The organism is Curtobacterium sp. BRD11, assembly GCF_031844345.1.
Classification (GTDB): Bacteria; Actinomycetota; Actinomycetes; order Actinomycetales; family Microbacteriaceae; genus Curtobacterium.
In genome coordinates this window covers 920,974-974,927 of record NZ_JAUZUZ010000001.1, presented here as the reverse complement: position 1 = coordinate 974,927, position 53,954 = coordinate 920,974, and the positions used below count along the sequence as shown (strand labels likewise).

47 protein-coding genes and 3 tRNA genes are annotated in these 53,954 nt (G+C 73.2%); 36 read left to right on the top strand and 14 right to left on the bottom strand.

Features of this window, described 5'->3' with window-relative positions; all coding sequences use genetic code 11:
- The first annotated feature begins 67 nt into the window (after window positions 1-67).
- The 3 genes from gltX (at window position 68) to Q9R28_RS04420 (ending at window position 2,643) form a co-directional block, all read left to right on the top strand.
- Entirely contained in the window at window positions 68-1,555 is a 1,488-nt protein-coding gene (gene gltX, locus Q9R28_RS04430) for a glutamate--tRNA ligase (RefSeq protein ID WP_251155140.1), read from the top strand.
- Window positions 1,556-1,565: 10 nt separating this feature from the next.
- Window positions 1,566-2,525 (top strand): NAD(P)/FAD-dependent oxidoreductase, encoded by a 960-nt coding sequence (locus Q9R28_RS04425; RefSeq protein WP_311205545.1) that lies wholly within the window; start codon window positions 1,566-1,568, stop codon window positions 2,523-2,525.
- 46 nt (window positions 2,526-2,571) lie between these two features.
- A tRNA-Gln gene (locus Q9R28_RS04420) sits at window positions 2,572-2,643 on the top strand.
- Between the two features lie 230 nt (window positions 2,644-2,873).
- On the opposite strand, the gene Q9R28_RS04415 is transcribed toward Q9R28_RS04420, so the two are convergent.
- Window positions 2,874-3,752: a glycoside hydrolase family 16 protein gene (locus tag Q9R28_RS04415; RefSeq protein ID WP_311205544.1), complete on the bottom strand. Its 879-nt coding sequence runs from the start codon at window positions 3,750-3,752 to the stop codon at window positions 2,874-2,876.
- A complete protein-coding gene (locus Q9R28_RS04410) occupies window positions 3,742-5,961 on the bottom strand; it encodes a hypothetical protein (RefSeq protein ID WP_311205543.1) in 2,220 nt (739 codons plus the stop codon). Before Q9R28_RS04410 ends, Q9R28_RS04415 begins: the two co-directional genes overlap by 11 nt.
- A 229-nt stretch (window positions 5,962-6,190) precedes the next feature.
- Here Q9R28_RS04410 and Q9R28_RS04405 point away from each other — a divergent pair, with 229 nt between their 5' ends.
- The 3 genes from Q9R28_RS04405 (at window position 6,191) to Q9R28_RS04395 (ending at window position 9,802) form a co-directional block, all read left to right on the top strand.
- On the top strand, window positions 6,191-7,531 hold the full coding sequence (locus tag Q9R28_RS04405) for a glycosyltransferase family 2 protein (protein ID WP_066654894.1): 1,341 nt from the start codon (window positions 6,191-6,193) through the stop codon (window positions 7,529-7,531).
- A 487-nt stretch (window positions 7,532-8,018) separates the two neighbouring features.
- Window positions 8,019-8,846: a glycosyltransferase family 2 protein gene (locus Q9R28_RS04400; RefSeq protein WP_066654892.1), complete on the top strand. Its 828-nt coding sequence runs from the start codon at window positions 8,019-8,021 to the stop codon at window positions 8,844-8,846.
- The gene (locus Q9R28_RS04395) at window positions 8,843-9,802 is read left to right on the top strand and encodes a glycosyltransferase family 2 protein (RefSeq protein ID WP_311205542.1); all 960 of its coding nucleotides are present in this window, start codon (window positions 8,843-8,845) and stop codon (window positions 9,800-9,802) included. The genes Q9R28_RS04400 and Q9R28_RS04395 overlap by 4 nt, the downstream gene beginning before the upstream one ends.
- A gap of 92 nt (window positions 9,803-9,894) precedes the next feature.
- Here the strand turns inward: Q9R28_RS04395 and Q9R28_RS04390 are convergent, their stop codons facing one another.
- From Q9R28_RS04390 to Q9R28_RS04375, 4 genes are all read right to left on the bottom strand, one after another.
- Window positions 9,895-11,448: an oligosaccharide flippase family protein gene (locus Q9R28_RS04390; protein ID WP_311205541.1), complete on the bottom strand. Its 1,554-nt coding sequence runs from the start codon at window positions 11,446-11,448 to the stop codon at window positions 9,895-9,897.
- Window positions 11,445-12,350: a beta-1,6-N-acetylglucosaminyltransferase gene (locus Q9R28_RS04385; protein ID WP_066654888.1), complete on the bottom strand. Its 906-nt coding sequence runs from the start codon at window positions 12,348-12,350 to the stop codon at window positions 11,445-11,447. Before Q9R28_RS04385 ends, Q9R28_RS04390 begins: the two co-directional genes overlap by 4 nt.
- 102 nt (window positions 12,351-12,452) lie before the next feature.
- A complete protein-coding gene (locus Q9R28_RS04380; protein WP_066654886.1) occupies window positions 12,453-12,656 on the bottom strand; it encodes a hypothetical protein in 204 nt (67 codons plus the stop codon).
- 74 nt (window positions 12,657-12,730) lie between these two features.
- Window positions 12,731-14,077 (bottom strand): glycosyltransferase, encoded by a 1,347-nt coding sequence (locus Q9R28_RS04375; RefSeq protein ID WP_311205540.1) that lies wholly within the window; start codon window positions 14,075-14,077, stop codon window positions 12,731-12,733.
- 102 nt (window positions 14,078-14,179) lie between these two features.
- Here Q9R28_RS04375 and Q9R28_RS04370 point away from each other — a divergent pair, with 102 nt between their 5' ends.
- The 3 genes from Q9R28_RS04370 to Q9R28_RS04360 all read left to right on the top strand — a co-directional run bounded on the left by Q9R28_RS04370 (window position 14,180) and on the right by Q9R28_RS04360 (window position 15,120).
- Complete coding sequence (locus tag Q9R28_RS04370) at window positions 14,180-14,812, top strand: MBL fold metallo-hydrolase (RefSeq protein ID WP_066654883.1); 633 nt, start codon at window positions 14,180-14,182, stop codon at window positions 14,810-14,812.
- 98 nt (window positions 14,813-14,910) lie between these two features.
- Window positions 14,911-14,986 (top strand) — tRNA-Glu (locus tag Q9R28_RS04365).
- Window positions 14,987-15,044: 58 nt separating this feature from the next.
- Window positions 15,045-15,120: transfer RNA gene (locus Q9R28_RS04360), tRNA-Glu, on the top strand.
- A gap of 111 nt (window positions 15,121-15,231) precedes the next feature.
- On the opposite strand, the gene Q9R28_RS04355 is transcribed toward Q9R28_RS04360, so the two are convergent.
- Window positions 15,232-15,756 carry a MarR family winged helix-turn-helix transcriptional regulator gene (locus Q9R28_RS04355; RefSeq protein WP_209682175.1) on the bottom strand — a complete coding sequence of 175 codons (525 nt, stop codon included), beginning with the start codon at window positions 15,754-15,756 and terminating at the stop codon, window positions 15,232-15,234.
- Window positions 15,757-15,841: 85 nt separating this feature from the next.
- On the opposite strand from Q9R28_RS04355, the gene Q9R28_RS04350 reads away from it, so the two are divergent.
- Window positions 15,842-17,047: an FAD-dependent monooxygenase gene (locus tag Q9R28_RS04350; protein ID WP_311205539.1), complete on the top strand. Its 1,206-nt coding sequence runs from the start codon at window positions 15,842-15,844 to the stop codon at window positions 17,045-17,047.
- 54 nt (window positions 17,048-17,101) lie between these two features.
- On the opposite strand, the gene Q9R28_RS04345 is transcribed toward Q9R28_RS04350, so the two are convergent.
- Window positions 17,102-18,223 carry an NAD(P)-binding domain-containing protein gene (locus Q9R28_RS04345; RefSeq protein ID WP_396137150.1) on the bottom strand — a complete coding sequence of 374 codons (1,122 nt, stop codon included), beginning with the start codon at window positions 18,221-18,223 and terminating at the stop codon, window positions 17,102-17,104.
- Window positions 18,224-18,423: 200 nt separating this feature from the next.
- Here Q9R28_RS04345 and Q9R28_RS04340 point away from each other — a divergent pair, with 200 nt between their 5' ends.
- The 7 genes from Q9R28_RS04340 (at window position 18,424) to Q9R28_RS04310 (ending at window position 25,675) form a co-directional block, all read left to right on the top strand.
- On the top strand, window positions 18,424-19,923 hold the full coding sequence (locus Q9R28_RS04340; RefSeq protein ID WP_311205537.1) for a pyridoxal-dependent decarboxylase: 1,500 nt from the start codon (window positions 18,424-18,426) through the stop codon (window positions 19,921-19,923).
- A complete protein-coding gene (locus tag Q9R28_RS04335; protein ID WP_396137144.1) occupies window positions 19,920-21,407 on the top strand; it encodes a lysine N(6)-hydroxylase/L-ornithine N(5)-oxygenase family protein in 1,488 nt (495 codons plus the stop codon). Before Q9R28_RS04340 ends, Q9R28_RS04335 begins: the two co-directional genes overlap by 4 nt.
- Complete coding sequence (locus Q9R28_RS04330; RefSeq protein WP_311205536.1) at window positions 21,404-23,740, top strand: GNAT family N-acetyltransferase; 2,337 nt, start codon at window positions 21,404-21,406, stop codon at window positions 23,738-23,740. The genes Q9R28_RS04335 and Q9R28_RS04330 overlap by 4 nt, the downstream gene beginning before the upstream one ends.
- Before the next feature lie 84 nt (window positions 23,741-23,824).
- Complete coding sequence (locus Q9R28_RS04325) at window positions 23,825-24,232, top strand: RidA family protein (protein ID WP_311205535.1); 408 nt, start codon at window positions 23,825-23,827, stop codon at window positions 24,230-24,232.
- Between the two features lie 5 nt (window positions 24,233-24,237).
- Window positions 24,238-24,687 carry a CrcB family protein gene (locus Q9R28_RS04320; RefSeq protein WP_209682185.1) on the top strand — a complete coding sequence of 150 codons (450 nt, stop codon included), beginning with the start codon at window positions 24,238-24,240 and terminating at the stop codon, window positions 24,685-24,687.
- Window positions 24,684-25,073 (top strand): fluoride efflux transporter CrcB, encoded by a 390-nt coding sequence (crcB, locus tag Q9R28_RS04315; RefSeq protein WP_209682187.1) that lies wholly within the window; start codon window positions 24,684-24,686, stop codon window positions 25,071-25,073. The genes Q9R28_RS04320 and crcB overlap by 4 nt, the downstream gene beginning before the upstream one ends.
- On the top strand, window positions 25,070-25,675 hold the full coding sequence (locus Q9R28_RS04310) for a histidine phosphatase family protein (protein WP_311205534.1): 606 nt from the start codon (window positions 25,070-25,072) through the stop codon (window positions 25,673-25,675). The genes crcB and Q9R28_RS04310 overlap by 4 nt, the downstream gene beginning before the upstream one ends.
- Before the next feature lie 344 nt (window positions 25,676-26,019).
- Here Q9R28_RS04310 and Q9R28_RS04305 read toward each other — a convergent pair whose 3' ends face one another.
- A complete protein-coding gene (locus Q9R28_RS04305; protein ID WP_311205533.1) occupies window positions 26,020-27,087 on the bottom strand; it encodes an FUSC family protein in 1,068 nt (355 codons plus the stop codon).
- Between the two features lie 204 nt (window positions 27,088-27,291).
- On the opposite strand from Q9R28_RS04305, the gene leuC reads away from it, so the two are divergent.
- The 6 genes from leuC to Q9R28_RS04275 all read left to right on the top strand — a co-directional run bounded on the left by leuC (window position 27,292) and on the right by Q9R28_RS04275 (window position 33,815).
- Window positions 27,292-28,764 carry a 3-isopropylmalate dehydratase large subunit gene (leuC, locus tag Q9R28_RS04300; RefSeq protein WP_251155123.1) on the top strand — a complete coding sequence of 491 codons (1,473 nt, stop codon included), beginning with the start codon at window positions 27,292-27,294 and terminating at the stop codon, window positions 28,762-28,764.
- On the top strand, window positions 28,764-29,360 hold the full coding sequence (leuD, locus tag Q9R28_RS04295; RefSeq protein WP_066654867.1) for a 3-isopropylmalate dehydratase small subunit: 597 nt from the start codon (window positions 28,764-28,766) through the stop codon (window positions 29,358-29,360). The genes leuC and leuD overlap by 1 nt, the downstream gene beginning before the upstream one ends.
- On the top strand, window positions 29,360-30,727 hold the full coding sequence (gene murA, locus Q9R28_RS04290) for a UDP-N-acetylglucosamine 1-carboxyvinyltransferase (RefSeq protein ID WP_066654865.1): 1,368 nt from the start codon (window positions 29,360-29,362) through the stop codon (window positions 30,725-30,727). Before leuD ends, murA begins: the two co-directional genes overlap by 1 nt.
- Window positions 30,728-30,731: 4 nt before the next feature.
- Window positions 30,732-31,580: a 1-acyl-sn-glycerol-3-phosphate acyltransferase gene (locus tag Q9R28_RS04285; RefSeq protein ID WP_271826063.1), complete on the top strand. Its 849-nt coding sequence runs from the start codon at window positions 30,732-30,734 to the stop codon at window positions 31,578-31,580.
- Window positions 31,581-31,671: 91 nt separating this feature from the next.
- A complete protein-coding gene (locus Q9R28_RS04280; RefSeq protein WP_066658371.1) occupies window positions 31,672-32,685 on the top strand; it encodes an NAD(P)H-dependent glycerol-3-phosphate dehydrogenase in 1,014 nt (337 codons plus the stop codon).
- 32 nt (window positions 32,686-32,717) lie between these two features.
- The gene (locus Q9R28_RS04275) at window positions 32,718-33,815 is read left to right on the top strand and encodes a D-alanine--D-alanine ligase family protein (protein ID WP_311205532.1); all 1,098 of its coding nucleotides are present in this window, start codon (window positions 32,718-32,720) and stop codon (window positions 33,813-33,815) included.
- 44 nt (window positions 33,816-33,859) lie between these two features.
- Here Q9R28_RS04275 and Q9R28_RS04270 read toward each other — a convergent pair whose 3' ends face one another.
- Complete coding sequence (locus Q9R28_RS04270) at window positions 33,860-34,345, bottom strand: DUF3515 family protein (RefSeq protein WP_251159674.1); 486 nt, start codon at window positions 34,343-34,345, stop codon at window positions 33,860-33,862.
- Between the two features lie 34 nt (window positions 34,346-34,379).
- On the opposite strand from Q9R28_RS04270, the gene thiL reads away from it, so the two are divergent.
- Window positions 34,380-35,372 carry a thiamine-phosphate kinase gene (gene thiL, locus Q9R28_RS04265; RefSeq protein WP_311205558.1) on the top strand — a complete coding sequence of 331 codons (993 nt, stop codon included), beginning with the start codon at window positions 34,380-34,382 and terminating at the stop codon, window positions 35,370-35,372.
- Window positions 35,373-35,437: 65 nt separating this feature from the next.
- Here thiL and Q9R28_RS04260 read toward each other — a convergent pair whose 3' ends face one another.
- Window positions 35,438-35,998 carry an RsmD family RNA methyltransferase gene (locus tag Q9R28_RS04260; protein WP_066654862.1) on the bottom strand — a complete coding sequence of 187 codons (561 nt, stop codon included), beginning with the start codon at window positions 35,996-35,998 and terminating at the stop codon, window positions 35,438-35,440.
- Window positions 35,999-36,121: 123 nt separating this feature from the next.
- Between Q9R28_RS04260 and Q9R28_RS04255 the strand changes: the two genes are divergently transcribed.
- From Q9R28_RS04255 to Q9R28_RS04225, 7 genes are all read left to right on the top strand, one after another.
- A complete protein-coding gene (locus Q9R28_RS04255; protein WP_311205557.1) occupies window positions 36,122-38,314 on the top strand; it encodes an ATP-dependent DNA helicase RecG in 2,193 nt (730 codons plus the stop codon).
- Between the two features lie 26 nt (window positions 38,315-38,340).
- Window positions 38,341-38,835 (top strand): pantetheine-phosphate adenylyltransferase, encoded by a 495-nt coding sequence (gene coaD / locus Q9R28_RS04250; RefSeq protein ID WP_066654861.1) that lies wholly within the window; start codon window positions 38,341-38,343, stop codon window positions 38,833-38,835.
- A gap of 70 nt (window positions 38,836-38,905) precedes the next feature.
- A complete protein-coding gene (locus Q9R28_RS04245) occupies window positions 38,906-39,496 on the top strand; it encodes a DUF177 domain-containing protein (RefSeq protein WP_066654860.1) in 591 nt (196 codons plus the stop codon).
- A 43-nt stretch (window positions 39,497-39,539) separates the two neighbouring features.
- Complete coding sequence (gene rpmF, locus Q9R28_RS04240; RefSeq protein WP_058728177.1) at window positions 39,540-39,743, top strand: 50S ribosomal protein L32; 204 nt, start codon at window positions 39,540-39,542, stop codon at window positions 39,741-39,743.
- 14 nt (window positions 39,744-39,757) lie between these two features.
- On the top strand, window positions 39,758-40,483 hold the full coding sequence (gene rnc / locus Q9R28_RS04235; RefSeq protein WP_066654858.1) for a ribonuclease III: 726 nt from the start codon (window positions 39,758-39,760) through the stop codon (window positions 40,481-40,483).
- Between the two features lie 4 nt (window positions 40,484-40,487).
- Window positions 40,488-41,459 (top strand): bifunctional DNA-formamidopyrimidine glycosylase/DNA-(apurinic or apyrimidinic site) lyase, encoded by a 972-nt coding sequence (mutM, locus tag Q9R28_RS04230; RefSeq protein WP_311205531.1) that lies wholly within the window; start codon window positions 40,488-40,490, stop codon window positions 41,457-41,459.
- Between the two features lie 32 nt (window positions 41,460-41,491).
- The gene (locus tag Q9R28_RS04225; protein ID WP_311205530.1) at window positions 41,492-45,256 is read left to right on the top strand and encodes an AAA family ATPase; all 3,765 of its coding nucleotides are present in this window, start codon (window positions 41,492-41,494) and stop codon (window positions 45,254-45,256) included.
- Between the two features lie 186 nt (window positions 45,257-45,442).
- Here Q9R28_RS04225 and Q9R28_RS04220 read toward each other — a convergent pair whose 3' ends face one another.
- Window positions 45,443-46,468, bottom strand: a complete 1,026-nt coding sequence (locus Q9R28_RS04220; RefSeq protein WP_066654849.1) for a TerC family protein — start codon at window positions 46,466-46,468, stop codon at window positions 45,443-45,445.
- 214 nt (window positions 46,469-46,682) lie between these two features.
- On the opposite strand from Q9R28_RS04220, the gene ftsY reads away from it, so the two are divergent.
- Genes ftsY through Q9R28_RS04200 form a run of 4 tightly spaced genes read left to right on the top strand, consistent with a single transcriptional unit; the run spans window position 46,683 to window position 50,500 of the window.
- On the top strand, window positions 46,683-47,552 hold the full coding sequence (gene ftsY / locus Q9R28_RS04215) for a signal recognition particle-docking protein FtsY (RefSeq protein ID WP_058748735.1): 870 nt from the start codon (window positions 46,683-46,685) through the stop codon (window positions 47,550-47,552).
- The gene (locus Q9R28_RS04210; RefSeq protein ID WP_144411318.1) at window positions 47,549-48,919 is read left to right on the top strand and encodes a hypothetical protein; all 1,371 of its coding nucleotides are present in this window, start codon (window positions 47,549-47,551) and stop codon (window positions 48,917-48,919) included. Before ftsY ends, Q9R28_RS04210 begins: the two co-directional genes overlap by 4 nt.
- Window positions 48,916-50,286, top strand: coding sequence for a hypothetical protein (locus Q9R28_RS04205; protein WP_066654844.1), 1,371 nt, complete (start codon window positions 48,916-48,918; stop codon window positions 50,284-50,286). Before Q9R28_RS04210 ends, Q9R28_RS04205 begins: the two co-directional genes overlap by 4 nt.
- A gap of 55 nt (window positions 50,287-50,341) precedes the next feature.
- A complete protein-coding gene (locus tag Q9R28_RS04200; RefSeq protein ID WP_137767577.1) occupies window positions 50,342-50,500 on the top strand; it encodes a DUF4175 domain-containing protein in 159 nt (52 codons plus the stop codon).
- Between the two features lie 98 nt (window positions 50,501-50,598).
- Here the strand turns inward: Q9R28_RS04200 and lipA are convergent, their stop codons facing one another.
- Together lipA and lipB are read right to left on the bottom strand one after the other, a co-directional pair.
- Window positions 50,599-51,582, bottom strand: coding sequence for a lipoyl synthase (gene lipA / locus Q9R28_RS04195; protein ID WP_251159679.1), 984 nt, complete (start codon window positions 51,580-51,582; stop codon window positions 50,599-50,601).
- On the bottom strand, window positions 51,579-52,262 hold the full coding sequence (gene lipB, locus Q9R28_RS04190; protein ID WP_374109578.1) for a lipoyl(octanoyl) transferase LipB: 684 nt from the start codon (window positions 52,260-52,262) through the stop codon (window positions 51,579-51,581). The genes lipA and lipB overlap by 4 nt, the downstream gene beginning before the upstream one ends.
- A gap of 95 nt (window positions 52,263-52,357) precedes the next feature.
- On the opposite strand from lipB, the gene ffh reads away from it, so the two are divergent.
- Window positions 52,358-53,914: a signal recognition particle protein gene (gene ffh / locus Q9R28_RS04185; protein ID WP_311205529.1), complete on the top strand. Its 1,557-nt coding sequence runs from the start codon at window positions 52,358-52,360 to the stop codon at window positions 53,912-53,914.
- Window positions 53,915-53,954: the final 40 nt, after the last annotated feature.

Below are 53,954 nucleotides of genomic sequence, written 5' to 3'. Positions count from 1 at the left end.
ACCGGGCCGACCCGCACACCGCCACCGCAGGTCGGGTAGCCTGGCGCGCCGGTAGGATCGTGTGGTCATGACTGCACCGTTCACCACTGCCACCGGCTCCGACGTCCGAGTCCGTTTCTGCCCGAGCCCGACCGGGACCCCGCACGTGGGGCTCATCCGGACGGCCCTGTTCAACTGGGCCTACGCGCGCCACACCGGCGGCAAGCTCGTGTTCCGCATCGAGGACACCGACGCCGCTCGGGACAGCGAGGAGTCCTACGAGCAGATCCTCGACGCGCTCCGGTGGCTCCGGCTCGACTGGGACGAGGGCGTCGAGGTGGGCGGTCCGCACGGTCCGTACCGCCAGTCCGAACGCTCGGACGTGTACGAGGACGTCATCGCGAAGCTGCGTGCGTCCGGCCACGTCTACGAGTCGTACGTGACACCGGAGGAGATGGAGGCCCGGAACACGGCCGCCGGTCGCGACCCGAAGCAGGGGTACGACAACCACGAGCGCGACCTGACCGAGGCCGAGCGCCAGGCGTTCCGCGACGAGGGGCGGCAGCCGGCGCTGCGGCTGCGTGTGCCCGACCGCGACCTCAGCTTCGACGACCTGGTGCGCGGCGAGATCACCTTCAAGCAGGGCACCTTCCCGGACTTCGTGGTGGTCCGCCCCAACGGCAAGCCGCTGTACACGTTCACGAACCCGGTCGACGACGCCCTGATGGGGATCACCCACGTGCTGCGCGGTGAGGACCTGCTGTCGTCGACCCCGCGGCAGATCGCGCTGTACGAGGCGCTCGTCGAGGTCGGCATCACCGACGTCGTCCCCCGCTTCGGACACCTCCCGTACGTCATGGGGGAGGGCAACAAGAAGCTCTCGAAGCGCGACCCCGAGTCGAACCTGTTCCACCACCGTGCCGCCGGCATGGTGCCGGAGGGGCTCCTCAACTACCTCGCGCTGCTCGGCTGGTCGATCGGCCCGGACCGCGACGTCTTCTCGTCGGACGAGATGGTCGCCGCGTTCGACGTCGTCGACGTGAACCCGAACCCCGCCCGCTTCGACCACAAGAAGGCCGAGGCGATCAACGGTGACCACATCCGTCTGCTCGACGCCGACGACTTCCGCGGACGCCTGCTGCCGTACCTGACGGACTTCGTGTCGGTGCCGCCGACCGCCGAGCAGGAGCGGGTGCTCGCGGCGGCGGCCCCGCTGGTCCAGGAGCGCATGCAGCTCCTCGGCGAGGCTCCGGCGATGCTCGGCTTCCTGTTCACGACCGACGACGAGCTCGTGGTCGAGGACGACGCCCGCGCCACGCTGAAGGACGACGCCGGGGACGTGCTCCACGCCGGGGTCACCGCGCTCGAGGGCGTCGAGGACTGGACGACCGGGTCGATCGAGGCAGCCCTGCGGTCGTCCCTCATCGACGGCATGGGCCTCAAGCCGCGCGTGGCGTTCGGACCGCTCCGCGTCGCCGTGTCCGGGCGCCGGATCAGCCCGCCGCTGTTCGAGTCCATGGAGATCCTCGGCAAGGAGTCCACACTCACCCGTCTCCGCCGACTCGCGGACCGCTGACACCGTCGTGGTGACGACTCCGGGTGCGCGGGACGGCGACGGCCTGTCCGTCGACGTCGCGGTCATCGGTGCCGGTCCGGCCGGGCTGAGCGCTGCGCTCAACCTGGTCCGCGCCCGGCGGACGGTGCTGCTCGTCGACGCGAACCGACCGCGCAACGCTGCCACACTCCGTTCGCACGGCTTCGTCACGCGCGACGGGATCTCGCCGCTCGAGCTCCGGAAGCTCGGCCGGGTCGAGGTCGAGTCCTACCCGGAGGCGACCGTCGTGCAGTCGGTCGTCGACCGTGTGGCCCGCGACGGTGACGGCTGGTCGGTGCACGGTTCCTCCCGCGGGGCCGAGCTGCGGGCCCGCGCGAGGGCCGTCGTGGTCGCGACGGGGCTCCGGGAGGAGTTCCCGGCACTGCCGTCCCTGCGAGCCCTCTACGGCACGTCGGTGCACAGCTGCGTCGAGTGCGACGGGTACGAGCACGCAGGGCAGCCCCTCGCGTTCCTGTGCGAGACGTCCGACGTGGTGGACCGCGCGTTGCTCGTCGGTTCGTGGACCGACGACCTGGTGGTCTACACGAACGGTGCCGCGGTGCTGGACGATGCCGGCCGTGCGCGACTGTCGGCGGCGGGCGTGACGGTCGACGAACGGCCCGTGGCCGACCTCGAGGGCGGTCGGGACGGCCTCACCGGTGTCCGCCTGGCGGACGGCGACGTGCGGCCGCACACCGGAGCGTTCGTGCGACCCCTGTGGCACGCCGACCTCGACTGGCTCGACGCGCCGGCGGACCGGGACGCCGAAGGGCTCCTCCGCGTGGACCGCGTCGGTCGGACCCGGGTGCCCGGGCTGTACGCCGTCGGCGACGTCACCCCGCCGGGTCCCGAGCAGCTCGTCGTGGCAGCCGGTCACGGGGCGTCGACGGCAGCCGCGGTGCACCGGGACCTGGTGGGTGGTCTCGAGGACCTCCGGGATGCTGTACAGTAGTTGATCGTGCCCCGGACAACGGGGAACGGAAGGCCAGCAGGCCTTTTGGGGTATGGTGTAATTGGCAACACAGCGGTTTCTGGTACCGTCGTTCTTGGTTCGAGTCCAGGTACCCCAGCTCGAAGGAAAAGCCCCCGGGAGATCCCGGGGGCTTTTCCCGTTCCCGGGCGCCTCGTACGAGGAGACACGCCCGGATCGACACGGAACGCCCGAATCAACACCGGGCGCGCGAACGGACGCGGAACGCCCGGAACGACACCGGACGCCGGCACCGAGGAGCGCCGGTGTCCCGGAGGTGTCGACGGTCGGTCCGTCGTGGTCGGCGTCCGGGCAGGAGCCCGCTCGGCGTCAGTCGGCCGCGCGGTACGCCACGACCCAGTCGACGAGCACGTGCCCGTCGGACCCCGCCGGCACGCGGGCGTCGCCGATCGCGGTCTCGGCCTGCAGGGTGACGCGCATCGGCACCCTCGGCACGGCGCCCGTCGTCGAGGCGACCAGTGCACCGTCCCACCAGAAGCGCACGACGTCGGCGGTCCACTCGACGGTGGCGACGTGCCAGTCCTCCTGGCCGCCCGGCACCGTCGGAGCGTCCTCCGGCAGGAACCGCATGGTGCGGTCCGCGGCGTCGAAGCTGCCCGGCACCGCCGACACCGGACGGACGTCGCCGCCCAGGTCGCCCTCCGGCCAGTCGATCTCGCCCTCGTTCCAGTCGCCCGACAGCGGCCAGAGGAGCATCACGAACTTGTAGCCGGGGGCATCACCGGCCCGGTAGCGGATCGAGACGCGCTGGTGCGTGTACGACCGGTAGCCCGCGGGCAGCACGGCCGCGACGAGTGGCTGACCGTCCTCGGTCCGCAGGTGGAAGTCGAGCGTCGAGTCGTGGACCGAGACGACCTCGTCCGGGTGGTAGATCCCCTTGCCCGAGGTGTCGCGGAACCCGCGGTACTCGGCCATCGCCGGGTAGACCGCGAGCAGGTCGCCGTGGGCGGCGTCGCGGTCGAAGTCCTCGGCGAGGTACGGGACCCAGCGGACCCCGCCCGACTCGACCGTCCCCGAGGGCATCTCCGCGGGCACGGCACGGTCGGCCCGGCGGATCGCCGTCGGCAGGACGACGGCCACGGTGCCGGTCAGCGCCGCGGCGCCGACGAGTCCCGCGACGACCGCACCGCGGCGCAGCACGTCGCGCCGTGTGGGGCCCCGTTCGGGCGTCGCGGGCTCACGCCGCACGGGCGACCTCGTAGATCCGGACACCGTCGCGGTCGTAGCGCAGCGTCCCGCGATCCGCTGCCGAACGTTCGAGGGCGTCGACCTCCGCGCCCGTCGCGGTGCCGCGGGCGACCACGTCCGCGCGCTCGGCGTCGGAGAACACCAGCCACGCGTCCCCGCCGTGCGCCCGGTCCGCGAGCGACTCGTCGAGGTCGGCCGGCGTGATGCCGTCCGGGTACCACTGCGTGAGGTCGCCCAGCGACTGCACCTGGCCCCAGCGCTGCAGGTACGCGGGGTACCCGGCGCCGATGACGGCAGGGAAGCCGCCGACGGTCGTCAGGGTGTCGTCCGCCGTGAAGCGGCCGTCCAGCCACCGCGCCGCCAGGACCTCGCCGGCCGGCGTCCGGTTCGCCTGCTCGGCTTGGAACGTCGTCGCGACGAAGAGCAGCGTCGTGACGCCGACCAGTGCGCCGGTGAGCAGGAGACGGAGCCGACGCCCGTGCAGCGCGTGGACGGCGGCGATCGCCAGGAAGGGCGCCGAGAAGAGCACGACGCGGAACCTGCCCTCACCCCCGTAGCTCTGCCCGAGGACGAGCACGACCGGGCACGCGGCGAGCCAGAGCACGAGCAGTGCCCGGTGGCCGTGACCGGCACGCACCGTCCGCACGATGCCGACCAGGGCGACGACCGCGACCAGGGCGGTGAGGGCGAGCACCCCGCGGCTCTGCAGGGTGGTCGCGAGCGACGGGATCGCGATCGACGTCGAGGCGGCCGTGGCGTTGCTCACCGGGTCGAACCCGGTGGTCAGGCCGAACTTCTCCTGCACGTAGTCGAGGTTCGGCAGGAGGTACAGCAGCGGTGCGGCGACGACGGGCAGCGCGGTCCACCAGGGTCGGACGACCCCGATCACGACGAGCGGGACGAACGCGGCGACGAGCACGTAGGGCGTGAGCTGGTGCGACGCCGTGATCACCGCCTGGAGGAGCACGACCAGGACCACCGCGGTGACGGTCGCGGTGCGGGTGGCGGCGGTACCGGGGTCGACGGCCGCGGCGGTCCCACCGGTCGGCACGATCGGTGCCCGGCGGGCCCGGAGCAGCCGGGAGACGACACCGACGATCCCGCGCCCGAGCGCGTTCGGGGTGCTGCGCAGCGTGGTGAGCACGACGAGCACGACGGCGAGGAAGAGCGCGAAGGCGAACGCCTGCGGTGAGTAGTAGTCCTGACCGACCCAGTTCGCGGCGCTGAAGACCACGGCGGCCGTGACCGCCCAGCGGCCCCGGAGCCCGAGCGCCCGGGCGATCCCCAGGACGAGCGCACCGTCGAGCAGGGCGAACGCGACCTCCACGAAGCGGACCGGCGCTGCGGCGTCCGTGGTCCCCGTGACGGAACCGAGGAAGGCGCTCACCGCGAAGAAGCCCGGCCAGCGGTTGTAGATGTCGATCGCCGGGTCGACCGAGCCGTGCTGCTGGATGTACGCGGTGACGGCGATGTGCTTGAAGACCCAGGGCGGTCGGGGCTCGGCAGCCGCGAGGTTCGCCGTGCCGTACACGACCACGACGAGCACGGCGGCGGTGGCGGTGCCGAGCGCGGCCGGGAACCGACGGTCGACCAGCGCGACGACGGTCACCGCGAGGACCGCACCGGCACCGACCCACCACACCGGGGGGACGGCGGTGAGCAGGCCCCACTCGCCGAGCGCCCCTCTGGTGGTCTGCGCCGTGCCGACGACCCAGAGCGCGACCCCCGTGACGAGCACGCCGCCGCCGACCGCGAGCCGGACGACCGTACCGTCGCGGCGTGCTGCCCAGGCGGAGCGGACGGCGTGCTGCACCGACGCCCGGTCGGACGACCGGGCCGTGACGACCCCGTGCGCCAGCGCCGCCCAGCCGCTGACGACGAGGACGAGGCCCGCCGCCGGGACGGGGGCCCAGCGCTGGGTCCAGACCATGGCGAGGGCGACGACGGTGTCGACCGCGGCACCGGCGACGAGGACGAGCGCCGCCCGGCTCACCGGCTCGGTCAGGCGGAGGGGCCGGACGACGGCCGTCCCGGGCACGACGAGGAGCGCCGTCAGGACCACGGCGGTCTGCACCGGACCGGTCGTCCCGGTGAGCAGCACCGCCGTCGCCGCGAACGCCAGCACCGCGGCAGCGACCGCCGGCAGCGGGGACCGGTGCACCCGGTGCGCCCGGCGGAGTTCCACCCGCGTGGGCGCCGTCGCGGTCACGGGGTGACCACCGCGGTGGTGAGGGGCATCGGGCGTTCCTTCGGTTCGGGTGCCGGCTGTCGAGGCAAGTCGACCATCGTCGACCGCCACCGACGAGGGTGCCGACGGTGTTGTGCGGGTGCCCTGCGGCATTGCGGCATCACGCACGGTCGCGTCCGCTCCTGCGGGGGAACCGCAGGCTCCCCGCGGCCGCGTTGACGCCACCGCCGGGGCCGACGACGGTGGTCCCATGACCTCCACGCCGCCGCGACCGTCGTCGTCCCGCCTCGTGCTCGAGCGCACGATGGCGAGCCCCGAGCCGCCCACCTGGCCGGGTGCGGTCTGGGTCGGCGCCGTCGACGCGCACGAGGTCCCCGACGGCGACGTCGCGATCCCGCTGGCGGACGCCGCCGGCCACCGGACGGCGCGGCTCCTCGTCCGTGCGGGCACGTCGCCCCGGGGCTTCGTCGACCTGCCCGTCACCGACGGGGCGGTCGACGCCTCCGAGCTCCGCGCGGCCGTCGACGCGCTGCCCCCGGCCGAGCACCCGCCCGTGCCGGTGCGGCTCCCGAGCACGACCGTCGTGCTCTGCACCCGCGACCGCGCCGACCAGCTCGCCGACGCCCTGCGGTCGGTCCTCGCGCTCGACCACCCCGACCTGGAGGTCGTCGTGGTCGACAACGCGCCGTCCGACGACGCCACCCGTCGACTCGTCACCGCGCCCGGCACCGACCCGCGCATCCGGTACGTGCTCGAGCCGACGCCCGGGCTGTCCAGCGCCCGGAACGCCGGTGTCCGCGCCGCCCGCGGCGAGGTCGTCGCGTTCACCGACGACGACGTGGTGGTCGACCGCGGGTGGCTCCGTGCCCTCGCGTCCGGCTTCGCCCGCGGGGAGGACGTCGTGTGCGTCAGCGGGCTCGTGGCGAGCGGCGAGCTCCGCACGCCGGCCCAGCGCTGGTTCGACGAACGGGTGACCTGGTCGCGGAACCTCACCCCGCGGGTGTTCCGGCTCACCGCCCCGCCGGCGGACCGGCCGCTCTTCCCGTTCTCGGTGGGCGACTACGGCACCGGGGCGAACTTCGCGATGCGCCGTGACGCGGTGCTCGCGCTCGGGGGCTTCGACGAGGCGCTCGGCGTCGGCACCGCCACGGGCGGCGGCGAGGACATCGACGTCTTCGCCCGCGTGGTGCTCTCCGGCGCGGCCCTCGCGGTCGAGCCCTCCGCCCTGGTCTGGCACCGGCACCGCGCCGACGTCGCCGCACTCCGCACCCAGGCGGTCGGGTACGGCACCGGGCTCGGGGCGTGGCTGACGAAGACCGCCCTCCGGCCACGGACGCTCGGGATGGCGCTGGTCCGCGCGCCCGGCGCGGTCCGGCACCTGCTCGCCGGGGCGGCAGTCCCCGCGGCGGACGTCGCCGGTGGGCCGGCGCGCTCCGACACCGTCCCCGCAGCGGGTGACAGCGCCTTCGACCGCGAGGTCGCCGCGGTGCGCGGCGTCGAGCTCCGCGCCGTGCTGCGGGGTGTCGGTCGCTACGCGCGGTCCCGTCACACGGTGCGCGCCCGCTCGGCTGCCGCCCGCCGGACCTCCTGATCCGGCACGCGGTCCGACCGCGTGCCGACCGGGAGGCGCGCCGTGCGCCCGCACCGCGGGCTGCGGCCCGGCCCGGTACCGGATCGCAGCGACCGTCGCGCGGCCGCACCCCGCGCCGCGACGCGACGACGTGCGGGACGTCGGACGAACGGTCCACCCGTCCCGCCCCTCCCGGTCGCCACGTGGCGCGTCGGGCGGTGCGTCGGAGCGTCAGCACGTGCCTCCCGGCCGCCGTGCCCGCACGATCCGCGCCCGCTTGCGGGATTCCGTACGCGCGGTCGCGGCTGCCGCAACGCACCCCGCGCCGCGTTGACCGGTGACCACGGCGCGGACGAAGGTGGGACCGCCGCGGGAACGGCGTACCTCCGTCTCCGCGGTGAGAGCACCCCACCCGCCCCACGGACCATCCCCACACGTCCCACCGGCGCCCACCCAGCGCCGGACCGACGGGACACGACCCACGCAGCCTGAACCCGACAGGAGCACCATGAGCACCACCGTCCGACCCCGAGACCCCCGTGTCTCGGTCGTCATCCCCGCACGCAACGAGGCGCGCAACCTCGAGATCATCCTGCCGATGCTGCCGCCCGTGCACGAGGTGATCCTCGTCGACGGGAACTCGGTCGACGACACCGTCGCGACCGCGCGGCGCCTGATGCCGTCGATCACGGTCGTGCAGCAGACCCGGAAGGGCAAGGGCAACGCACTGGCCTGCGGCTTCGAGGCGGTCACCGGCGACGTCGTCGTCATGTTCGACGCGGACTGCTCCGCGGACGCCGCCGAGATCCCGCGCTTCGTCGACGCCCTCGTCGCCGGTGCCGACGTCGCCAAGGGGTCCCGGTACGCGCCCGGCGGCGGCAGCGACGACATCACGGTGATCCGGGGCCTCGGCAACAAGGGGCTCAACATCATCTCGAACCTGCTGCTCGGTGCGCGGTACACGGACCTCTGCTACGGCTACAACGCGTTCTGGGCGGACACGCTGCCGACGGTCGGTCTGCTGTCCTCGACGCTCCCGCAGCCCGCCGACGGATCGATGCGGTGGGGTGACGGCTTCGAGATCGAGACGATCCTGACCTGCCGGTGGTCCGCCGCCGGCTTCGCGATCACCGAGGTCCCGAGCCACGAGAAGCTCCGCGTGCACGGCACGAGCAACCTCAACGCCGTGAGCGACGGCATCCGCGTCCTCACCTCGATCATGCACGAGCGTCGTCGCGCCGGCGAGGTCGCCGCCCGCGCCCGTCTCGCGCCGACGCCGGTGCGCGCCCGCGCCGTTGCGGAGCCGGTGGCCGTCCTCGACGAGGAAGCCGCGTGAGCCTGCCCACGGTCGCGGTCGTCATCTGCGCCTACACCCAGCAGCGCTGGGGCGACCTGCAGGCAGCCGTGGAGTCGGCGAAGCGGCAGCCCGAGGCCACCGAGGTCGTCGTCGTGATCGACCACGAGCCCGAGCTGCTGCTCCGCGCCGCGGCCAGGTGGCCCGAGCTGCGGGTCGTCCCGAACGCCGAGGAGCGCGGCCTGTCCGGCGCCCGGAACACGGGCGTGGCACTCGCCGCGTCCGACGTCGTGGCCTTCCTCGACGACGACGCCGCGGCCGACCCGGACTGGCTGATGCACCTCGTCGAGTCCCTCGAGCTGCCCGACGTCGTCGGGGCCGGCGGCCGCGCGACCCCGTCGTGGCCGGACACCACCGGCGCCGGACCGTTCCCGGACGAGCTGCTCTGGATCGTCGGCTGCAGCTACACCGGGCTGCCGACCGAGGCCGGCGACGTCCGGAACGTGATCGGTTCGAGCATGGCGTTCCGGCGGGACGTCCTGCTCGCCGCGGGCGGGTTCCGGTCCGGCATCGGTCGGGTCGGCAACCAGCCGCTGGGCTGCGAGGAGACCGAGCTCTGCATCCGGATCGCCCAGATGCGCCCGACGGCCCGGATCCGCTACGAGCCGCGGTCGAACGTCTCGCACCGCGTGTCGGCCGACCGGGTGTCGATGCGGTACGTCCGTCGTCGCAGTTACTACGAGGGGATCTCGAAGGCCGTCCTGAGCCGACGGGTCGGTGCGCGGGACTCGCTCTCGAGCGAGGGCACCTACCTGACCCGGGTGCTGCCGGGGGCGCTCCTGCGCGAGCTCGGGACGGTCGGCCGTGGTGGTGGTGTCCGTGCGCTCGCGATCGTGACGAGCGTCGTCGCCACGGTGACCGGGTACGCGGTCGGGCGGACGTTCGGCGCCGTCGTGGTGCGGGCGACGGCGCCGGCTCCGGAGCCCGTCGCGGTCTGACCCCGGCAGATGCAAGGCCCCCGGTACCCCGAGTGGGTACCGGGGGCCTCGCGCGTGCTGCCCGGGCGGGCGTCGGTGCGCGAGGGTGCAGGTCAGCGCGAGCCGCCGCGGGCCGCCCGGAGCCGCTGCAGGAACCAGGGCAGGCAGGCGACGACGCCGACGATGCGCACGACGTCCCAGACGGTGTCCTGCGGGGCGAGCAGGGAGGCCGCAGCCAGGAGCACGGCCGGCACCACGACGAGGGGGACCCGGCGGGCGGGTCCACGCCACAGCCTCCGGTCCCGCAGCGCGGCCTGCTGCAGCACGGCGAGCAGCGCGTACGACAGCACCGTGGACAGCGCGGCGCCGGCGATGCCGAGCGGTGGGACGAGCAGCAGGTTCGCGCCGACGTTCACGGCGGCGGCGGTGGCGGCGATCACCCCGACGGCGACACCGCGGCGCTCCACGACGAGCAGTCGTCCGGTGGCGCCGCTCGCGACGACCGGGAAGGCCGTCAGGGCGACGACGAACACCACGACCGACAGCTCCTCGACCCGGTACGAGGGCGGTGCCAGCACCGGGAGCGCGACCGGCGACACGAGGGTCACGGCGAGGAGCACCGGCGCGAGGAGCAGGTACAGCTCGTCACGCGCGTGCATCGCGAGGCGCCGTCGTGCGGCGGCGTCGCGGAGCGCGGCGAAGTGCGGCGCCCACGCGCTGTTCGTGAAGGTCAGGAGCAGGACGACCGCCGAACCGACGACGTAGGCGATCTGGTAGCGGGCCACCTCGTCGGGTCCGAGGAGGCGCTGCACGACGATGCGGTCCCCGGCGTTCAGGACGAAGTAGGACAGGTTGCCCAGCGCGATCGGCACGCCGAGCCGGAAGGCGCGTGCCGTCGTCGCGTGGTCGACCAGCCCCCGCAGGCGCGGGCGGACGGCGACGACGCCGATCACCATCGCCACGCCCTGCGCGACCACGCCGCCCCAGGCGTAGGTGGTCGCGTCGGCGTGCACGAGCACGAGGAGGCCGAGGCCGATGACCGAGCCGCCCACCGACGACAGCAGGCTGGTGACCGCGAAGACGCGGATCCGGTCCTGCGCCACGAGGAGCGCCAGCGACGTCTGCACGACCGCCGCGGGCAGCGTCCAGAGCACCGCGACCAGGAGGAGCGGGTGCTCGCCGACGAAGCCGGCCGCGTCACCCCACGCTGGCAGCGACCCCAGCGCCGCGAGCGTGACGAGGCTCGCGAGGACCGCACCGACCGGGACGAGCCCGCGGGCCCGACGGTCGTCGCCGTCCTCGGCGCGTTGCAGCACCGCCGCCTGGTCGAGTCCGGCCACGGCGAGGACGCCGAGCGCCTGGAAGAGCGCGATGGCGGACGCGAGCACGCCGAACTCCGACGGCGGCAGCAGGTGCGCGAGGACGGGGGAGACGAGTGAGCTGACGACCAGCTGCATGGACCAGACGACCACGTAGAGCATGCCCCGGCCGAAGAGCGCCGAGGCACCCGTGCGGACGGCGGTGCTGCCGGTGTCGGTGCTGCCGGCGTCCGTGCCGGCGGTGCTGCCGGGGCTGCTCGTGGTGTCGCGGGCACGGGCGACGTGCCGCCCGGCGCGCCGCACCGTCGTCGTCCGCGTCGCACTCCCGGTGTCGGACGGGACGCTCACGGCGCGGTGGCCCCGGCGGGACGGTGCGCCCGCAGGCCGACGGCCGCGTCGACGAGGTCGAGCAGGTCGGCGCTGCGGCTCGTGGAGAACTTCCGCGCGAACAGGTACGGCGGCTGGTCGTCCGGACCGGTCCAGTGCTCCAGCAGGCGTCCGGCGTCCGGCGTCCCGAGCCACGGCGGGCTCTTCATCCGGGTACCGTCCCACCCGATGTACCAGAGCGGGTGCTCGAGGTGCTCGTCGGCGAACCCCGGGACGAGTGCGGGGGAGTTCAGGATCGAGGCCACGAGCGACTCGTCGGCGATCCACACGCGGCGCCAGAAGCGCACGAGGTCCGGGCGGGCGTCCACGACGTCGACCACGGCCTGCGCGTGCTCGCGACTGATCAGCTTCACCTGGGACCCACCGGTCAGGACGACCCCACGCGGCAGCCGACGCGGCACCGGCAGCCGCAGCATGTGCTTGCGCCACGCCCAGTGGCGGTAGCGGAACCGCGACCAGCCCCCGCCGCGCCAGTCCGGGTGCGGGAGCGGGTGGGTGACGAGGAACGAACGACCGGGGTGGCGCCCGAGCACCGCGCGCACCTCGTCGGCGGTGGCGAGCGGGTAGTCGCTGCCCGTCAGGACGGCGATGTGGCTCGCATCCGTCCCGGCGAGCGCGGCGCGGTACCCGGCGAGCTCCGCTGCTGCGTTCTCCCACCGCGCCCATCCGGTGCGCCGGCGGTCGAGCAGGTGGACGCGCGGCGGGAGCCCGTCGGTCATCGCGTCGTGCGCGGCGTCCGGAGTGCGGACGTCGCAGTGCAGGAAGACGGGGAAGGGGTCCAGCGCCTCGAGGAGTCGGCGGACCTGGGTCGGGTCCTCGTGTGCGAGGACGACGCAGGCGAGCTCCGCGGTGGGGGTGGGCATGCGAGCGACGCTAACTCCGGCCCCGGAGCCCGACAAGGAACCGCCGGGGCGGCTGCGGGGATGCAGCGGTTTCCCGCACGCGGTACCGCTCGAGCGCGGCGGTCAGCCCCGGCGACGGAAGCGCGGGCAGTCGCAGAGCGCGCAGTCCGAGCCGCGTCGGTAGTGCTCGTGCGCCTCCCGCTGGTGGCCGCACGCGCACGTGGCGGCGTCCGTCGCGCTCGGCGCGACGAGGTGCAGCACCGGCGCTGGACCCGTGGCGTCGTCCGCCGGGACGTCACGGCGCTCGGTGTCGGTACCCAGCAGCATGCGCCCTCCTCGCGCCCGACGCAGTCGTCGGACGTGACCGATCCTACGGTCACGCGTGGCGCTGCGCCTCCGGGTCACCCGGCGAGGGGACGTCCCGCCCTGACGGCGCGCCAGCGTCGACGACTGCGGAGCCATGCGGACGGTCCCGCGGGGAACCCCCGGAGCTCGTGGTACGCCAGCGACCGCGGCACCGGTGTGCTCGCCGGAGCCGGGAGGGTCGGGTCCGCGGCCCGTCGGTGGTCGGCGCCACGGCCGCGGAACAGGGCCGCGGCCGCGACCCGGGCCTTCGCCGTCGCCGCGAGGGGGACGAGCCGAGCGAGGACGGCGACGTGTCGTCGGTCCCGGGCCACGAGTGCGCAGAGCAGGGCGGCGAACCCGACGCCGTTGCCGTGCAGCTGCGCGTGCAGCTCCGCGACGGTCCGGCGGTGCCGGTGGTGCACGACGGCGCGGGGTTCGAAGCCGATGCGTCCGCCGCGCCAGAGGGTCTCGACGAACATCGCCAGGTCCTCGCCGCCGCGTGCGGGGGACCCGGCGCCGAGGGTCGGGTCGAACCCACCGACCGACTCGAGCAGTGTCCGGCGGAACGCCATGTTCGCGCCGGCGCCGTACGCACCGATGCCGTACACCCGGAACCGTCGCCGGACCGAGCCGTCCGGTCGCACCGCGGCCACGCGGGCGAAGCGCATCGCGCCGGGCACGTCCTCGGGGACGATGGTCACCGGCTCGAAGGAGCGCTCGCCGCTGAAGCCGCCGTAGTACGCCTCGTACCAGACCTGCGCGGGCGTCGCGAGCTCGGTCGGCAGGACCACACCGACGACGGCGTCGAGCTCCGGCTCACGGACGAAGCGCTCGCCGAGGGCACGGAGCCAGCGCGGGTCGACCTGCACGTCGTCGTCGGTGAACGCCACGACCTCGCCCCGTGCCGCAGCGATCCCCGCGTTCCGCCCGGCGGACAGCCCGGGGCGCCGTTCCTCGACGAGTCGGACACGGCGTCCCGCGAGCAGGGCCGGCAGCGGGTCGTCCTCCGGGACCCGGACACGGTTGTCGACCACGATGACCTCGTGCTCCGGGTGGTCGTGGCGTTCGAGGGCGTCGAGCAACCGACCGAGGCCCTCGACGCGGTCGACCACAGTGGACACGACGACGGAGACCGACGGCAGGTCGTCGTCGTGCACGGGGGCCGGCGCGGTCGGGGTGGTCACGGACGACGATGCGGCGAGCGCCCGCAGCACCCGCGCGGCGTCGGACGGGTCGGCCGTGAGCGTCAGCCCGGCCGTGCAGACGGGGTACCCGTCGCGGCGTCCGACGACGAGGGCCTCCGTACCGGTCCCGTCGGCGACGAGCTCCGGCAGCGCGGCATCGAGGTCGACGTGCACGACGCGCCGGGGTCCGGGCAGGGCGACGGCGGTGGTGGTGGCCATGTCCCGGACGCTACGGGCACGCATCGACCTCCGACAACGGCGTGCCAGGACCGTGGCGGGACCCGTGCGGAACCCCGCAGCCACGCGCGTAGGGTCGCCCGCATGGAGGTCACCAAGCTCGAGCACGCGTGCCAGGTCGTCACGAAGGACGGGGCACGGCTCGTCCTGGACCCCGGCGGGTTCACCCGCCCGGTCGACGTGACCGGGGTCGTGGCCGTCGTCGTGACGCACGAGCACCCGGACCACGGCACCCCCGAGCAGCTGCACGGGATCCTCGACCGGAACCCGGACGCGGTGGTCCTCGGGCCGTCGGGCGTGGCCGCGGCGCTCGCCGACGCGGGCATCACGGTCGAGGTGGTCGGCGACGGTGACCACCGCGAGGTCGGCCCCTTCACGCTCGACCTGCACGGCGCCCGGCACCAGCGCATCCACTCCTCGGTGCCCCTCGTCGACAACACCGGGGTGCTGGTGGACGGTCGTCTCTTCCACCCCGGGGACGCGTACACGGTGCCCGGCGTCCCCGTCGAGGTCCTCGCTGCTCCGGTCGGCGCACCGTGGCTCAAGGTCGAGGAGATGATGGACTGGATCGCCGCGGTCGGTCCGCGGCGCGCCTACCCGGTGCACGAGGCGACGCTGTCCGAGATCGGCTTCGCCATGCACACCGACCGGCAGCGCGAGGCGCTCGGGGACGGGGAACTCGTCGTGCTCCGGCCCGGCGAGTCGCTCACGATCTGAGACACTGCGGATCCGCCCGGAGGCGCGGCACACCCGGGCGACACGCCCCGTTTTGGCAGCGTGCGCGCGTTGTGCCATACTTATCGGGTTGTCGGAACGGCCCCATCGTATAGCGGCCTAGTACGTCGCCCTCTCACGGCGGTAACGCGGGTTCGAATCCCGCTGGGGTCACCACAGGTGGCTAGCCTCCGAGTCCGACAACGAGTGTGTCCCGCTCTCGAGCGGGGCGTGCGGCCCCATCGTATAGCGGCCTAGTACGTCGCCCTCTCACGGCGGTAACGCGGGTTCGAATCCCGCTGGGGTCACCACACCCGAGAACCCCTCCGAGCTCCGGCCCGGAGGGGTTCTCGTCGTTCGCGGCGAGGCGGTGCTCTCGGGGATGCGGAGCCCGTTGCTCCCGGCGAGGCGCCGCCCGTCGATCAGTGGGCGGTCGCGGTGGTCGAACCACCGCTCCGACGCGCCGCGAGGCGCGTGTTCGCCGCGGTCGCCGCCGTCGTCATCCGCGCGAGGAACCGCAGTGCGGCCCGGAGCTCGGTGGGGTCGCTCTCGCGGAGGGCGCCCGCGATCTCGCGCCCGGCGAGCGCGAGGAACGCCTCGTTCGCAGCCCGCGCCGCGGCGGTCGCGCGCAGGGTCACCCGCCGGCGGTCCGTGCTCTCGCGGTGGCGGGTCACGTGACCTGCCGTCTCGAGCCGGTCGACGAGCACCGAGGTCGCACCCGACGTCATGCCGATCTGCCGGGCGAGCTGCGCGGGGGAGAGCGGCTCGCCCGCCTGCTCGGCCCACAGCACCTGACCGAGGGCGTTCGCATCCGTCGTCGACATCCCCATCCACACGCCGAGGTGCCGGTCGAGCTCCTCGAACGCCACGGCCCAGTCCCGGAGGTGGTGCATGACGGCGACCTCGTCGTCCTGCCAGTCCGTCGTGAGCGGGTCGATGTCGGGCATCCAGGTTCCTCCACAGTCAAGTCGCTTCACTGTAAAGCACGAGCGGTCGGTCCCAGCCGACCGCGCAGCACACGAGGAGCAGGACATGTCCGCACCACACGCAGTGATCTCGGGAGCGAGCATCGCAGGTCTGTCCGCCGCCTGGTGGCTCCGGCACACCGGTTGGGACGTCACCGTCGTCGAACGGGCTCCGGCCTTCCGTGACGGCGGGCAGAACGTCGACGTCCGCGGCGTCGCGAAGCAGGTGCTCGAGCCGATGGGGCTGACGGATGCGGTCCGTGCCGCGAACACCACCGAGACCGGGACCGTCCTGGTCGACACCGAGGGACGGGTGACCGCGACCCTGCCCGAGGGGCCGGACGGCGCGACCGCCGAGCTCGAGGTGCTCCGGGGCGACCTGGCCCGCACGGTCCGCGACGCGCTGCCCGACGAGGTGCCCTTCGTCTTCGGTGAGCGGATCACCGACGTCGACGACACCGCGCCCGGACACGTCGCCGTCACGACGACCTCCGGTCGGACGCTCCGGGCGGACCTGCTCGTGGTCGCCGAGGGTGTCCGGTCGACCACCCGGGCGCTGGTGTTCGACCACCCGGGCGACGTCGCCGAGCGGGACCTGGGCGTCACGATGGCGTTCGGGACGATCCCTCGGACGGACTCCGACGACCGACGGTGGCGCTGGTACAACGCCGTCGGTGGACGCCAGGTGCACCTGCGCCCCGACCCGTACGACACGACCCGCGCGATCCTGGCCTGGGCCGGCGACGACGACGGGGTGACCGGCGCCGAGCGCACGGGGGTGCAGGCGGGGCTCGAGGAACGGTTCGCCGACGCCGGGTGGCAGTCGCGCCGTGTGCTCGACGGCTTCGCCACGTCGGACGACGTCTACGTCGACCGGCTCACCCAGGTGCGGATGCCCGTCTGGCGACGGGGCCGCGTGGCCCTCGTCGGCGACGCGGCGTGGTGCGTCACGCCCATGGGCGGAGGAGGCGCGTCGCTCGCCCTCACCAGCGGGTACGTGCTCGCCGCATCGGTCACGGGTCGCTCCTCGGACCGTGCGGACCTCGACCGTGCGCTCGCGGCGTTCGACGACTGGATGCGACCGCTCGTGGACGACGTGCAGGGCATCCCGCGCGGGATCGTCCGGTTCGCCTACCCCCGGACCCGGCTCGGGCTCGCGCTCCGCCACGTCGCCGACAGGGTGCTGCTCGAGGGGCCGCTGCAGGGCCTCGCCGCGAAGGCCACCCGCGTCGCCGAGACCGACCGCGAGCTCCCACCGGTCCCGGTGGCCTGAGGCTGCTCGGCGGCACCGCTCGGCGAGACGCTGACCGGGTCGGGGGTCCGGCGGTCAGCGCTCGACGTCAGCACTCGGCGGTCGACCGTCCCCGCGGGTGCCCTCGTGGGTGTCGAGCCAGCGGTCTAGGTCGCGGGCGGCGGCCCGACCCGCGCGGTTCGCCCCGACGGTCGACTGCGACGGGCCGTACCCGACGAGGTGCACGCGCGGCTCGTCGGTCACCTGCGTACCGGCGACCGGGACGCCGCCGAGCGGGCCGCGCAGGTGCATCGGTGCCAGGTGGTCGAGGTCCGCGCGGTACCCGGTCGCCCAGAGCAGGACGTCCACCGAGGTGTCGGTGCCGTCGGCCTCCACGACGCCGTGCGGTCGGACCCGCGTGAACATCGGCCGCCGCTCGAGCACACCGCGCCGAGCGGCGTCACGCAGCGCGCCGGTCCAGATCAGTCCGGTGTACGACACGATGCTCGCCGGCGGTCGACCGGCCCGGACGTCGGCGGCCACGCGTCGTTCCACGTCGACGCCGTCGACCTCGTGGACGAAGCCGCCCGGCAGGAACACCGGTTCGCGCCGGGTGTACCAGACGGTCGAGGTGACGAGGCTGATCTCCCCGAGCAGCTGCACCGCGGAGATCCCGCCGCCGACGACGGCCACGCGCCTGCCGCGGAAGTGCTCGGCGTCGACGAAGTCGCGACTGTGCAGCTGCTCGCCGAGGAAGGACGCGGCACCCGGCACGTCCGGGACCACCGGGGCGTCCCACGTGCCGGTGGCGTTCACCACGGCGCGCACCAGCCACGAGCCGTGGTCCGTGTCGAGACGGAGTGCCCCGTCGGGGCGGTCGTCGACCGGGGTCACCGACCGCACGCGGACGGGCCGCAGCACCGGGAGGGCCTCGCGCGCCTCGTGGTCGGCGAAGTAGCGGGGGACCGCGGTGCGGGCCTCCTCCGCAGGGTCGACGGGTGGGAGCGGCGTGCCGGGCAGGTCGTGGATGCCGTTCACCGTGGCCATCCGCAGCGACGCCCACCGGTGCTGCCACGCGCCTCCTGGCCGCTGGTTCGCGTCGAGCACGACGACGGTCCTGCCGGCCGGCCCGCCGCGGTCCCCGGCGCCGGACACGGCGCGGAACCCGCGTCGGCGCAGGTGGTGCGCGACCGACAGCCCGGCCTGCCCCGCGCCGATGACGGCGACGGTCGCGACGGCGTCGACCGTCGCGACTGCGTCGACCGTCGCGTCCGCGTCGGCGTCGGCGGCGGACGGAGGGCTGGTCACCCGGCGAGCGTACCGGGGCAGGCCGGGGCGGGCCGAGCGCGACAGAACGACCGGTCTTCCCCCGGGTGTGGCTTCCGTTTCGCGGAGGAGTGAGGTTAGCCTTACCTAACGTGAACAGCTCCACGCCATTGCTCGAACTCCTCACGTCCGACCGCTCCGACCGGTACCGCAGGGTCGTCCGGGGCGCGGTCGACCGGACCGCCGACCGACTCGCGGCCGTCACCGCGCCGACCACCGACACGCCCGCCGCCGTCCTCCGACAGCGGATCGCGGCGGTCGACCTCGACCGACCGCTCGGGTCGGCGGAGGCTGCCGTCGCCGAGGTCGACGACCTCTTCACCGCGGAGGCCGTCTGGTTCCACGACCCCGGGTACCTCGCGCACCTCAACTGTCCGGTGGCGGTGCCCGCGGTCGCTGCCGAGGCGGTCCTCGCGGCGGTCAACCCGTCGGTCGACACCTGGGACCAGTCGCGGATCGGCACCGAGATCGAACGTCGGACGGTCCGGTGGGTCACGGACGCGATCGGCTTCCCGACGGGGGACGGGGTCTTCACCTCGGGTGGGACGCAGTCGAACCTGCACGCCCTGCTCCTGGCGCGCCAGGCCGCGACCGCACCGCTCCGCGCGGGAGACCGTGCGCACCGCTCGCCGGCACTCGACGACCTCGTCGTGTTCGCCACCGCGTCGAGCCACTTCAGCGTCCGGAAGTCCGCGATGCTGCTCGGCCTGCCGGAACGTGCCGTGGTCGACGTCACCGTCGACGCAGCGGGCCGGATGCGACCGGACGCCCTCGCCCACGCGATCGCCGACGCCCGGCGCGAGGGCCGGACGCCCGCGGCCGTCGTCGCGACCGCGGGCACGACCGACCGCGGCTGCATCGACCCGCTCGAGGCGATCGCCGACGTCTGCGACCTCGAGGACGTCTGGTTGCACGTCGACGCCGCGTACGGCTGTGGTCTGCTCGTGTCCCCGACCCGCCGACACCTGCTCGCCGGCATCGGACGAGCGCGGAGCGTCACCGCGGACTTCCACAAGTCGTTCTTCCAGCCGGTGTCGTCGAGCGCGCTGCTCGTGCGGGACCCGGAGGACCTCCGCCGGGCCTCGTGGCACGCGGACTACCTCAACCCCGAGGACGCCGACGAGCCGAACCAGGTCGACAAGTCCCTGCAGACCACCCGGCGGTTCGACGCGCTCAAGCTCTGGGCGACCCTCCGGGCGAGCGGCGCCGAGGCGATCGGACGGGCCTTCGACGCGGTGCTCGACGTCACGGAGCGGGTGCACGAGCACGTCGCGGCACACCCGGACCTGGTGCTCGTCGCGCCGACGCAGCTGAGCACGGTGCTCTTCCGCTGGCAGCCGGACGGGGTGTCGGACGCCGAGGCCGACGCACTCGTCGCGCCGCTGCGCGCGGCCCTGCTCGCCGAGGGTCGGGTGCTCGTCGCGAAGACCGTGATCGACGGCCGTCCGTGCAGCAAGCTCACCCTGCTCAACCCCACCACGAGCACGACGCAGGTCGTCGCGGCGCTCGACCACGTGGTCGACACCGCGGCGCGCCTGCACGCCAGCGGCGTCCCCAGCACGGCCGGCACGACGACGGGAGCGACCCGGTGACCACCAGCACCAGCACCACCAGCACCAGCACCACCAGCACCAGCGCCACCAGGACCAGCGACACCGGCGACGGTGCCGGCCGCGTCCTCGACCTGGTCGGGATCGGGATCGGCCCGTTCAACCTCGGGCTCGCCTGCCTGACCGACCCGATCGACGACCTCGACGCCGTGTTCCTCGACCAGGCCGACGGCTTCGCCTGGCACCACGGCATGATGCTCGACGACGCCACCATCCAGGTCCCGTTCCTGGCCGACCTCGTGACCATGGCGGACCCGACGTCGCCGTTCTCGTTCCTCGCCTGGCTCAAGGAGACCGGGCGGCTCTACCCCTTCTTCATCCGCGAGGACTTCCACCCCCTGCGCGTGGAGTACGACGCCTACTGCCGCTGGGCCGCCGAACGGCTCGACACGCTGCGCTGGGGCCGTCGGGTCGTCGCCGTCGAGCACGACGAGGACACCGACCTGTTCACCGTGCTCGCCGAGACCCCGAGCGGGTCCGAGCGGTACGTCGCCCGGCACGTCGTGCTCGGGATCGGCACGGAACCCGCTGTGCCCGAGGCGCTCCGCGACCTCGACGGACCGGTCGTGCACTCCGCGGGGTACCTGCCGGCGCGTGACGCGCTCCGGAGCGCCGACTCGATCGCCGTGGTCGGGAGCGGGCAGTCCGCGGCCGAGGTCTACCGCGACCTGCTCGAGGGCATCCGCGACGGCGGCTACCGCCTCGACTGGATCACCCGATCGCCCCGGTTCTTCCCGATGGAGGACACCAAGCTCACGCTCGAGATGACGAGCCCGGAGTACACCGACCACTTCCACGCCCTGCCCGGCGAGGTGCGAGACCGGCTCGGTCGCGAGCAGCGGGGGCTGTACAAGGGCATCAGTGCCGACCTGGTGGACGAGGTCTACGACACGCTCTACCGGATCAGCGCCCGCGGGCCGGTCCCGACGACGCTCCGGACCGACACCAGCGTCGTCGCGGCTGCGTGGCTGCCCGAGCGGGACCGCTTCCGACTGACCCTCCGACACGGGCAGCTCGGCACCGAGGCGGTGCACGAGGTCGCCCGGCTCGTCCTCGCGACCGGGTACCGACCGCGGGACCCGGACTTCCTCGCCCCGGTCGAGCACCTCGTCCGCCGCGACGACCGCGGTCGGTTCGCCGTCGCACGCGACCTGCACGTCGACACCCTCGGCGGACGGATCTGGGTGCAGAACGCCGAGGAGCACACGCACGGTCTGACCGCCCCCGACCTCGGGATGGGGGCGTGGCGGAACGCCTCGATCATCCGCTCCGTCACGGGGCGGTCCGTGTACGGCCTGGAGGAGCGGATCGCCTTCCAGGAGTTCGGCCTGCCCGGTGGACGGCCGGCTCCGGACGCTGCTGCCGACACCGGAGCGGCCGCTGCGGCCGGTCCCGTCGCCGACGCCCCGGCGAGGGCCGCAGCCGCGGCAGCCCGCCGGACCGCGACCGCCGGGGCCGCGTCGTGAGCGCCCCGGAGACCGTCGCCGCACGGGCGGACGCGACCACGGGCCTCCCGTCCGTCCACCCGGTGGTCCCGGACCGCGACGCCGCCGTCGTGCAGGCGTGGCTCGCCGCGCCGGCGTCGTCGTGGTGGGCGATGACCGACCACGACACCGACGCGGTCCGCACGTACCTCCGTTCGGTGCAGGAGGACCCGGCGCAGGCGGGGTGGGTGCTCCGGTGGGAGGGCGAGCCCGTCGCGTACGCGGAGACCTACGACCCGGCGGTCGTGCTGCTCACCGACGTGTGGGACGCGGAACCGGGCGACGTCGGCATGCACCTGCTCGTCGCTCCGCCGCCCGACGAGGGGCGTGTCCACGGGCTGACACGTGCCGTGATGCGAGCGGTGGTCGAGCACTGCCGCGACGCCCTCGGCGCGCAGCGGGTCGTCGTCGAGCCGGACGTGCGCAACACGGCGGTGCAGCGGAAGAACGCCGAGGTCGGGTTCCGTGTCCTGCGCGAGGTCGACGTCGACGGCAAGCGCGCGCTGCTGTCGGTCCTGGACACCGGCCGGATCGGCACGCCCGACGACGACGGACCCGCCGCGCACCTGCGGCCGGAGCACCTCGAGCCGGCCGAGCGGCACCTCGTCGCCAAGGCGATCGCGGAGTTCACGCACGAACGGTTGGTCGCCCCACGGCCCGACGGTGCGGGCTGGGTGCTCGACGCCGGGGACTCGACCTACCGCTTCCGCGCGCGGGTGCACACGCTCGAGCACTGGGTCGTCGACGAGGCCTCGCTCACCCGCAGCCGCGCGGGCGTCCCGGCACCGCTCGATGCACAGGACCTCGTGCTCGCGCTGCACGAGCAGCTCGGGATCCCCGACGCCCTCCTCGGGACGTACCTGGAGGAGATCGCCTCGACGCTCGCCAGCGCCGCGGCGAAGCACCGGCGCGGCGGCCCCTCCGCCGCGCAGCTCGCCCGCGGCCGGTCGGACGGCGACGTGGTCGCGGGGTTCCAGGACGCCGAGGCCGCGATGACCGAGGGGCACCCGGCGTTCGTCGCCGCGAACGGGCGGATCGGGTTCGGGCTCGACGAGTACCGCGCGTTCGCCCCCGAGTCCGGCGGGCGCTTCCGGTACCGGTGGCTCGCAGCCCGTCGTGAGCACACGCACCTGGCGCTCGCCGCGGACCGGTCCGAGCACCAGCACTGGGACGCCGAGCTCGACGCGTCGACGGTCGCGCGCTTCCACGAGGTGCTCGACCGACGCGGGCTCGACCCCGCGGAGTACACGTGGTTCCCGGTGCACCCCTGGCAGTGGCAGCACCGGATCGCGGTGACGTTCGCCCCGGACCTCGGGCGGCAGGACCTCGTCGATCTCGGCGAGGGACCGGACGACCACCAGCCGCAGCAGTCGATCCGCACCGCGTTCAACCGTTCCCGGCCGGAGCGGTCCTACGTCAAGACGGCGCTCGCCGTGCAGAACATGGGCTTCCTGCGGGGGATGTCACCGGCGTACATGCGGACCGCGCCCGCGGTGAACGACTGGGTGGCCGACCTCGTGGGGTCCGATCCGGTCCTGGCCGACGCCGGCTTCGGGGTGCTGCGCGAGCACGCGGCGATCGGGTACACCGGGGACGTCTGGCACCGGATCGGGGCCGTGTCCGCGCAGCAGGGTGCACCGCAGCGGAAGATGCTCGCGGCGCTCTGGCGGGAGAGCCCGGTGCCGCGCCTGCAGCCGGGGGAGCGGCCGATCACCATGGCGGCGCTGCTCCACCGGGACGCGAGGGGTCGGTCGGTGGCTGCTGCGCTCGTCGCGGAGTCGGCGCTCGACGCCGCGTCGTGGGTCGAGCGGTACCTTCACGCGTACCTCCGCCCCGTCGTGCACTGCCTGACCGAGCACCAGCTGCTGTTCATGCCGCACGGCGAGAACCTCGTGCTCGTGCTGCGCGACGGTGCGGTGTCCCGCGTGTTCATGAAGGACATCGGGGAGGAGGTCGTGGTCGTCGGGGACGTCCCGGTGCCCGCCGGGATCGAGCGGATCGTGCACCCCGTGGACGACGACGAGGCGGCGCTCGGCGTCTTCACCGACGTGTTCGACGGGGTGCTCCGGTACCTCGCGGCGATCCTCGACGAGGACGGCGTCCTGCCGGGCCGCGTCTTCTGGCGGCTCGTCGGCTCCTGCGTGGACGACGCCGCGGCGGGACGGGCGCGGCCGATCGACCTCCGCGTGCCGGACTTCGAGCACTCGTGCCTGAACCGGCTGCAGCTGCGGAACACCCTGCAGATGGTCGACCTGTCGGCGCAGACCGACTCGCTCATCCGGGCGGGTCGCACGGCGAACCCCGTCGCACGCTGAGGGTCCGCTCACACGGGCGGCTCCGGGCCGGCCCCGCGGGCGGCGGGCACGCTCCCGCGGGTCCGGTCGTGGCAGGCTGGCAGGGTGACCAGCGCCGTGCAGCTCATCCGCTCCGACCGACTCAGCTCCGTGGCGGAGTACGCGTACGCCGCCACCGCGCCTGCCGGTGCCCGACTGGTGTTCCTCGCCGGGGCCTGCCCGCTCGACGAGCAGGGTCGCACCGTCGCCGTGGGGGACCACCGTGCCCAGGCCGCTCGGTGCGTGGCCAACCTCGAGACGGCGCTCGCCGCGGCCGGCGCCGGACTCGGCGACCTCCTGCACACCCGCGTGCTCGTGGCGTCGTCCGACCAGGCCGACCTCGTCGCCGCGTGGGAGGTCGTCCGGGCCGCGATGGGGGACCACGACGTGCCCAGCACGCTGACGGGGGTGACCGTCCTCGGCTACGACGACCAGCTCGTCGAGGTCGAGGGCGTGGCCGCCCTGGTGGACTGACGTCCGTGGACACCCGCACGACCGACCGGCCCCCGCACCGTCGCTGGCGGTACCTCGGACTCGTCGCGCTCGGCGGTGCGATCGGCACCGGGGTGCGGGCTGCGCTCGCCGCAGCGTTCCCCGCGGTGGACGGCATCAGCTGGACGATCCTCGGCATCAACGTCGTCGGAGCGTTCTGCCTCGGGGTGCTCCTGGAGGCACTCGCGCACGCGGGTCCGGACCTCGGCCGACGTCGGGCGCTCCGCCTGTTCGTCGGCACGGGCGTCCTCGGTGGTTTCACGACCTACTCGACCCTCGCCGACGACACCGCCCGGCTGCTCGACGTCGGGCGGTGGGGCGCCGGCACCGGGTACGCGCTGCTGTCGGTGGTGCTCGGGCTGGCCGCCGCGGCAGCGGGAGCGTGGGTCGCCGGCGCTCGGCGCTCCCGGGGCGCTCGGAGCGGGGGCGCCCGGTGACCCTGCTCGGACTCCTGCTGGTCTCCCTCGGCGGCGGGGTCGGCGCGGCGCTGCGCTGCTGGCTCGACGGCACCGTCAAGGCCCGGGTGGACGGCACCGCGCTCGGACGCTTCCCGCTCGGCACGCTCGTCATCAACGTGACGGGATCGCTCGTGCTCGGGCTCGTCACCGGGCTCGGGGAGACCGGCGCCCTCGGCCCCTCGGTGGTCGCCGTGCTCGGGACGGGCATGATGGGCGGGTACACGACGTTCTCGACGGCGAGCGTCGAGACCGTGCAGCTCCTCCGATCCGGCAAGACCCGGACCGCCGTCCTGAACGGCCTCGGGATGCTCGTCGTCTCGGTCGGCGCAGCCGCGCTCGGCCTGCTCATCGGAAGGAACACATGACCTCGGAACGCCCCGGCGAACTCGTCCTCGTCCGCCACGGAGAGACGGAGTGGTCGAAGAGCGGTCAGCACACCGGCCGCACCGACATCCCGCTCACCGACGAGGGCATCGAGCAGGCGAGGCGCGCCGGCCGGTACCTCGCCGACCGCACCTTCGCGCTCGCGCTCTCGAGCCCGCTGCAGCGCGCGCGGGACACCGCTGCGCTCGTCGGCGTCGACCCCGAGCTCGACGAGGACCTGTACGAGTGGGACTACGGCGCGTACGAGGGCCTGACCACCCCGCAGATCAAGGTCAAGCGGCACGGCCCGTGGGACCTCTGGACCGACGGGGTCCCTGCCGGCGACACCCCGGGTGAGAACGCCGCCGAGGTCCGGGTCCGCGTCGAGCGGGTCCTGGACCGCGTCCGTCCGGTGCTCGCCGAGGGCGACGACGCGATCGTGGTCGCGCACGGACACGTGCTCCGCGCGCTCGGTGCCGCCTGGATCCGCCTCGCGCCGCAGGACGGAGCCGTGCTCAAGCTCGGCACCGCCACCGTGAGCTCGCTCGGCTACGAGCACGGCCGCCCCGTCATCGACTCCTGGAACGTCGCCCCGCGCGACTGACGCGCGCTCGCTGGCGCGTCCTGCTCCCGCACGACCCGGGGCACGTCGCGCCACGTGTTCCCGCGGCGCGACGTGCTGGCGGCTGTGCGCGTGACAGGCGACCCGGTTGCGGTCGGGAGGCGCGGTGCGGGCTGACCACGCGCCTCCCGTCCGGCGCGCGCTCGCTGGTGCGTCCTGCTCCCGCACGACCCGGGGCACGTCGCGCCACGTGTTCCCGCGGCGCGACGTGCTCGCGGCTGTGCGCGCGACAGGGCGCGCTGCGCGGCACCGGCGCGCCGCGTCGGCGCCGCGCCGCGTCGGCGCCGCGCCGCGTCGGCGCCGCGCCGCGTCGGCGCTGCGCCCCGTCAGACGGTGCGGATCGCGCTCGTCGCGCCGAGCGGCCGGCCTCGTCGACGCTCGACGAACCGCCCGACCACCAGGAGCGCGACGCTCACGAGCGCACCGAGCAGCGTCTGCGCGATGCGGTCGAGCGCGAGGAGCTCCGGCGCCTCGGGCAAGCTCAGCCACGACACGGCGAGCGCGAGCGGCGTGAGGAACAGCAGGGTCACGGCGTAGTGCCGCGCGACGAAGATCTCCGCGAAGAACTGCCCGACGACGGCGATCACGACGATCCACCAGACGCTCGGCTCGAGCAGCAGGATCCCCACGGCCACGACCGTGCCCCCGACGGTGCCGACCACCCGCTGCCAGGCGCGACGCAGCGTGTGCCGCTGCCGGAGCGCGGGGAGCGTCGACACCACAGCGATCACCGCCCAGTACGGGTGTCCGAGCCCGGGGATCGCGACGGCGACCGCTCCTGCCACGACGGACCCGACGACGTTGAGGGCGACGGTCTCCCGCAGCGCCGGCGCGCGCAGGACGTCGAGCGTGCGGTGCTTGCGTGCCGCCAGCGGCCGGAAGCGGTGCGGCGCCCGCGGGTGCAGGAGTCGACGGAGCACCGCGCCCGACATCGCCACGAGCCACGCCCACGCGACCGAGCCGACGACGATCAGCAGGACCGTCGGCAGGTCGGCGGGCCGCAGCGGGACGAGCGAGGAGACGACGAACGCGAAGACCGGGAAGATCGGCTGCGCGGGGATCGTCTGCAGCGCCGTGAGCGTGCACACGGCGACGACGAGCACCACCACGAGCCCGACCGCCTGCAGCCACAGCGGGTGCCCGAGCAACGCGACGCCGATGCCCGCGAGCATGCACGCCGCCTGGAGCGCACCGGCGACGCCGGTCGTGACGGCACGCTGGCGGTACGGCTCGGTCGCGCCGAAGATCGCCGTGAAGCCGGCGAACATCGCGAACGCCGCGTAGCCCGGCATCCCCAGGGCGATGAGCAGCGCGAGCGGTGCGCCGCCCGCGATCGCGGCGCGGGCTGCGCCCTCGAGGTTGGTGGTCCGGGTCGAGTGCGCAGGCGTCGTCATGTCGTCACCATCTTCCCACCGCGACGGGTGTCGCCGACGCGGGTCGCCTCGTCCGGACCGCACCACGGCCGGACGGGAGGCGCGTGGCGGCGCCGCACCGCGCCTCCCGTCCGTCCCGGCCCGCGTTGGTATACCAACCTGCTAGACTCGCCGGACCGAGCCGCGAGAGCGGTACCGCAACGTCGATGAGGAAGGGCCGGGCCGATGGGAAAGACGCTCGCCGAGAAGGTGTGGGACGACCACGTCGTGGTCAAGGGCGAGGACGGGAGCCCGGACCTCCTCTACATCGACCTCCACCTCGTGCACGAGGTCACGAGCCCGCAGGCCTTCGACGGCCTCCGCCAGGCCGGCCGCCCGGTGCGTCGCCTCGACCTGACCATCGCGACCGAGGACCACAACACCCCGACCCTCGCGATCGACCGGCCCATCGCCGACCCGACGAGCCGCACGCAGATCGAGACCCTGCGTCGCAACTGCGAGGAGTTCGGCGTCCGTCTGCACTCGCTCGGCGACAAGGAGCAGGGCATCGTCCACGTGGTCGGCCCGCAGCTCGGCCTGACGATGCCCGGCATCACCGTCGTGTGCGGCGATTCGCACACGTCGACCCACGGTGCGTTCGGCGCGATGGCGTTCGGCATCGGCACGAGCGAGGTCGAGCACGTCCTCGCCACCCAGACCCTGCCGCTGAAGCCGTTCAGGACGATGGCGATCACGGTCGAGGGCACCCTGCGCCCCGGCGTCACGGCGAAGGACATCATCCTCGCCGTGATCGCGAAGATCGGCACCGGCGGCGGGCAGGGCTACGTGCTGGAGTACCGCGGCTCGGCGATCCGCTCGCTCTCGATGGAGGGGCGCATGACGATCTGCAACATGTCGATCGAGGCCGGTGCCCGCGCCGGCATGGTCGCCCCCGACCAGACCACCTACGACTACGTGCAGGGCCGCGATCACGCACCGACCGGTCAGGACTGGGACGACGCCGTCGCGTACTGGGACACGCTGGCGACCGACGACGACGCCGTCTTCGACGCCGAGGTCTTCATCGACGCGGACGAGCTCGAGCCCTTCGTCACGTGGGGCACGAACCCCGGCCAGGGCGTGTCGCTGTCCGAGACGGTCCCGGACCCCGCGGGCTACAGCGACCCGAACGACCAGGCCGCCGCGCAGCGTGCGCTCGAGTACATGGACCTCGAGGCCGGCACACCGATGAAGGACATCGCGGTCGACGCGGTCTTCATGGGGTCCTGCACGAACTCGCGCATCGAGGACCTCCGGGCCTTCGCGTCGGTCATCCGGGGACGGAAGAAGGCGGACGGCGTGCGGGTCATGGTCGTGCCGGGGTCCGCCCGGGTCCGGCTCGAGGCCGAGGCCGAGGGGCTGGACAAGGTGTTCACCGACTTCGGCGCGGAGTGGCGGTTCGCCGGCTGCTCGATGTGCCTCGGCATGAACCCCGACCAGCTCGCACCGGGGGAGCGGTGCGCGAGCACCTCGAACCGCAACTTCGAGGGGCGGCAGGGCAAGGGCGGCCGCACGCACCTGGTCTCGCCGCTCGTCGCCGCCGCCACCGCGGTCCGGGGCACGCTGTCGAGCCCGTGGGACCTGGAGACCGACGACGCGATCGCGACGGTCACCGACGACACCGCCGCGACGGCAGCGACCGCTGAAGGAGCCAACTGATGGACAAGATCACCACCGTCACCGGGATCGCCGCGCCGCTGCAGCGCTCGAACGTCGACACCGACCAGATCATCCCCGCGGTCTACCTCAAGCGCGTCACGAAGACCGGCTTCGAGGACGCCCTGTTCGCCGGGTGGCGCCAGGACCCCGACTTCGTGCTCAACCAGCCCGTCTACCAGGGGGCGCAGGTGCTGGTCGCCGGCCCGGACTTCGGGACCGGGTCGAGCCGCGAGCACGCGGTCTGGGCGCTCCGCGACTTCGGCTTCCGCGTGGTGGTGTCGAGTCGTTTCGCGGACATCTTCAAGGGCAACGCGGGCAAGCAGGGCCTGGTCACCGCGATCGTGACCGAACCGGAAGTCGAGGCACTCTGGGCCGAGATCGCGGCGAACCCGGGCATCGAGGCGACCGTCGACCTGGTCGCGCAGCGCGTGTCGCTCGGCGCGGTGGACGTGCCCTTCGAGATCGACGCCTACACTCGTTGGCGGTTGATGGAAGGGCTCGACGACATCGGGCTCACCCTCCGTGACGAGTCCTCGATCACGGAGTTCGAATCCCGCCGCTCCCGATGGCGGCCGAAGACATTGCCGGTGAAGTAGTGAACTCCCTCGTACAGGACGCAGCAGCAGCAGGGGCCCGCGTCGGCCTCAAGTCGGACGAGATCGTCATCCGGGGCGGCAAGCCGCTCGTGGGGCGCATCGAGGTCCGCGGCGCGAAGAACCTCGCGACCAAGGCGATGGTCGCCTCGCTGCTCGGCGACACCCCGTCGATCCTCAAGGACGTGCCGGACATCTCCGACGTGAAGGTCGTCCGCGGCCTGCTCGAGGTGCACGGTGTGCGGATCACGGACCCTGCACGAGGCGAGCTCATCCTCGACCCGGCGAACGTCGAGTCGGCGCACTTCGCCGAGATCGACGCCCACGCCGGCTCGAGCCGCATCCCGATCCTGTTCTGCGGTCCGCTGCTGCACAAGCTCGGCGAGGCCTTCATCCCCGACCTCGGCGGCTGCCGCATCGGCGACCGTCCGATCGACTTCCACCTCGACGCCCTGCGCGCGATGGGTGCCGTGGTCGACAAGCAGCTCAACGGCATCCACCTCACCGCCCCGGACGGTCTCAAGGGTGCGAAGATCGAACTGCCGTACCCGAGCGTCGGGGCGACCGAGCAGGTCCTGCTCTCGTCGGTCCTGGCCGAGGGCGTCACCGAGCTCCGCAACGCGGCGATCGAGCCCGAGATCATGGACCTCATCGCGATCCTGCAGAAGATGGGCGCGATCGTCACGGTCGAGCCGAGCCGCACGATCTTCATCGAGGGCGTCGAGTCGCTCCGCGGGTACACGCACCGCGCGATCAACGACCGCAACGAGGCCGCGAGCTGGGCCTCCGCCGCGCTCGCCACCAACGGCGACATCTTCGTCGAGGGTGCCGACCAGCAGGACCTCATGACGTTCCTCAACGTCTTCCGCAAGGTGGGTGGCGGGTTCGACATCCAGGAGGACGGCATCCGCTTCTACCGCGAGCGCGAGACCCTGCGCCCGGTCGTCGTCGAGACCGACGTCCACCCCGGCTTCATGACGGACTGGCAGCAGCCGCTCGTCGTCGCGCTGACCCAGGCCGAGGGCACGAGCATCGTGCACGAGACCGTGTACGAGAACCGCTTCGGCTTCACCGACGCCCTGAACGAGATGGGTGCCGACATCGTCGTGCACAAGGAGGGGCTGCCCGGGCACGACCGCCGTGTCGCCCGCCGCCCGTTCGAGCAGGCCGCGGTCATCACCGGCCCGACGACGCTGCACGCCGCGAACGTCCGCGTCCCCGACCTGCGCGGCGGCTTCAGCCACCTCATCGCCGCCCTGACGGCCGAGGGCGAGTCGCACATCACGAACGTCGGCATCATCAGCCGCGGGTACGAGCACTTCATCCCGAAGCTGCGCAAGCTCGGCGCCGACTTCGACTTCGCGGGCTAGGCGCGTGGACGGCACGACGGGCGGCGACGGCACGGCGAGCGGCGCGGGTGACGGCCTGGAGGCACGGCGTACGTCCGCCTCGGACGTCACCACGGGCCTCCCGAACCCGGGGCGCCGGTGGCGGCGCGGCGAGCTGAACACCGCCTTCCGCATCACGGCGTCCGTGGTGATCCCGGTCTTCCGGTTCACCGCCCGCTACCACTGGCACGGCCCGAAGCGCCTGCCGGAGGGCGGCGCCTTCGTGCTCGCCCCGAACCACTTCACGAACATCGATCCGCTCGTGGTCGGCACCGCCGTCTGGCTGTCCCGCCGTGCGCCGCGGTTCCTCGCGAAGGCGTCGATCTTCCGGGTGCCGGTCGTCGGCAAGCTCATGGCCGGCATGGGGCAGATCCCGGTCGAGCGTTCCGGCCGCACGCGCCTGAACGACCCGCTCGGCGGCGGCAGGTCCGTCATCGAGCAGGGTGGAGCGATCATCGTCTACCCCGAGGGCACGCTCACCCGTGACCCCGACCTGTGGCCCATGCGCGGCAAGACCGGCGCGGTGCGGATCGCGCTCGAGAACGACGTCCCGCTCATCCCGATGGCCCACTGGGGCACGCAGCGGATCATGGGCCGGTACGCGAAGAAGCTCCGGCTGTTCCCGCCGTCGCGCGTCGACGTGATCGTCGGCGACCCGGTCGACCTGTCGGCGTACCGCGGGAAGCCGCTCGACCAGAAGACCCTGCTGGCGGCGACCGACCTGCTCATGCGCCGGATCACCGAGCTGCTCGAGGAGCTCCGTGGCGAGCAGGCACCGGCGACCCGGTGGGACCCGGCCGCCAACGACCAGAAGGAGACCGGGAAGTTTGACTGACGACCGCTCGGGCCTGCGCCCGCACGACGACCACCCGGACCCCGCCGTGGCAGCCCCAGGCGCCGTCGACACCGCAGCCATCCGCGTGGTCATGCAGTCCACCGACAAGCCGCGCGTCGCCGTCATCGGTGCGGGCAGCTGGGGGACCACCTTCGCGAAGGTGCTGGCCGAGGGCGGTGCCGACACCGTCGTCTGGGCACGTCGGCCCGAGGTCGCACGGGAGATCACCGAGACGAAGCGGAACTCCGACTACCTGCCGGGCATCAACCTGCCGCGCACGCTGACCGCGTCGACGTCGCTGTCCGCGGTGCTCGACGGCGCCGAGCAGGTGTACGTGTCGGTGCCGTCGCAGACGCTCCGCTCGAACCTGTCCGCGATCGCGCCGCTGCTGCCCGAGGGCGTCCCCGTCGTCAGCCTGATGAAGGGCGTCGAGAAGGCCACGGGCCTGCGCATGAGCGAGGTCCTGCACGAGGGCCTCGGCATCGACCGCGACCGGATCGCGGTCGCGAGCGGACCGAACCTGGCGCTCGAGATCGCCCGCCGGCAGCCGACCGCCGCGGTCGTGTCGTCGACGTCGCTCGAGACCGCGACCGCGGTGGCCGCGGTCGCCACGAACCCGTACTTCCGCTCGTTCACGAACACCGACGTCATCGGCACGGAGTTCGGCGGCGTGCTGAAGAACCTCATCGCGGTAGCGATCGGCATCGTCGACGGCGTCGGCTACGGCGAGAACACCAAGGCGTCGATCATCACCCGCGGGCTCGCCGAGATGACCGACTTCGCGGTGTCGCTCGGTGCGCAGCCGTCGACGCTGTCCGGGCTCGCCGGCCTCGGCGACCTGATCGCGACCTGCCAGTCCCCGCTCTCGCGGAACAACACGGCCGGCCGCCTGCTCGGTCAGGGGTACCGCTTCGACGAGGTCGTGCGCCAGATGAACCAGACCGCGGAGGGCCTGGCATCGGTCGCCCCGATCCTCGAACTGGCGGCGGCGAACGGCGTCGACATGCCCATCGTCGGCCAGGTGGCCGAGGTCCTCGCCGGTAGGCTCGACCCGCGCAACATCGCGCCGCACCTCACCGAGACCGACGAGCCGCAGGGCGAGTGACCGGTCCGGTCCCGACCACCAAGGGGACTGCCATGCCCACGATCGCTCCCGCTCCCACGACCGTCGCCGTGCTGTTCGGCGGCCGGTCCAGCGAGCACGAGATCAGCTGCGTGACCGCCGGCGGGATCATGGACGTCGTCGATCGCTCGGTCTACGCGGTCGTGCCGATCGGCATCACGAAGGAGGGCGCCTTCACCCTGCAGTCCGACGACCCGGCACAGTGGGCGCTCCGGGACGGCGCGCTCCCCGTCGTGCCGGACAACGGCACCCGTGTGGCGTTCCCCACGTCGCCGGCCACGAACGAGCTGGTCGTGTCGCACCCGGACGGCTCGGTCACGACGATCGCGGTCGACGTGGCGTTCCCGATCCTGCACGGTCCGTTCGGCGAGGACGGCACGGTCCAGGGGCTCCTCGAGGTCGCCGGGCTGCCGTACGTCGGCGACGGCGTCCTCGCGAGCGCCCTGGCGATGGACAAGCACACCGCGAAGGCCGTGCTCGAGCACGCCGGGCTGCGGGTCGCGCCCTGGACGACCGTGCTCCGCCGGCAGTGGTCGGCCGACCCCGACGGCGTCGCCGAGGCCGTCGCGGTGCACGGGTGGCCGCTCTTCGTGAAGCCCGCCCGCGCCGGGTCGAGCATGGGCGTGTCCCGGGTCGACGAGCCGTCGCAGCTCGCGGCCGCGATGGACCTGGCGTTCGAGCACGACGCGAAGGTGATCGTCGAACCGCGCGTCGTCGGGCGCGAGGTCGAGGTCGCGGTGCTCGAGGGCCGCGACGGTGTCCCGCGCACGAGCCTGCCGGGCGAGATCGTCGTGGCGGAGGACGGTTTCTACGACTTCGCGTCGAAGTACCTGGGCGGCGACGAGGCGCTCCTCTGCCCCGCGCCCCTGACCGCCGACGAGACCGACGCGATCCGGTCGATCGGTGCACGGGCGTTCGAGGCGATCGGCGGTGCGGGTCTCGCGCGCGTGGACTGCTTCCTGACCGACGACGGCTTCGTCGTGAACGAGGTCAACACCATGCCGGGGTTCACCCCGCTGTCGATGTACCCGCGCTGCTGGGCGGCGTCCGGGATGTCCTACGGCGAACTCGTCGCCGAGCTCATCGAGCTGGGACGGGGCGCCGTCCGCTGACGTCCGGCGTCGCGTGCGGCAGGCCGTGCGCGCCGCACGCGTCGTCAGCCCTGGACGTCCGAGGGGTCGAGGCAGCGGTGTCCGTCCTCCGGCAGCGTCGACACGACGTCCGACAGGTCCTGCACCACCTGGTTCGTGGTCTTCGTCGAGTCGATGACGACCTGCACCGCGGGGGAGCGACCGAACGTCGTGTAGACGACCTGCTCGCCGCGGTCGTCGCGGATCCAGTCGACCCCGCCCTTGCTGAAGCACGGCAGGTCGGACACCGTCGGCACCGCGACGCCGCAGTGGTAGAGCGCTGCGGCCGGGTCGCCCCACGCGGCCGTCGACTGCGCGTTCGTGTTCCGCAACGGCAGGTCGTTCCCGACGGTCGTGGGGAGGCGGACCTGCACGGCTGCGCACGCGGCGGTGTCGGCGGACGGAGCGGGTGCCATCGACACGGCGTTCGTGCACCCGGTCAGCCCGGCGGCGAGTGCCACGGCGACACCCGCGATCGCGGTCCAGCGGAGGGGTCGGCGCACGGTGTCCATCGACGTCCAGGCTACCGTTGCGGACGTGGACGAGATGGACGACGCCTGGACCGGACCGACCGTGGGACAGCTGGGGGAGCTCGCCGTGCTGGACCGGATCGTCCGTCGACTGCCGGCGGGTGCACCGGACGTCGGTCCCGGTGACGACTGCGCCGTCGTCGCGGCCCCGGACGGCCGGTTCGTCGTCACGACGGACATGATGGTGCACGGGCCCGACTTCCGGTGGGCGTGGTCGTCGCCGGCGGACGTCGGGTGGAAGGCGGCAGCGACGAACCTGTCCGACGTCGCAGCGATGGGCGCGACGCCGAGCGGACTCGTGATCGCCCTGGCCGCGCCGCAGGAGACCCCCGTCGCGGTGCTCGAGTCCTTCGCGGACGGGGTGCGGGCTGCCGTGGACGAGCTCTGCCCGGGCTGCGGCGTGGTCGGCGGGGACCTGTCGACCTCGGCCGTGTTCACGGTCTCGGTGACGGCGTTCGGCGACCTCGGTGGGCGAGCGCCGGTGCTCCGCTCGAGTGCACGTCCCGGCGACGTCCTCGCGGTCTCGGGGGAGCTCGGCCGCGCCGCTCGTGGCCTCGCACGGCTGTTCCGCGACGGCGTCGACGCGCACGGAGAGCCCTCGCGGTCGGCGACCGTCGCGAGCGGCGCGGACACCGACCCCGACGTGGACCGGCAGCGACGCCCGGTCCCGCCGATCGCCGACGGTCCGCTCGCGGCCACGGCCGGGGCGACCGCGATGCTCGACCTGTCCGACGGGCTGGCGATCGACGCCGGGCGGCTCGCCCGGGCCAGCTGGGTGACGCTCGACCTCGATGCCGACGGTGTCGCGGGCGCCGACGACCTCGCACTGCACGGCGGCGAGGACCACGGCCTGCTCGCCACCTTCCCGCCCGGCGTGACGCTGCCGGGCGGCTTCCGGCGCATCGGCGCGGTCGTCGCCCGCGGCGGCGCGGACCTGGTGCGCGGAGGCGAGCCGGTCCCGACGACCGGGTGGGACCCGTACGCCGACTGGGACGGCGCCGCGGGCTGACCGTCGGAGCCGCGCCGGGCCTCCCGGACGCCCGCGTCCGACCGCCCGCGTCCGCACGCCCCGCGTCAGGCCGGGGTGACGGCCTCCCACGCCACGGTCTCGCCGTAGCTGCGCTTGCTGAAGGGCTCCAACCCGGCCGGCCACGTCGGCTCCGGCGACCGCTTGCTCCGCTCGACGACGACCACCGCGCCCGCCGTCAGGCGCGGCACGAGTGCTTCGAGCACGTCCGCGATCTCCTGCTCGGCGACCTCGTACGGCGGGTCGACGAAGACGAGGTCGAAGGTCCGCACCGTGCTCCGCAGGTAGCCGAGCGCCGGCTGGGGCTGCACGTCGATCCGCACCCCCGGCACCCGCTGCTGCACGGCCTTCGCGTTCGCCCGGCACGCCTGCGCGGCAGCGGACGCGCGGTCGACGAGCACGACCTCCGCCGCCCCGCGGGACGCCGCCTCGAGCCCGAGCGCGCCCGTCCCGGCGTAGAGGTCCGCGACCGAGGTGCCCTCCACGAGCCCGCGCGCGCCGAGCGACGAGAACAGGGCCTCGCGCACGCGGTCGCTCGTCGGCCGGGTGCCGGACTTCGGCACCCGGAGCGTCGTGGAACCGGCGGCGCCGGCGATGATGCGGGTCATGCAGCCACCGTAGCGGCGTGCACGGTCTCCACAGGCCGGACGGGAGGCGCGCGGTGCGTCGGACCGGCCCGGTACCGTGGTCGCGTGGTCACCTCCGACACCCCCGACACCGAGGCGCCGCCGGTGCGGCCCGACCTCGGCCCCGCGCCCCTCGACGCCCGGCTGGGCGGGGTCCTCGGCGGACGGACGGCGAAGGCGATCGAGAAGGCCTTCGGGTACCGCACCGTCGGTGAGTTCCTCGAGCACGCACCCCGGCGGTACGCGGAGCGCGGCGCCCTGACCGCGCTCGACTCGCTCGCGATCGGCGAGTCGGTCACGATCGTGGCCGAGGTCATCGACGTGCGCGAACGGACCATGCGCGCTCGACGCGGCTCGATCCTCGAAGCGAAGATCGGTGACGGCAAGGGTCTGCTCACGCTCACCTTCTTCAACCAGGGGTGGCGCACGAAGGACCTCGTGCCCGGTGCCCGTGGGATCTTCGCCGGCAAGGTCGGCGACTACCGGGGTGCGCGGCAGCTCGCCCACCCGGACTACGAGCTGTTCGACCGCGACGACCCCCGCGCGACGGCGGACCCCGAGGACGAAGAGGCGATCCGCTGGTCACGGCAGCCCATCCCGATCTACCCGGCGACGGCGTCGCTGACCTCGTGGCAGATCGCGAAGGCGATCGCCGTCGTCCTCGACACCCTGCCCGACGTGCCCGACCCGATCCCGGCATCCGCGCGAACGCGACTCGGCCTGGTGCCGTTCCGCCGAGCACTGGAGCTCCTGCACCGTCCGGAGAAGGTCGCCGACGTCAAGCGCGCGCAGGACGCGCTGCGCTACCGCGAGGCGTTCGTGCTGCAGACCGCCCTCGTGCAGCGGCGCATCGCTGCCCGGGCGACCGCTGCCACCCCGCGTCGGGCGGCGCCCGGCGGGACCCTCGAGCGTTTCGACGCCTCGCTGCCGTTCACCCTGACCGACGACCAGCAGGCGGTGGGGGCCGAGATCGCGCACGACCTGGCGGGGGACTGGCCGATGCACCGGCTGGTGCAGGGCGAGGTGGGCTCCGGCAAGACCCTGGTCGCGATCCGGGCGATGCTGACGGTCGCCGAGTCCGGTGGGCAGTCGGCCCTCATCGCCCCGACCGAGGTGCTCGCGGCGCAGCACCTCCGGTCGATCGTGAAGTTCCTCGGGCCCGACCTGGCGGCCGAGCTCCGGCCGGTCATCCTGACGGGCTCGCAGTCGACCGACGAACGGCGCCGGGCACTGCTCGCGGCGGCATCCGGCAGCTCACGGCTCGTCGTCGGCACGCACGCGCTGCTGGGCGACCGGGTCGACTTCGCGGAGCTCGGCCTGGTCGTGGTCGACGAGCAGCACCGGTTCGGCGTCGAGCAGCGCGAGGCCCTGCGGACGAAGGGCGCGACCCCACCCCACGTGCTCGTCCTCACCGCGACGCCGATCCCGCGCACGGTCGCGATGACGGTGTTCGGCGACCTCGACGTGTCCACCATCACCGGGCTGCCGTCGGGCCGTGCCGGGGTCGAGACCTTCGCCGTCGGGCTGGCCGAGCACCCCGGGTGGGAAGGGCGCATCTGGACCCGGATGGCCGAGGAGCTCGCCGACGGGCGCCAGGCGTTCGTGGTCTGCCCGGCGATCGACGACGCCCACGCCGAGGACGACGGCGGCCCCGAGCCCGTCGAGGGTGACACGCCGAAGCACGCCCCGGCGACGGTGCTCGCGACGGCCGAGCGGATGCGCGCCATGCCGGTCCTGCAGGACCGAAGGATCGAGGTCCTGCACGGGCGGATGACCGCGGACGAGAAGGACCGCGTCATGACGTCCTTCGCGGCCGGCGACGTCGACGTGCTCGTCGCGACGACCGTGATCGAGGTCGGCGTGGACGTGCCGAACGCGTCGATGATGGCGGTGCTCGACGCCGACCGCTTCGGGGTCTCCCAGCTCCACCAGCTGCGCGGTCGCATCGGTCGTGGGCAGTACGCCGGGGTGTGCCTGCTCGTGACGACGGCCGAGGCCGAGACGACCGCACGCGAGCGCGTCGACGCGGTGGCGGCGTCCGACGACGGCTTCGAGCTCGCCCGCGTCGACCTGGAGCTCCGGCGCGAGGGCGACGTGCTCGGCGAGCGGCAGTCCGGCGGCCGGTCGTCGCTGAACCTGCTCCGCGTCGTCGAGCACGCCGACCTCATCGTCGACGCACGCGGCGAGGCCGAACGCGTGCTCGAGCCCGACCCCGAGCTGCGGGACCACCCCGCCCTGCGCGAAGCCCTGGCACGGCGGCTCGACGAGTCCGACGCCGCGTTCCTCGGGAAGAACTGACGCCGGCGGCCGGTAGCGTGACGGACATGGCCCAGATCGCCGTCGTCCCCGGATCCTTCGACCCCGTGACCCTCGGGCACCTCGACGTCATCGGGCGTGCTGCTCGGCTGTTCGACGAGGTGCACGTGCTCGTCGTCCACAACCCGGACAAGCAGCCCGCGATGTTCGCCGCCGCCGACCGGGTGCGGTTGATCGAGCAGTCCCTCGTCGAGACCGGGGCGCCGGACAGCGTCCGGGTCGGGGAGTGGACCTCCGGCCTGCTCGTCGACTACTGCCGACAGGTGGGTGCGGGTGTGCTCGTGAAGGGTGTGCGCTCGGGCGAGGACGTCGCGTACGAGACCCCGATGGCCATCATGAACCGGCACCTGGCCGACGTCGAGACGGTCTTCCTGCTGCCCGAGGCGTCGCGGGCGCACGTCTCGAGCTCCCTCATCCGCCAGGTCGCGACGCTCGGGGGCGACGTGACGCCCTACGTGCCCGTCGTCGTCGCGGACGCGCTGGCCGAGCACCTCGGGCGCTGACACGCCGCGTCCCGGGCGTCCTCGACGTCCGCAGGAGATCGCGGTAGACTCGTCGATCGTGTCTTCCCCCGTGAACAGCCCCTTCGCCCTGCGCGTGCGCGACCTCGCGCACCGGCCGGGCGAGATGCGCGAGCACTCGCTCGACGTCGAGGTGCCGGACGCGATGGGCGCCGGCGTCATCGCCGTGCGCGAGGGCGCCACGCTGCAGCTCGACGTGAAGCTCGAGGGCCTGCACGAGGGTGTCCTGGTCTCCGGACACGCCTCGGCCGAGGCCACGGGGGAGTGCTCGCGCTGCCTCATCGACATCAGCGAACCGGTCGAAGTCGACTTCGCCGAGCTGTTCGCGTACGATGTCTCGGAGGATTTCGACTTCTTCGTTCACGATGACCACGTGGATTGTGAACCGGTCGTTCGAGATGCGGTAGTGCTGGCGCTGCCGTTCCAGCCGGTCTGCCGGCCGGACTGCCCCGGCCTCGACCCCGTCACGGGTGAGCGGCTGGCCGACCTCGGCGAGGTCACCCCGCGCGAGGTCGTCGACCCGCGTTGGGCCGCGCTGAGCGGCTTCCGGGGCGCCGACGCGGACAGCACCGACGCCGACAGCACCGACGCCGACGACAGCACCCCCACCCAGAGCCCCGAGGGCGACGGCCGCACGGCCTGACGCACCTCGACCCTGACCACCGACCAACCGAAAGAGAACCACCATGGCCGTTCCCAAGCGCAAGCAGTCCCGTGCCAACACGCACGCCCGTCGTTCGCAGTGGAAGGCCGCGCCGGTCCAGCTCGTGAAGACGATCGAGAACGGCAAGGTCACCTACAGCCTCCCGCACCGCGCGAAGGTCGTCGAGGACTCGGCCGGCACCGCCCTGTACATGGAGTACAAGGGCCGCAAGGTCGCCGACGTCTGATCGGACCGGACCACATGACAGCGACGTCCGGCGCCACGGGGTCCCGCCCCGTGGGGCCGGACGTCGTTCGTCTGCAGGGCATCCTCGACGTCCAGATCGACGCCGAGCTGCTCCAGCTCGCCCTCACGCACCGCTCGTACGCGTACGAGCACGGGGGCATCAAGCACAACGAGCGCCTCGAGTTCCTCGGGGACTCCATCCTCGGCCAGGCCGTGACCGTGAAGCTCTTCCGGTCGTTCCCCGACCTCGACGAAGGTGAGCTCGCCAAGCGGCGCGCCAGCCTCGTCTCGACGGTCGCCCTGGCCGAGATCGCCCGCATGATCGGGCTCGGCTCCTACCTGCGCCTCGGCAAGGGCGAGGAGCAGACCGGCGGCCGGGGCAAGGCGTCGATCCTGGCCGACACGGTCGAGGCCGTCATCGGTGCGACGTTCCTGTCCGCGGGCCCCGACGCCGCGACGGACCTGGTGCTGCGACTGGTCGAGCCGCTGCTCGTCGACCCGGACCGCTTCGGCGCCGCCATGGACCCGAAGACGAGCCTGCAGGAGCTCGCCGCGAGCCTGTCCCTCGGCAACCCGGCCTACCGGGTGACCGAGGAGGGCCCCGACCACGACAAGACCTTCCACGCGACGGTCGTGCTGCAGGGCGAGGACGTGTCGACGGGGTCCGGCACCAGCAAGAAGACCGCCGAGATGGCCGCCGCGCTCGAGGCGTGGACGCGGCTCTCCGGCCGGGCGGCCTGACCGCGTGCCCGAACTCCCCGAGGTCGAGGTCGTCCGCGCCGGCCTCGAACCCGCCGTCACTGGTGCCCGCGTGCTGCACGTCGACGTGGTCGACGACCGCGCACTCACCCGGCACGACGGCCCGGCCGAGGACTTCGCCGAACGCCTGACCGACCGCACGATCGCCGCGGCCGTGCGCCGTGGCAAGTTCATGTGGTTCCCCCTCGTCCCCGAGCGCGACGGCGACCGACCCGAGGCACTCGTCACCCACCTGGGGATGTCCGGTCAGGTCCTGCTCGGCCGCGACCGACCGGCCGCGAAGCACCGCCGCATCCTGATCGACGTGCAACCGACGGGGACCGACCGCGACGGCCGTCCCGAGCAGCCGGTCGCGCTGGAGTTCGTCGATCAGCGGACCTTCGGGTCGATGGCGATCGACGCGATGGTGCCGACCGTCGACGGGGCCCCGGCCGGGTCCGCCGGTGCGGTCGACGCCCACGACCCCGACGCGCCGTGGCGGAGGAGCATCCCGACCCAGGTGTCGCACATCGCCCGGGACCCGCTCGACCCGGCGTTCGACGACGACCGCTTCGTCGCGATGGCGCGGAAGCGTTCCAGTGGCATCAAGCGCGTCCTGCTCGACCAGGGCGTGGTGAGCGGCATCGGCAACATCTACGCCGACGAGTCGCTCTGGGCCGCGCAGCTGCACTTCGACCGTCCGGCCGACCGCCTGCCGCGGGCCGACCTGCACCGGCTCCTGGCCGAGGTCCGCACCGTGCTCGCCCGTGCCCTCGAGGACGGCGGGACGAGCTTCGACGCGCAGTACGTCAACGTGAACGGGCAGTCCGGGTACTTCTCGCAGCGTCTCGCGGTCTACGGACAGCAGGGGAAGCCGTGCCCGCGCTGCGGCACGACCATCGTGCGCGAGGCCTTCATGAACCGGTCGAGCCACCGGTGCCCCGTGTGCCAACCCGCTCCGCGCCGACGCAGGCGTTAGCCTGACGCGCAACCGAGCACCCGGAGACCCGCATGTACTTGAAGAGCCTGACCATCAAGGGGTTCAAGTCCTTCGCGCAGCCGACGACGTTCGCGTTCGAGCCCGGCGTCACCTGCATCGTCGGCCCGAACGGCTCGGGCAAGTCGAACGTGGTGGACGCCCTCGCCTGGGTGATGGGGGAGCAGGGCGCGAAGACCCTCCGCGGCGGCAAGATGGAGGACGTCATCTTCGCGGGCACCTCGACGCGCGGTCCGCTCGGTCGCGCGCAGGTGCTCCTGACCATCGACAACACCGACGGCCTGCTGCCGATCGAGTACTCCGAGGTGACGATCGCCCGCACGCTCTTCCGGAACGGTGGCAGCGAGTACGCCATCAACGGCGAGAACTGCCGGCTGCTCGACGTGCAGGAACTCCTGAGCGACACCGGGCTCGGTCGCGAGATGCACGTGATCGTCGGGCAGGGCCAGCTCGACAAGGTGCTGCACGCCACGCCGGAGGACCGCCGCGGCTTCATCGAGGAGGCCGCCGGGATCCTCAAGCACCGGCGTCGCAAGGAGAAGACGCTCCGCAAGCTCGACGCCATGCAGACGAACCTGACGCGGTTGTCCGACCTCGCGGGGGAGATCCGTCGGCAGCTGAAGCCGCTCGGTCGGCAGGCCGAGGTCGCGCGCAAGGCGCAGTCCGTCGCCGCGGTGGCCCGCGACGCCAAGGCCCGCCTCCTGGCCGACGAGGTCGTCCGGCTGCGCCGTGAGCTCCACGAGCACCAGGAGGTCGAGACGGGCCGGAAGTCCGAGCGCATCGTCCTGCAGGAGCGCCTCGACCAGACCCGTGCCCGGCAGCAGCAGGTCGAGCAGAGCATGGTCGGTGACGCCGTCGACCGCGCCCGGACCGTCGTGCACCGGCTGGAGAGCGTGCAGGAGCGGCTCCGCGGGCTGTCGAGCCTGGCGAACCAGCGCCTGATGTTCCTCGCCCAGCAGGCCGACGCGCCGCAGCAGGGCCCCACGATCACGCCGGAGCGGGTGCAGGGCGTCCGTGCCGAGGCGGACCGGCTCGAGGCCCGTGCCGCCGAGATGGCAGCCGGGTCCGGGGCAGCGGCGGCGGCCGTCGAGCAGGCGCGGGCCCGCCTGGACGCCCTCGACGAGCAGATCGCCGCGCAGGCCGCGCTCGTCTCGCAGCACGACCTCGAGGCCCAGCGCCTCCGCAACGCCGTGGACGTGCAGCGGTCGCGCCGCGCCTCCGTCGTCGCGGACCGCGAGCGCCGGACCCGGGCGCTGGCCGAGGCCGAGGACCGAGCGGCCCGTGCCGCCGGGGCCCTGCACGACATCGGGGACGACCCCTCCGCCGGGGTGGACGCGGACGCACTCGCCGGCGCGCACGACACGGCGCGGCAGCGGCTCGAGGCAGCGCAGACGGCGCGCGAGACCCTGCGCGACCAGCTCCACGCCCTGGAACGCGAGCGCGACGCACTCGACGCCCGGGTCGCGGCCCTCGGCATGTCGATCGACGTCCGGGACGGGTCGCAGGCGGTGATCGACGCCCGGCGCGAAGGCGTGCTCGGTCGCCTCGCCGACGCGCTGACGGTCGAGCCCGGGTTCGAGGCCTCGATCGCCACAGCGCTGGACGGGCTCGCCGACGCGGTCCTCGCCACCGACCGCGGCACCGCCCTCGCCACGGTCGCCCACGCGCGCGGCGCCGACCTCGGCCGCGTGGACGTCGTCGTCGCGGACGCGGAGCTCGACGGGCCGGGGCTCCCCGCGTCGCTGCCGCCGGGCGTGCGTCCGGCCCTCGACGTGGTGCAGGGGCCGACCGCGATCACCGCGGTGCTCCGCGGGACGCTGGTCGCGGTGGCGGACGACGTCGACCTGGAGGCCGTGCTCGCCGCCGCCCCGCACGCGACGGTCGTCACGCGGTCGGGTGACCTCGTCCGCACCGTCCGGGTGACCGGCGGTGGCGCGCGCACGGTCTCCCGCATCGAGCTCGTGGCGGAACGCGACGACGCGCGGGCCCGCCGTGACGCGGTCGCGGCGGACGCGGCGGACGCGGCCACGGGCCTCCAGGCCGCTCGCCAGGAGGTCGAGGACGTGCGCCGCCGTGCCGACGAGGCCGATCGCGCGCTGCGCGCGCACACCGCGGCGGTCGCCGACTACGACCGCTCCAGTGCCGCGGTCCGCGCCGGGGCGGAGAACGCCGCGGCCGAGGTGGAACGTCTGCGCGCCGCCCTGGGCGAGACGGACGGTGCGGTCGAGGCGGTCGACGCCGCGCTGGCCGGGGCCGAGGACGCGCTGCGGGGGTTCGAGGAGCGACCGCGACCCGTCGTCGACGCGTCCGGGCGCCCGGCGCTGCAGGACGCCGTCGAGTCCGCGCGGGCCGCGGAGATCGAGCAGCGCATCCAGGTGGAGACCGTGCGGGAGCGGGCCCGGTCGGAGCGGAACCGTGCGGCCGGTCTGCAGCGGCAGCTCGAGGCGGAGCGTGCGGCTGCGGAGGAGGCAGCGCGGCTCGCGGTGATCCGGCGCGGACAGATCGCCGTCGCCGAGGGGGTGCTCGCCGACCTGCCGGGCGTGCTCGGCGCGGTCGACCGGTCGCTCGCCGAGGCCCGGGTGCAGCTCGCGACCGAGGAGGCCGAGCGCACGAAGCGGAACACCGAACTGCAGGTCGTCCGCAACGAGGAGCGCGAGCTCCGCGAGCGGCTGCAGACCATCACCGACGGCGTGCACTCGCTCGAGATGGAGATCTACGAGAAGAAGCTGCACGTGTCCGGCGTGCTCGACCGCGCGCAGAGCGACCTCGGGCTGAACGAGGCCGTGCTCGTCGCGGAGTACGGGCCGGACGTGCCGGTGCCGGTGGACGTCCTGGTCGACCCACGGGTGCTCGCGCGTCGCCACCGCGAGGCCGACCGGGCACGGGCGGCGGCGGAGGCCGCAGCGGCGCCCGATGCGGACGCTCCCGATGGCGACGCCGCCACGACCGCCGTCGCCGATGTCGACGCCGATGTCGATGTCGACGCCGACCTGCCCGGGCTCGTCGACGCCGAGTCGACACTGCCCGGCGGTCCGGCGCTGCCCGAGCTCGACACCACCGACGAGGTCGACCCCGCCGACGTCGAGACGGTGCCGTACGTCCGCGCGGAGCAGGAGCAGCGGCTCGCGGCGGCGGAGCGCGACCTCGGCCGGCTCGGCAAGGTGAACCCCCTCGCGCTCGAGGAGTTCCAGGCGCTCGAGCAGCGGCACGCCTTCCTCGCGGAGCAGCTCGACGACCTGCAGAAGACCCGGACCGACCTCCTCACCATCATCGAGGAGCTCGACACGAAGATGCAGACGATCTTCGAGGCGGCGTACAACGACACGAAGGCCGCGTTCGACGTGATCTTCCCGATCCTGTTCCCGGGCGGCACGGGATCGATCACGCTGACGGACCCCGACGACATGCTCGCGACGGGGCTCGACGTCCAGGTGAAGCCAGCGGGCAAGAAGATCGACCGGTTGACGCTCCTGTCGGGCGGTGAACGCTCGCTCGCGGCGGTGGCCCTGCTCGTGGCGATCTTCACCGCCAGGCCGTCGCCGTTCTACATCATGGACGAGGTCGAGGCGGCGCTCGACGACGCCAACCTCGGGCGGCTGCTCACCGTGTTCGAGCGACTGCGGGAGTCGTCGCAGCTCATCGTGATCACGCACCAGAAGCGCACGATGGAGATCGCCGACGCGCTGTACGGCGTCTCGATGCGGCAGGACGGCGTGTCCGCCGTGGTCGGCCAGCGTGTGCAGCGGCGCGAGCCCGCGGACGCGGCCGCGGTCGCGTAGCGCGCCCGCGCCCGGCCCGCGTCGCGCTGGCGCGCTGGCGGCCGCACGGCGAGACTCGGCTCGGCGGGCACGTTCGTGACGGGGACACCGCGAAACCGTCCGCTGGGGCGAGTCTCGGGGTGCGGAGACGGACGGGAGGCGCGGTGCCAGCCGGCACCGCGCCTCCCGTCCGCCACGTGGTCGCGACTACTTCGCGTCGGCCTCCACGGCCTCCTTCGGCTCGCCCGTCGGGGTCAGGCCGCGCTCCTGGCGCTTCTTGGAGACGATGAGCGAGGCGGCCGTGGCCACCGCGATCGTCAGCGCGATGAAGCTCAGCGAGAACCAGATCGGGATCTCCGGGGCCCACTCGATGTGCTCGCCGCCGTTGATGAAGGGCAGCTCGTTGACATGCATGGCGTGGAAGACGAGCTTGACGCCGATGAAGGCGAGGATGACCGCCAGGCCCTGACCGAGGTAGATGAGGCGCTCGAGCAGCCCCGCGATGAGGAAGTACAGCTGACGCAGACCCAGCAGGGAGAACGCGTTGGCGGTGAACACGATGAACGCGTCCTGCGTCAGACCGAAGATCGCGGGGATCGAGTCCAGGGCGAACAGCACGTCGGTGAGGCCGATCGCGACCATGACGAGCAGCATCGGGGTGAACAGGCGCTTGCCGTCGACACGGGCCGTGAGCTTGTCACCGTGGTAGTCGTCCGTGGTCGGGATGATGCGACGCAGGACACGGATGAGCTTCGAGTCGCCCTCGGTCTCGTCGTGCCCGCCGCCCTTCGCCTGCGACCAGGCGAGCCAGAACAGCAGCGCGCCGAACAGGTAGAAGACCCACGAGAAGTTCTCGATGATCGTGACGCCGAGGGCGATGAAGACGCCTCGGGCGACGAGGGCGATCGCGACGCCGACCAGCAGGACCTTCTGCTGGAACTCCTTCGGCACCGCGAAGCTCGACATGATGATGAGGAAGACGAACAGGTTGTCGACCGACAGGGCCTTCTCGGTCAACCAGCCGGCGAAGTACTCGCCACCGGCCTGACCGCCGCCGAAGACCAGGATCCCGACACCGAACAGGATCGCGAGCCCGACGTAGAACGCCGACCAGAACGCGGACTCCTTGATGTGCGGGACGTGCGGGGTCCGCACGTGCGAGTAGAAGTCGAACACCAGCAGCGCGAGGATGCCCGCGATGGTGAGGAGCCAGACGAAGAGGGGAACGTCCAATGGATGTCCTTCAGGTTCGGGGCGTCCCGCGGAGCGGGTACGCCGATGCCTGAAGGTCTCCTCCGCCGTGTCGACCGACTGGTCGGACACGACCGGCGTCCCGGGTCTGGATCGTCCCAGACCGTACTGACGGGTGCGCCGCGCGGGAGTACTCCCCTTCAGGACCCGAGGATACCGGGCGCAGCGTCCACTGGTCGCGCCCTAAGCTGGGAGCATGGCGAGTTCCTGGTCACTGTCCACCCGTCTGCGCGGCCTGTTCCAGCGGAAGACCATCGACGAGACCACGTGGGACGATCTCGAGACCGCGTTGATCGGTGCGGATTTCGGCCCCGACATCGCGGACGAGGTCATCGAGGACCTCCACGCCCGCGTCGACCGGTACGGCACGACGGACCCTGCCGACCTGCAGCGCATGCTCCGCGAGGTGCTCGAGGAGCGCCTGTCGAAGCTCGACACGACCCTCAAGCTCAGCAACCGCCCGGCGGTCGTGCTCGTCGTCGGCGTCAACGGCGTCGGCAAGACCACGACGATCGGCAAGTTCGCGAAGTTCCTCAAGACCTACGACCGCACGGTCGTGGTCGGCGCGGCGGACACGTTCCGCGCGGCGGCGGTCGAGCAGGTCGCGACGTGGGCGCAGCGCGCCGGGGTCGAGGTCGTCCGACCGGCGCAGCCCGGCCAGGACCCGGCCTCGGTGGCGTACCAGACGGTCGAGAAGGCCATGCGCGACGGCACCGAGATCGTCGTGATCGACACCGCCGGCCGACTGCACACCAAGGCCGGCCTGATGGACGAGCTCGGCAAGATCAAGCGCGTCGTCGAGAAGCAGACCGAGATCGCCGAGGTGCTGCTCGTCCTGGACGCCACCACCGGGCAGAACGGTCTCGCCCAGGCGCAGGCCTTCATCGAGGGTGCCGGCGTCACCGGACTCGTCATCACCAAGCTCGACGGATCGGCCAAGGCCGGCTTCGTGCTCAGCGTGCAGGAGAAGACCGGCATCCCCATCAAGCTCATCGGGCAGGGTGAGGGCATCAACGACCTCACCGGCTTCACCCCGCACGTCTTCGTCCAGAACCTGGTCGGTTGAGCGCCGTGGTGTCGTCCGCGACCGCGCCGTCCACGACCGGCGGGCGAGGGACCCGACCGCCGGCCACCGTCTCGGTGCTCGAGGTCGTCGTGATGTGCGTGGTCGCGGTCGGGCTGACGATCGGCAGCCTGCTGCACAAGCTGCAGTGCGCCGCCCCCGGGGTCGACTTCGTGACCGCCACCCGCAAGGCCTGCTTCGCGGACACCGTGAGCCTGTTCTCCAGTCGCGAGCTCGCGTCGCACGTGTTCCCGTACGTGCAGCCGCTCGGCGAGAACGGGCTGCCGCCGGGGAGCCTCGAGTACCCGACGCTCAGCGGGATCTGGGCGTGGCTGAGCGCGCTGCCGGTGAGCTCGCTGCACGGGTTCCTCGTGGTCACCGCGCTGACCTTCGTGCCCGTGGTCGTCGTCACCGTCGTGGCGCTGGCCCGCGTCGCCGGACGCCGGGCGTGGTTCTTCGCGGCCACGCCGCCGCTCTTCCTCTACGCGCTCTACAACTGGGACCTGCTCCCGGTGATGTGCACGGTCGTCGCGATCGCGGTGGCGGTCTGGTGGCCGGCCGGGCGGTCGCTGGTGTGGCGGGCCGTCGTCGTCGGTGCGCTGTTCGGTCTCGGCGGTGCCTTCAAGCTGTACCCGCTCGTCTTCGTCGCGCCGTTCGTCCTCGCCCTGCTCGTCGACGCGACCGCGTCGTGGGGCGATCGCGTGCGCCGTGCCCTCGGCGCGGTGGCGGGCTCGGTGGGCGTGGTCCTCGTGGCGAACCTGCCGTTCGTGCTCATCAACGCCGAGTCGTGGTTCTCCGTGATCCGCTACCAGGGCATCCGGAACATCGACGGGGCGACGCTCTCGGTCTGGTACTACGCCTTCCAGCCGTGGTCGGCCGAGGACTCGCCCGCGTTCCAGCACACGCTGAACCTGCTGGCGACCGGAGCGACGGCGGTGGCACTGCTCGCGGTGCTGGTCACCGGGTTCGTCCTCGGGGTCCGTCGCGGTCGCATGCCCTGGATCGAGACCAGCGCGGCGCTCCTCTGCGCCTACCTGGTCGCGAACAAGGTGGACTCGCTGCAGTACGCGCTCTGGCTCGCGCCGTTCTTCGTGTTCGTCCGGATCCGCAGCGGTTGGGTGATCGCCTACCTGGCCGCGAACACGCTGCTCTTCGCCGGGTGGTTCCGGCACATCTACCTGCAGGCGATCGGGACCACCGTGCGGACCTACGCGGACGAGGCGATGTCGATCGGTGTCTGGGCGCAGATCGTCCTGCTCCCGATCCTGGCGGTCGTGTTCCTGCGCAGCCGGGCGGTGGACCGCGACGACGAGGTGTCGGTGGTGCACGGAGCGCCGGAGCCGCAGCGGACGCCCACGCCGAGCGCGTGAACACGCGCGCGATCGCCGGCAGCAGCAGCGTCCGTCCGGCCGGCGGGGTCGCCGCCGTCGAGCTCGTCGTGATGTGCGTGGTCGCCGTCGGCCTGACCGTCGGGAGCCTGTTCCAGAAGCTGCAGTGCGCGGGCGAGGGTCTCGACCTGGCGTACGTGACACGACACGCCTGCCTCGGCGACACCCTGAGCCTCTGGGGCATCCGCGACCTCGCATCGCACGTCTTCCCCTACGTCGGGCCGCTGACCACCCGCGGCCTGCCGCCCGGCACGCTCGAGTACCCGACCCTCACCGGGCTGTGGGCCTGGCTCAGCGCCCTGCCGGTCGGGTCCAGCCGCGGGTTCCTCGTGGTGACGGCGCTCACGTTCGTGCCGGTGGTGGTGGTCGTGACCGTCCTCCTCGCCAGGATGGCCGGCCGGCGCGCGTGGATCTTCGCCGCGACACCGCCGCTGTTCCTCTACGCGCTCTACAACTGGGACCTGCTCACCGTGGTGTGCACGACCGCGGGCGTCTTCGCCGCGGTGCGGTGGCCGGCCGGACGTGCGCCGGTGTGGCGTGCCGTCGTGGTGGGCGCGCTGTTCGGACTCGGCGGAGCGTTCAAGCTGTACCCGCTCGCGTTCGTGGCACCGTTCGTCCTCGCACTCCTCGTGGACGCCGGGCCGTCCTGGCCGGACCGGGTCCGTCGTGCCGCCGGGGCGGTGGCCGGCGCGCTCGGCGTGGTCCTCGCCGCGAACCTGCCGTTCGTGCTCGTCAACGCCACGTCGTGGTTCTCCGTGATCCGCTTCCAGGGCACCCGGGACATCGACCCGAGCACCCTGTCGGTCTGGTACTGGGCGCTGCAGCCGTGGTCCGCGCAGAGCAGCCCGGAGGTCCAGCTCCGACTCAACCTGCTCTCGACGGCGGCGACCGCCGTGGCCGTGCTGGCCGTGCTCGCCGTCGGTCTGGTCATCGGGCTCCGGCGCGGCCGCATGCCCTGGATCGAGACGAGCGCGGCGCTGCTGTGTGCGTACCTCGTCACGAACAAGGTCGACTCGCTGCAGTACGTGCTCTGGTTGACGCCGTTCTTCGCCGTCGTGCGGATCCGCCTCGGGTGGGTGGTGGCCTACGTGACCGCGAACCTGCTGCTCTTCGTCGGGTGGTTCCACTCGTTCGCGCTGAAGGCCGTGGGTGTCTCCGCCCGGACCTGGGCGGACGAGGCGCAGACCATCGGGATCTGGGGGCAGATCGTCCTGCTGCCGATCCTGGCGGTGGTGTTCCTGCGGAGCCGTGCGGTGGACCGCGACGCGGACCGCCCGGGGCCGGATCCCCGACCGGGGGCAGCTGCCGGGCTCCGTGCTCGGGGAACGGCGTCGCCGGCTCGCGAGTAGTGTCCGCTTCGGCCCGGGCGTCCGCTCGGTCTCGTTCCAGGGATTGGAGACCCTCATGCCCGCACTGCTGATCATCGCGATCATCGTCGGCCTCGTCCTGCTCTTCAGCGGCATCTTCGTCGGTGCGCTGAAGTTCCTGCTCTGGGTGGGCATCGTGCTCATCCTGCTGGCGGTCATCGGCTGGCTCCTCCGGAGCATCCGCGGTCGCGCGTAGCGTCGGCCGGTCACGTCGGACGTGACCACGGACAGACGGGAGGCCCGGTACCAGCTGGTACCGGGCCTCCCGTCCGTCCGTCGGTCGCCGGATCGGCGCTACACGGCCTGGCGACCCGGGGTCGCCTCGAGCAGGTGGGCGAGGTGCGGCGGCACCGTGCCGCCGCGCGCAACGGTGGCGCGCGCCCACAGCCGGCCCGCCCGGTAGGACGAGCGCACGAGCGGACCGGCGAGCACACCCGCGAAGCCGATGTCCTCGGCGATCTCGCGCAGGTCGACGAACTCCTCCGGCGTCACCCACCGCGCGACGGGCAGGTGCCGCGGCGACGGACGGAGGTACTGCGTCAGCGTGATGATGTCGGTACCCGCCTCGTGCAGCTGCTCGAGTGCGTCGACGACCTCGTGCCGTTCCTCGCCCATGCCGAGGATGAGGTTCGACTTCGTCACCAGGCCCGCGTCGCGGCCCTGCGTGAGGACGTCGAGCGAGCGCTCGAAGCGGAACGCGGGCCGGATGCGCTTGAAGATGCGCGGCACGGTCTCGACGTTGTGCGCGAAGACCTCCGGGCGGGCGTCGAACACCTGCCCGAGCTGGTCGGGGCGGCCGTTGAAGTCCGGTACGAGGATCTCGACGCCGGTGCCGGGGGAGTGCTCGTGGACCTGTCGGATGGTCTCCGCGTAGAGCCAGGCGCCGCCGTCGTCGAGGTCGTCCCGGGCGACCCCGGTCACGGTCGCGTACTTGAGGCCCATCGACACGACCGAGTCCGCCACACGCCGGGGTTCGCCCCGGTCGAGCGGGCTCGGCTTACCGGTGTCGATCTGGCAGAAGTCGCAGCGCCGGGTGCACTGCGAGCCGCCGATCAGGAAGGTGGCCTCCCGGTCCTCCCAGCACTCGAAGATGTTCGGGCAGCCGGCCTCCTGGCAGACGGTGTGCAGCTGCTTGTCCCGGACCAGTACGGAGAGGTCCCGGAACTCCGGGCCCTGCGTCGCGCGGGTCTTGATCCAGGCGGGCTTCGTCTCGATGGGTGTCGCGGCGTTGCGGGCCTCGACCCGGAGCATGCGGCGGCCGTCGGGGGCGAGGGTCATGCGGCGACCTCCTGTCGCGTGGTGCTGCTGATGCGGTGACCGGCGTGCATGCCGTCGACCGCCTGCTGGATCCGCGGCCCGACGAGGGCGGCGACCTCGTCGACCGTGACGTGGCGGCCGGTCGCGCGGCTGAGGGTGGTGACGCCCGCGTCGGCGATGCCGCACGGGACGATCGCGCCGTAGGGGGCGAGGTCGTTGTCGCAGTTGACCGCGATGCCGTGGCTCGAGACGTGCTCGGCGACGTGCAGGCCGATCGCGCCCACCTTGTCGTGCGGGCCGCCGCCCGGTCGGGGCACCCAGACACCGCTGCGCCCGTCGACCCGTCCGGCGGTGACCCCGACCGAGGCCGCCGCGTCGAGGACGACCTGCTCGAGGTCGCGGACCCAAGCGACGACGTCGAGCGGGTCGGCGAGCCGGACGATCGGGTAGGCCACGAGCTGCCCCGGCCCGTGCCACGTGATCCGTCCGCCCCGGTCGACGTCGATGACCGGGGACCCGTCGGTCGGCAGGTCAGCGGCTTCGGTGCGGCGCCCGGCCGTGTAGACGCTCGGGTGCTCGCAGAGCACGACGACGCCGGGGGAGCGGCCGGCGACGACGTCGGCGTGGAACGACCGCTGGACGGCGAGGCCCTCCTCGTAGTCGAGGAGCCCGGGCCAGCGGATGATCTCGAGCTGGGGCACGTCGAGCACGCTACCCCGGTTCCTGGACGCAGTCCAACAACCGGTTCGTGGGCGGTCCGGGGCGGTCGGAGGTGGCCCTGTAGAATCGTCGGACCATGGCACAATTCGGCTCACTCTCCGATCGGCTGACCGAGACCTTCCGCAACCTGCGGAGCAAGGGTCGTCTGTCCCCGTCCGACGTCGACGGCACCGTCCGCGAGATCCGCCGGGCCCTGCTCGACGCGGACGTCGCGCTCGAGGTCGTCAAGGCCTTCACCGCCTCGGTGCGGGAACGTGCGCTCTCGGACGAGGTCAACAAGGCGCTCAACCCCGCGCAGCAGGTCGTCCAGATCGTCAACGAGGAACTCGTCGGCATCCTCGGCGGCCAGCAGCGCCGACTCGAGTTCGCGAAGCGACCGCCGACCGTGATCATGCTCGCGGGCCTCCAGGGCGCCGGCAAGACGACGCTCGCGGGCAAGCTCGGCAAGTGGCTCAAGAAGGACGGCCACACGCCGATGCTCGTCGCGGCGGACCTCCAGCGTCCCAACGCCGTGCAGCAGCTCCAGGTCGTGGGCGAGCAGGCCGGCGTGCACGTGTTCGCTCCCGAGCCCGGCAACGGCGTCGGCGACCCGGTCAAGGTCGCGAAGAACGCGATCAAGGCCGCGGTCGACCAGCAGTACGACACCGTCATCGTGGACACCGCCGGTCGACTCGGTGTCGACGCCGAGCTCATGAAGCAGGCGGCGAACATCCGCAAGGCCGTCGACCCGGACGAGGTCCTGTTCGTCATCGACGCGATGATCGGTCAGGACGCCGTCGCGACCGCTCGCGCCTTCCAGGAGGGCGTCGACTTCACCGGTGTCGTCCTGTCCAAGCTCGACGGCGACGCCCGCGGTGGTGCAGCCCTGTCGGTCGCCAGCGTCACGGGCCGCCCGATCATGTTCGCGTCCACGGGCGAGGGGCTCGACGACTTCGAGCCGTTCCACCCGGACCGCATGGCGAGCCGCATCCTCGACCTCGGCGACATCCTGTCGCTCATCGAGCAGGCGCAGTCCGCGTTCGACGAGGACGAGGCGCGCAAGGTCGCCGAGAAGATCGCGACCGACTCGTTCACGCTGAACGACTTCCTCGCGCAGATGCAGCAGCTCCGCAAGGCCGGCTCGATCAAGGGCATGCTCGGCATGCTCCCGGGCGCGAAGGGCATGCGCGAGGCGCTCGACAACTTCGACGAGAGTGAGATCGTCCGGACCGAGGCGATCATCCAGTCGATGACGAAGCAGGAGCGCGAGCTCCCGAAGCTCCTCAACGGCTCCCGTCGACTCCGCATCGCGAAGGGCTCCGGCACCACGGTGACCGAGGTCAACGCGCTCGTCAACCGCTTCGAGCAGGCAGCGAAGATGATGCGCACGGTCGCCCGTGGTGGCGTGCCGCAGATGCCGGGCATGGGGCCGATCCCGGGCATGCACGGCGGCAAGAAGAAGCAGCAGCAGGGCGGCGCCAAGAAGAAGAAGGTCGGCAACCCCGCCAAGCGCGCGGCGCTCGCATCGGGTGCGGCGGCGCAGCCGCAGCAGCAGGCACCCACCGGGTCCGGTCTCGGACTCGGCGGTCCGAGGGGCGGCAAGGCGCCCACCGAGGAAGAGCTGGCCAGCCTGCAGAAGTTCCTCGGCCGCTAGACGCGACCCATGACGGACGGGAGGCCCGGTACCAGCTGGT

Coding starts and splice junctions, on each gene's coding strand:
- gltX (WP_251155140.1), top strand. CDS start 68: ATGACTGCACCGTTCACCACTGCCACCGGCTCCGACGTCCGAGTCCGT.
- Q9R28_RS04405 (WP_066654894.1), top strand. CDS start 6,191: ATGACCTCCACGCCGCCGCGACCGTCGTCGTCCCGCCTCGTGCTCGAG.
- Q9R28_RS04400 (WP_066654892.1), top strand. CDS start 8,019: ATGAGCACCACCGTCCGACCCCGAGACCCCCGTGTCTCGGTCGTCATC.
- Q9R28_RS04385 (WP_066654888.1), bottom strand. CDS start 12,350: ATGCCCACCCCCACCGCGGAGCTCGCCTGCGTCGTCCTCGCACACGAG.
- Q9R28_RS04380 (WP_066654886.1), bottom strand. CDS start 12,656: ATGCTGCTGGGTACCGACACCGAGCGCCGTGACGTCCCGGCGGACGAC.
- Q9R28_RS04375 (WP_311205540.1), bottom strand. CDS start 14,077: ATGGCCACCACCACCGCCGTCGCCCTGCCCGGACCCCGGCGCGTCGTG.
- Q9R28_RS04370 (WP_066654883.1), top strand. CDS start 14,180: ATGGAGGTCACCAAGCTCGAGCACGCGTGCCAGGTCGTCACGAAGGAC.
- Q9R28_RS04355 (WP_209682175.1), bottom strand. CDS start 15,756: ATGCCCGACATCGACCCGCTCACGACGGACTGGCAGGACGACGAGGTC.
- Q9R28_RS04350 (WP_311205539.1), top strand. CDS start 15,842: ATGTCCGCACCACACGCAGTGATCTCGGGAGCGAGCATCGCAGGTCTG.
- Q9R28_RS04310 (WP_311205534.1), top strand. CDS start 25,070: ATGACCTCGGAACGCCCCGGCGAACTCGTCCTCGTCCGCCACGGAGAG.
- Q9R28_RS04305 (WP_311205533.1), bottom strand. CDS start 27,087: ATGACGACGCCTGCGCACTCGACCCGGACCACCAACCTCGAGGGCGCA.
- leuC (WP_251155123.1), top strand. CDS start 27,292: ATGGGAAAGACGCTCGCCGAGAAGGTGTGGGACGACCACGTCGTGGTC.
- leuD (WP_066654867.1), top strand. CDS start 28,764: ATGGACAAGATCACCACCGTCACCGGGATCGCCGCGCCGCTGCAGCGC.
- Q9R28_RS04280 (WP_066658371.1), top strand. CDS start 31,672: ATGCAGTCCACCGACAAGCCGCGCGTCGCCGTCATCGGTGCGGGCAGC.
- Q9R28_RS04275 (WP_311205532.1), top strand. CDS start 32,718: ATGCCCACGATCGCTCCCGCTCCCACGACCGTCGCCGTGCTGTTCGGC.
- Q9R28_RS04270 (WP_251159674.1), bottom strand. CDS start 34,345: ATGGACACCGTGCGCCGACCCCTCCGCTGGACCGCGATCGCGGGTGTC.
- thiL (WP_311205558.1), top strand. CDS start 34,380: ATGGACGACGCCTGGACCGGACCGACCGTGGGACAGCTGGGGGAGCTC.
- Q9R28_RS04260 (WP_066654862.1), bottom strand. CDS start 35,998: ATGACCCGCATCATCGCCGGCGCCGCCGGTTCCACGACGCTCCGGGTG.
- coaD (WP_066654861.1), top strand. CDS start 38,341: ATGGCCCAGATCGCCGTCGTCCCCGGATCCTTCGACCCCGTGACCCTC.
- rpmF (WP_058728177.1), top strand. CDS start 39,540: ATGGCCGTTCCCAAGCGCAAGCAGTCCCGTGCCAACACGCACGCCCGT.
- rnc (WP_066654858.1), top strand. CDS start 39,758: ATGACAGCGACGTCCGGCGCCACGGGGTCCCGCCCCGTGGGGCCGGAC.
- Q9R28_RS04225 (WP_311205530.1), top strand. CDS start 41,492: ATGTACTTGAAGAGCCTGACCATCAAGGGGTTCAAGTCCTTCGCGCAG.
- ftsY (WP_058748735.1), top strand. CDS start 46,683: ATGGCGAGTTCCTGGTCACTGTCCACCCGTCTGCGCGGCCTGTTCCAG.
- Q9R28_RS04200 (WP_137767577.1), top strand. CDS start 50,342: ATGCCCGCACTGCTGATCATCGCGATCATCGTCGGCCTCGTCCTGCTC.
- lipA (WP_251159679.1), bottom strand. CDS start 51,582: ATGACCCTCGCCCCCGACGGCCGCCGCATGCTCCGGGTCGAGGCCCGC.
- ffh (WP_311205529.1), top strand. CDS start 52,358: ATGGCACAATTCGGCTCACTCTCCGATCGGCTGACCGAGACCTTCCGC.